The sequence below is a fragment of the Pseudomonadota bacterium genome (assembly GCA_039196715.1).
Lineage (GTDB): Bacteria > Pseudomonadota > Gammaproteobacteria > CALCKW01 > CALCKW01 > CALCKW01.
In genome coordinates, this window is the sequence record JBCCUP010000024.1 from 1 (window position 1) to 57,671 (window position 57,671).

The following is a 57,671-nucleotide window of genomic DNA, read 5'->3' on the forward strand; positions in this document are numbered from 1 at the left end:
CGTGGTGCGTGGCAAGTTCATGGCGAAGCCCGGCCGTCAGTTCATGATCCGCAAGGAGGTGTACGTGCGGGTGCAGCAGGCCTTCGACGAAGCCGGGATTCCCTTCGCGCGCAAGCAGGTCATGGTGCACATCCCGGGGCTGGATGACCGCAACGCGCTCGACAACGCCGACCAACGCCGGATCGCCGCCGCCGCGGCAGACGCGGCGACACCACCGGCGCTGCCTGACGGCAGCAAGGGCGCCTGAGGTGCAACGACGGTCTCGGCGGCCTCAGTCGGCCGCCTGAGCGTGGGCGGCGCGCACCTGGCGCGCAACGGCCTCGACGTCGACCGCGCCGTGCGTGTCCACCTGCACGAGTGGACCGAGGCCGAGCGGGCCGAGCGCGGCCTGTTCGTGAAAGCTGCGCGCGAGCGCAGCGGTGTCCCGTTGCGCGTCACCGTGGCCCCGGTGGCGTCGACGGGCGCTGAAGCGCGCGAGTGCGACGTCGGGGTCGCAGTGGCAGTGCAGTTCGACGGTGGCGCCGGGCACGTTGCCTGACCAGCCGGTTGGTGTGCCTGACTCGGTGGCAGACCTCGGGTGCCGCCACCACGACACCAACACCGCATCGACGGGCTGCGATGCGAGCTCGATGAACGCCGTGTCGGCTTCGCGACTCAAGGCTGTTCGATCGGCAGGGCTGATCTCACCGTGGCGCGCAAACAGCGCCTCGAGGAAGCGGTCCTTGTCGTGACACCGCATGTTCAGCACCGTGGCGAGCGCCGTGCCGAGGGTCGATTTGCCGCTCGCAGGCAAGCCGGTCACCAGCACGCGTGTGATCACCTGAGGGCCTCCGGCTGCGGCGGGCCACGCCGAGCCTGCCGTGTGCCCGGATCAGTTGAGAGCACGGCGTACCGACCGGAACAGGACAGTGCCGGACGCGGCAGCCACCAACACGCAAAAGGCGATTTTCGACACCGTGCCCATGGTGCCCTCGATCAGCACCGCGTGTGTGACGGTGCCGGCGACTATCACCGTAGCCAGTGACCCGTGGCACAGCAGCCAGGTGCCTGGCCTGAGCCGCCAGCGTCGACGCAGCAGCGCGAGGCCGGCCGTGGCGAAGACAGCCCACATCGCGATCACGCCCCAGAGCGAGAACGGCGTCGGTGAGTCCAGCAACAGGGCGTCGACGACGTCGGGCGGGCTCGTGACCCAGAGCCCACCGACGTGCACGACCACGGCCAGCACCAGTGCCGCTCCGACGCCGCGGTGTGCGCGCTGGCTCAGCGGTGCGCTGAGGCCAGGCAGCAGCCGCCCGGCCAGCAGCGGTTGCACCAGCAGCAGGGCGAGAGCCAAAACGCCCGCGAAGCCCGCGAGCTGGTAGGTCGCGTCGCGCCACTGCAGCAGCGGGCTGGTCGCTGCCGCGAAGAGGGGCACACCGAGGGCGAGCGCGAGCGCCGACCAGCTGATCAGCAGGCGTGCGCGCGGCACCGGAGCGCGTCGAGTGCTCAGGCGGGTTCCAGCACGAAATGGGCGCTGAGGGTCGTGTCTGCGGCGCTCGGCATCACCGGCCGCAGGAACACTGTTTTGAAATCACCGCTGTCGTAAGCGAGGTGGCCATGCGGTTGCCCGAAGGCGGGCACGATCTGGGGCATCTCGAGGCGGAATTCGCCGTTCGCGTCGGTCAGGGTGGCCCCGTGGCTGTGGGGATCCCGCTCGTGGCCCTCGGTGGTGTGGGCCCAGATCTGGATGCGCTGGCCGGCGAGCGGGACGCCGTCCCCCGCGCGGCGCACGGTGCCGGTCATCCAGAAGCCGCCGCCGCCGATGCGCTCGACGATCGGCGCGCCGGGACGGTAGTTGTTGGACCCACCGCGCATGGAGCGCGTGGGCTTCACGGCATCGGCCTGTGCGGCGGTGCCGAGGCCGGATGCCCCTGCGGCGATGGCTGTCCCCACTGTGGCCAGAAACGCGCGGCGGTCGGTACGGATTCGGTTCATTCGGCTGGCTCCGACTGGCGGCGCGCGGTGTGGCCGCGCGCCAAGACGTGTGTGTCACAGAGACTCGCACATCGGCCTGAAGTTGCACAGCTGCCGAGCCTGTCGCACCGCGCCGCGTTCGCCGCCATTGGGAACCCGACCAGCCGGCCACACTGTTCGTGTACATTGTCGCTGTTGGCAGCGCGGGCCCGGCCGTTGACCCGCCCCGGGAATCGGGTTTGAATGGCCGTGGGCTCCGCAGGCCGGGGTTGGTGTATTGATACAAGCCTGGAGTGACTTTGGTGGCGCTCGCGGGCGACGGCGGCGTGAAGTCGTGTGACAAGGAGCGTGACGACGACATGGTTGAAGACCCCAAGTATCTCCCCGTGCGACGCGGTGAGTACCCCTTTCCCTTGCTGGACGGGCCCGAGGAATCGCCGTACCTCACCTGGGTTCGCAACCACTCGAACTACATGGCGGTGCGCGGCCTGCTCGATTACATCCGGGCGGCCGGTGTGCTGTTGCGTGGCATCCTGGTCAACTTCCTGGTGCTGTTGCCCTACCTGCTGTTGTCGGGCCTCGCCGTGGCGATGGCGCACCTGTTTTTACCGACCTCATTCGACTTCACCGAGTACACGCTGATCGGTGCGCTGGTGTGCGTGCTGGTGTTTCCGCTGGTGTCGACGCTCTACCGCGTGGCACGACACCGGGTGCGTCTGAAAACCGGCAGCGACAGCTCGGTGGACACCCGAGACCGGTTCGAGCGGGTGTACGGAGGCATCCTGCTGATCATCGTCGCGGTGGCGTTGTTCGAGTCGCTGTCGGTGTTTCTGTTTCCGTTTCACCAGCTCATCTACGAGCGGGAGCTGGGGTGGTCGTTCGTGTCGGTCGGTGCCATTGCCACCGCGGCCTTTGCCGGCGCTGACAAACTGCTGAGCGTACTTGGCGGGTCAGCCGGCAAGATCGCGCTGTTCGCGATCGGTGTGCTCGGGCTGTTTCTGCCCCTGTTGGTCGTCCTGTTGGTGGCCGATTTCCTCGTGTTCAGCCCGCCGTCGGCGGACTGGAACAGCTGGCTGCTGACCCTGGCTCTGGTGGCACTGGGGCTGGTTGTGCTGACGTTCGTGCTCGGTGCCGTCACCCTGAGCTTCACCCTCCGCGATCTCGTCAAGCTGGTGTTGCTGTTGCTCGTGTGTTTTGGCCTCTTTGTCACCACGGTCTGGACGCACAGCATTGCCTCGTCGCAGAAGGCGCGTTTTGAGCAAGCCCTCGACGCTTCGCTGTTTGCGTTGGCGTATCCGCAGATGACCTCTGGCAGCGACCCGAGTACACAGCGCGATGAAACGCACTCGCTCGGTCAGGATGTCGGGCGCTTCATCGAGGCGACGGTGGCGCGTCCTGGCCCGCGCTTGCAGGCGTTGAGCGAAGCGGTGTGGTGGTACACGCTCGAGCTCGATCAACCGGTGTTTGACGACGACGCACCGCTCGACACCGAGCCGCCCGAGGTGCCCGGCCTGGAGGCCATCGATGTGCCTGAATACGCCTCCGTGCGGCTTCAGTCACTGGTGGCTGCGGCGTGGGAGGTGGTGACGCTGGCCAACCTCCAGGACGCGCTCGAGATGGATGAGGTGCTCGAGCTTGCTGATTCGCTCGAGCAGACGGATTTCGAAACGAACCCACTTGAGTTCGCGTTGGTGTGGGAAGTGGACGCCTTGACAACGCGACTGCAGAACATTGCCGCCGTGCTCGCAGCGGTGCAGTTCTCGGCCGACGATGCGGCGTTGACGGACTCTGCCGCCGACGCCGTGGCGGATGTTGTCGAACCGTTCAAGCCGGCGGTGTCGGCGGGGTTGATTCGCGCGCTGCTCACATCCGCTGATGTCGGTGACGGCACCTCTTCGCTCTCCCGACTGGCCGAACTCGACAACTACTTTGAGGCCATCGACGCGTACCTGTACGAGACCGGTGTCGACTGTTTCGAAGCACCGAACACGCCTGCGTGCGCGACGATGGTGTTTCCGACCGAGTTTCCCGGGTTGACCGGTGTGAGCCCGCTGACCTTCAACGAAATGCTGCTGAACGATTTCGAACCGCTGATGGCTGAAGCCCGTTCGGAGCTCTCTATCGCGGCCAACTACTCGAGGAGCCTGTACCCGGCCATTTACCGGACGCTCGAAGCGCGCGAAGCGCGTGCGACCGGGTTGATGGTCAAGGGCGCCTATCTGCTGATGTTCACGGCTCTGTTGTGGTTTCTGATGTGGTTGACCGTGGACGTCAACCAGACCTCCATCCACGGGCTCTACCGCGACCGCCTGGCGTCGGCCTTCCTGGTCGGTGAGGACGCCAACGGTGACATCGCCATCGAGAAAGACCTGGACCTCGACGAGATCGCCTGCCGCGAGGCCGGCTCGACGGCGCCGTACCATCTGATCAACGTTGCCCTGAACCTCCAGGGCAGCAAGGACATCTCGATCCGCGACCGCAAGAGCGATTTCTTCATCTTCAGCAAGCGCTTCACCGGCGGCGAGCGCACCGGGTATTGCCGCAGTGAATCGATGAACTACGTCTACCCGCAGATGGGCCTCGCCACGGCCATGGCGATTTCGGCCGCCGCGGCATCGCCGAACATGGGGCGTTCCACCAGCCCGGCGCTGGTCGCCATTCTCACCTTGTTGAATGTGCGCCTGGGCTATTGGATTCCGAACCCGGGTCGACTCGAGCAGTGGCTCGACAAGCACAAGGGCGAGGGCGACAAGAAAGGCGCGTACGATTTCAACGATGTCCTGCGCGAGGAGCTCGATGACATTGCCGCGCGCTGGGCGCAATACCCGGCGGGTGCGGTGCGTACCCTCGCAGCCGGCGCTGGCGAGCCGCACCGGCTGACCGTGGCCAACGGCGTGGTCGGGGTCGGCTTTTCCGGCGGCGGCATTCGCTCGGCGACGGTCAACCTCGGGATCACCCAGGCCTTGCACCACCATGGCGTGTTCGACCATATCGATTACATGTCAACGGTGTCCGGCGGCGGGTATCTGGGGTCGAGCCTCAGTGCCTTGATGCGCGGCAAGACCCCGACTGCGTGCAAGATCACCGGCGAGGTCACCCTGAGTGAAACCGACGACGGCCAGCAGGTCATCTCGATCGTGCCGCAGTCGGGCGATCCGGTGCGTTACCAGTTCGCGCCCGACGCGACGGCGGCGGTTCGGCACGGCGAGAAGATCAAGCCGGGCTACCGCCTGATCAACCTCGGGCCGCCACCGAACAAGGAACAGAGCTCGCTGAACACGCTCTTCAGCTGGCGCGTGCGACCGCGCGCGCTGATGCGCGAGTTGCTCGGCAAACTCAACGAGACGCACCGCTGGGTCAACGTGTCTGACGGCGGGCACATCGAGAACCTGGCCGGCATCGAGCTGTTGCGGCGCCGCTGTAAATTCATCATCTTGGGCGACGGTGAGGCAGACCCGCAGCACCACTTCAACGGCCTCGCAACCCTGATTCGCCTGGCGCGCATCGACCTCGGCGTCACGATCGACATCGACCTCGCCCCGTTGCGGCTCGACGCCGATGGCCATGCGACGGCCCACTGGGCGATCGGCGATGTCCACTACCCCGGTGATGCCGAGCCGGGGCGGTTGTTGTATTTGAAGTCGTCGCTGACCGGCGACGAGGACGAAGTGATCCGCGAGTACCGCCACGGGCACAGCAGCTTCCCGCACCAGTCGACCGCGGATCAGTTCTTCGGCGAAGGCCAGTTCGAGGCCTACCGCAGCCTCGGCCAGCACATCGCCGAGCACGCGCTGAGCCACCTTCAGCCGGACAGACAGCCAGACGAACGCCTGAGTTTCGCGGCCTTTGAGGCGTGGTTTTCGGCGTTGCAAGCCGTGGCCGGCAAACCCGATAACGGCTCGGTCGACGTCTGACACCGTGGGTGCTGTCCGCGGGCACTGCAGCGCCCAGGTGATTGTGTCTCGTGGCGTGGCGCTCAGCAGCGTGCGGGAACCATGACGATCGGTGAGCCCGGCTGGGTGCTGCACGCGGGCGCGGTGCTCGATGGCGACAGATTCCACGACCGGCCATTGCACTTCGGGACAGGGCGCGTTGTGGACACCCCGGTCGCGCCCGCGGCCGCGCGTGCATTCGACGCGGCTGGGTTGCTGATTGTGCCCGGTATGGTCGACGTGCACGGCGACGCCTTCGAGCGCAACATCGCGCCTCGGCCAGGTGTGACCTTCGATCTCGGTGCGGCGTTGATCGAGACCGACCGACAACTGGTCGCGAACGGCATCACCACGGCGTACCTCGCCGTGACCGTGTCCTGGGAGCCGGGCTTGCGCAGCCTCGCGACGGCGGTCGAGCTGATGCACGCACTCGAGCGTGTCCGACCGAGCTTGATTGTCGACCTGCGTGTGCAGATCAGGTGGGAAATCACCGCGACGGAAGCCGTTGACTCCGTGTGCAGGTGGTTGTCGACACAACCGACACCCACGCTCGCGTTCAATGATCACTTCACCACACTCCTCGGCAACCCGCGCGAGGTTGCCAAACTGCCGCTGTACGCGGCGCGAAGTGGACTGTCGCCGGGGGCGTACCGTGCGCAGTTGAAGCGGGTGATCTCGCAAGGCGACGCCATCGACCGGGCGGTCAAGCGCATCGCCAACGTCGCTCGAACCCGCGGCGTGCCGATGTTCGCCCACGACGAGACCTCGATTGACATGCGACGGCACTACCGGGCTTTGGGCGTGGCGGTGTGCGAGTTTCCGCTGACCGTCGACACGGCGCGTGAGGCCCGCGCTCACGGCGAGGCAGTGGTGTTGGGTGCGCCCAACGTCGTGCGCGGTGGCAGCCACACCGGTGCGGTGCACGCCGGCGGTGCCATTGCCGACGGCCTGTGCACCGTGCTGTCAACGGACTACCACTACCCGGCGCTGTTCGGCGCGGCAGCGACGTTGGCGGGCAACGACCTCGCACGCCTCGCCGAGGCGTGGGCGCTGGTGTCCCGCAATGCCGCAGTGGCGGTGGGCCTGTCAGACCGGGGGACGCTGGCGTTGGGCCAGCGCGCTGACGCCATTGCCTTGAACTGGACAGCACATGGTCCGTCGATCAACGCGGTGTTCGTGCGGGGTCGGCCGGTGTTCCTGAGTGAGCCTGAGCGCGTTCAGCGAACGCTGTAGTCCGCCTGGCGCGGCCCTCGCTCTTTCAGTGAATGGTGCTGGTGCGCTCGATGCTCTCGACGCATTCGCCGGCTTTGTGCAAGCCCGATATACGCGACAACGTGCCCTGCAGCGCGGTGGTCCAGCGTGCCTTCTCGACCAGCCGTGGCGACCGCCCGCCGATGGGTTCGGCGATGGCTTTCTCAAGCGAGGTTTCGGGCAGAGAACCCCAATGCACGTAGCGCATGCGCCAATGCGGGAACCGGCGTGTGCGCAGTTCAGGTTCCTCGAAAGTCTGTATTACGCTGTGGCGGTCGTCTGAGTGGATCCTGTCCATGATGCGTGAGACGCGGGTGTCCGGTCCCTCGATGTACTGGAAAAAGTAGGTGTTGTAGAAGCACAGGTAGCCGGTGACATCAAAGACTTCGTTCTGCACCGCCGACACGTGGGCTATCTCCCAGGCACGCGTGTCGTTGAGCTCGATCGCTGCGCTGCTGTAATACAAGATCGCTTTCATGGTCGCCCCGCGTGAGTGTGGGGAAGGGGGCCGCGAACCGACTGCGGTTGACGCGCGCAGTCCCACTGGACCGTTTTGGCCCGATGGCGTGACCGCCAGGGTGCGCCTCGACACCCACCGTGTACCAACGGCTCACGCTATTGGTATCGTTGCACCAAAAAGGTACACCATCGCAGACGCGTGTACACAACACTTTTTGCCACTACGTGGATGCCCTCATGCGATTCGGCTCGGAATGCGACAGGCACGTGGTGCGCGCTCGGTTGTCTGGTCTGACAGGTTGGCTCGGGCTGTGAACCGCCGTGTTGGTGACTGATCAATTTGGGGTATCCAGCCCCTGCGAGACGGCGTGTGAGCGTGCTCGGCCCGCTCTGTTGTGTGGCGGTGAACACCCGCTGAGCGGGCTACGGCGTTGGATGGGTGACCGGGCCCCTGGCCGACTCGATCACTGCGGCGGGCTCGAGCAGCGACGCCGAGTCGCCCAGTTGCGCCAGTGTGAGCTTCAGCGCAGAGGACAACACCGCGACGTTGTGCGGCGTGTGTCGCACCGTGTCGAAGCTGACCTGCATCAGGTGCTCGAGTCGGGTGTCCGGCGCCTCGCCCGACGCCACAACCTGCATGCTCCAATCCGGAAAGCGACGGTGCTCCAGCCCGTGCTCTTCGCGTGTGCACAGCACGCGGTGGCGTGCGTCCTCCCGGATGTGGATCAGCAGCGCGTCGACGGTGGCGCTGTCACCTTCCAGGTACTGAAAGAACAGGCCATCCTGCGCACTCAGGTAGCCGGTGACACCGCAGCCGTGATTGCGGGCAGCGGAAACACGGGCGATGTCCCAGGCGATCTGCATGTCCAGCGTGCCGCGTGCCTGACTGAAATACGCTAGGGCCTTCACGTGAGCGTCCTTGTGTCCTGGCCTCGCGGCCTTGTTGTCAACGGCCGGAACACCCGTGGCCGCCCTGTGGCTGTGCAGCACGGCATCGGCCTGCGGACCACGCGGACTCGGGTGCTACCGACAAAAAACCTAGCACAGCAGTTCAGCACAGTGGTTGATGGGTCAACCTTGAACTTCAGTGCGTCAGGGTTCGAAGCCACGCCACGCACGTCTGCACGTGCCCCAAGCACACTGCGTTGACCCGGCGACGCCGGTGCCGTGATGGACCCTGCGTCCGTGAGGAAAGCCGCGACGCGGCGGCCAGCCTGCGGTACTGTCAGTGGACTGAACCCTCGCCGGAGTCCGTTACGTGTACCAGCTGTTCTACGCCCCGCACAGCGCAGCGATGGGCGTGCGTGTACTGCTCGAGGAGATCGGTGTGCCGTACACCCTGATCGAGTCGACCATTGACATGGGCCAGCCGCGGCCGGCCGAGCAACTCGCCTTGAACCCGAACGGCTGGGTGCCGGTGTTGGTCTGGGACGGGGGCGCGATGTACGAGGGGGCGGCGATCTCGGTATTCTTGTGTGACCGACACGCCGAGTCGGCCCTGGCGCCGGCCGCCGAAGACCCGGGCCGAGCGCGCTTTCTGCAAACCCTGGTGTATTTTGCAAGTTCGGTACAGAACGCCTTTCAGCTGACCTACTACCCGGAGCGCTTTGTCGACACCGGCGCGGACGAAGCGAGCGCCGTGCGACGCGGCTGCCGCCGGCTGCGTGAAACCTGGACGGTCGTCGACGACCAGATCGGTGACGGGCCTTGGGTGCTGGGCGAGCGTTTCAGTGCAGCGGACATCTACCTGTACATGCTGACCACGTGGTTCTCTGAGGCGAAGGGACATCCGTCGCTTGGCGACTTCCCGAACGTGCGGCGTGTGGCAACGGCGGTCGGTGACCGTCCCGCGGTGCGTGCCGTGTACGACGACACGGCGGCCTGACACGGGGTGCAGACGCGTGGGCTGTGCCACACAGCGCGGTCACAGCGCCTTGTCGTACAGGTGCAGCCAGCGACCGGCAAAGCGCTCCCGGCCAACGCGTCGGTAGCCGTGTTTCTCGTAGAGGTGGATGCCGAGTCGATTGTTGTCGAAAACGTCCAGCCAGATGCGCTCAACCCCGCCCTCGTGGCGGCAATGCGCCTCCATCAATGCCAAGGATGGCTGGCCCACGCCGCGCGCGGCACGGTCCACGAGGATCCGACGTAACTCGATGCTGCTCGAACCCGCCGGACGCGCGAGGATGAGGTAGCCGCAGAGGCGGTGCGGAGCGCGGTCGATGGCGAGGTAGTCGACGCCTGGCTCAGCGAACTGGCGCCTGTGCCCAGCGAGGCCCGTCTGCAACACAAACGGGCGCGCGTGTGCCTGCCGGTCCATCGCGTCACACGTGGCCAGTTCGTCCTCGTGCAGGGGTCTGAGTGTGATCACGGCGGGCAACCGGGGCGTAACGACGCGCGGGACGGGTGCGTCACAGTGTAGCGAGCTTGCCCTTCTCGGGTTTGCCGGTGACAGTGCGCGGGAAATCGTCAAGAAAGGCGACCTGCGCGGGCACCATGAACCGCGCCATCCGCGCGGCGCAGTGGGCGGTGATCTGAGCGGCGTCGAGCGCGGTGCCGGGTTTGCGGATCACGAACAGCTTCACCACCTCCTCGCCGAGATCACTCGGCACGCCGATCGCTGCACAGTCCTCGACCTCGGGGTGGGACAGTGCGCCTTCCTCGACTTCGTAGGCGGACACCATCTCACCTTTGACGCGAATGCGCTCGCTCATGCGGTGCAGGAAGTAGACGTGGCCTGCCTCGTCTTGCTTGCAGACATCCCCGGTGTGGAACCAGAGGTTGCGTCGGCTCTCGAGTGTACGTTCGGGCATGCCGAAGTAGCCGTCCGACATCACCCCGGGTTCGCGCGGGCGCACGACCAATTCCCCAGCGGTGCCGGCGGGCACCGGGTCATCTCTGTCGTCGTGGATTGCCACTTCGAAGTGGGGCAGCACCACGCCGCCCGGATGATCCCACTGCGGCACCACCACCCAGCCGGCGTCGGTCGAGCCGTAGCCGCCGCCCGGAATCAGGTGCAGCCCGAAGCGCGCATCGAAGTCGGCCTTGGGGACCGGTGCGGGTGTGCTCCAGCAGCGCGTGACGCGGTGCGCGCGCTCCTCCGGGCAAGGTGGGTGTGCCCAGAGCAGTTGCTGAATCGAGCCGAGCATCATGAACCAGGTCACCCCAAAGCGCTGCACCTCCGGCCAGAAGTTCGACACGCTGAACCGCTGGCGCATCACCACGCGACCGCCGGTCATGAGCGTGGGCAGGATGTCGTAGTAGGCCGGCCCGATGTGGCACAGCGGGTAGGGCGTATAGACGCAATCCTCAGGTGTGATCCGAAACGGGTCGATCATGTTCTCGGCCGTGCGCACGGCATAGCGGTGCGACAACAAACAGCCTTTTGATACGCCGGTGGTACCGGAGGTGAACAGGATGGTTGCGGTGTCGGTGTCCATCGCGGGCGACACGATGTGCTCGTCGCAGTCCGACAACAGGCTACCGAAGGGTACGACACGCCAACGGGAAAACCGCTCCTGAGCTGCCTCGGCGCCGTCGAGCATCACCAGGGTGCGGATGTGTGGCAGGCGGTCGCTGACCGCCTCGAGGGCAGCGAGGTGCGCAGCCGACGTGAACAGGATGGTTGCCTCGGTCTGGTCGATCATGCGCTGCAGCGCATCGCCGCGCATCGCGGGGTTGATCGACACCTCGACGGTGTTGAGCTTCTTCAACGCGTAGGTGGTCGCAAGGTACTCGGCGCTGTTCTCGAGGATCAGCGCGACATGGGCGATGTCGTGGCCGAGGTGCTCGCGCAGGCCGTGGGCGATGCGGTTGGTCAGCGATTCGAAGGCCCGGTAGCTGAGGGTCGCACCGGTTTCTGCAATGGTCAGAATCGGCCTGTCGCCGTGCGCGTGGGCGCAGCGGTGCAGCAGCTCGCCAAGTGTGATTCTGAGTGGCATGGTGGGCACAGAGAGGCAATGCAAGCCGCGAGACAATAGCAGGGCCGCCCCCGAACGCAACAGTTCGAATGCGATCCCGAGGTGTTTATCGAAGACAAACGCCGGGTTTTCTTGTACGCGCTTTGGCGTGCCCGCCAGGTGTCTCGCTGGCAGGCCAACGGCCCTACACGCTCCGGGCCGGTTCCAGGCGTCGTTGTCTCGGTTGGTGCCGGCTGTTGGCATGACCCGGTGGACTGCAGCAATGCTGGAGCAGCCAGCGTGAACGCGGGTGCAGCGCTGAGTCGGGTTTGGCGGGTCGGTTCGGCCTGACGGGCCGCGGCACCGCTCTGCAAAGCGAGCACTTCAGGAATCTCACTGGCACACGCTACACCTTACTGGGCAGCCACACTTCTCAGACTATGGATGCTGGGTCCGCGACAGGCATACGACACAGCTCGTTCTGGGTGATCGCGCTGGTGCCCGTCACGCTGGTGGCGTCGCTGATGGGCGCGGTGTGGTGGGTGCTCTCGCAGGCGCAAGACGACCTCATTACCTCGGAGGCGCTGCGGACCGCCGATGTGGTGTCACAGCAAACCGTCAAAGCACGTGCTGTCTACTCCGACATCGCTGTCGACAAGCTCGCACTGGATGGCTTTGGTGCGTCAGAGTTTGCGGAGGCGCAGCTTGGACATATCCCGTTGCCTGCCCAATACCTCAAGGCGCTGGCCAAGCGGAGCCAGTCGGACGGTGACGCGCTGTACGAGATGGCCCTGATCAGCCGCTGGAATCTCGGTGAGGGTCAAGGTCTCAACGACGACTTTCAACGCTGGGCTTGGCAATCGCTGTCCTCACAGCGCGATCCTGAGCACGAAGGCGCCACGGATTGGCAACCGGTATGGCGCGTGGAACCGCTCGATGGCGTGCCGACCCTTCGCTTTGTCCGTGCAGACCCTGCGGTCAGCGCGTCTTGTGTGAATTGCCACAACGCACTTGAAAACCAGGACCGCATTGTCGCCATGCGCACCGCGTCCGGCGAGACGCCGCGGATGCCGTGGGTCGAAGACGACCTGATGGGTGCGCTGGAGGTGCGGGTCCCGCTCGGTGGGGTAACGGCACTCGCACGTTCGCAAGCCTCGGCAGCTGCGCTGATACTCGGTGCGATACTGCTGTTCGGCACGGCGATGTTCATGCTCATCATCCGCCGTGACCGTGCACAATCGCGGCGACAGACGCGCGAGCTGATTCGCCAGGCGCACAGCGACCCGTTGACCGGTCTCCCTAACCGGCTGCGCCTCGAGACCGAGCTCAACACCTTGCTCGGCAAGTCCCATGGCCAGCACGCGCTGCTGAGCCTGGACCTCAACGAATTCAAGCAGATCAACGACACCATCGGGCACCACGCCGGTGACCGCGTACTCAAAGTGCTCAGCAAGCGCTTGTTGCGGGTCATCGGGCAGAAGGGCGTGGTGGCGCGCATGGGAGGGGACGAGTTCGTGGTGCTGTTGCCCGACCAGACACGCGCCGACGCCGAACGCGTCGCCCACGCCATCAACACGGTGTTTGAAGACGCGGTGGTGGTGGACGGTGTGCGCATTGCCTGTGGCACGAGCATCGGCATCGCACTCGCTCCCGAGCACGCCAACGACCCGGTGGAACTCAGCCGCTGCGTCGACATTGCGATGTACGAGGCGAAGGTCAACCGCTTGCCGTTTGCGGTGTATTCGCGTCAGCGCGACGAGCACGACCCCAAGGCCCTGTCGATGGCCGATGATTTCCGCCGCGCGTTGCGGGAGAACGAGCTCGAGTTGTTCTTTCAGCCGCAGTACGACATCAAGTGCTGCCAGATGGTGGGGGCCGAAGCGCTGGTCCGCTGGCACCACCCGCAGCACGGGCAGGTCGACCCCGAGCGGATTGTCGAGCTCGCCGAGCAGAACGGCCTGGTGTCGGCGTTCACCGACTGGATGCTGAACACCGCCTTGCATTTTGCCAAGGTGTGGCGCATGAACGGTTTCGAGCTGTCGGTCTCGGTGAACGTGACGTCGGCCGACCTGCACGACCTGACACTGGTCGAGCGGGTGATGCGCGCATTGGAGCGGTACCGCCTGCCGCCCGAGACACTGACGCTCGAGGTCACCGAGAGCTCGATGATGAAAGACCCGATCTTCGCCAATGACCTGCTCTGCTCGCTCGCGCGGCGGGGTGTGAAGGTGGCGGTCGACGACTATGGCACCGGCTACTGCTCGATGTCCTACATCACCCAGCTGCCGGTCAGCGAGCTTAAGCTCGACCGGTCCTTCTGCATCAACCTGTTCGAAGAGCGCAAGGGTGGGGTGTTGGTGTCGGCGACCATTGGCCTCGCCCATGCGCTCGGTCTGACCATCGTCGCCGAAGGGGTCGAAGACGTGCAGACGCTGGAATACCTCTCCAAGCACGGCTGCGATATCGTCCAGGGTTTCTTCTTCTCAAAGCCGGTGCCGGCGGAACTCCTGTCCGAGCGCTTGCCGCGGATCTACCAGTACGGCGACGAGCCCTTCGCCAAGGTGGCGTGAGCCCGACACGTGCCCAGCAGCGTTGCCAGGCCGTCTCGAGGCATGCTTGTATTTCCGATTCCAGCCGAGCCGGTGCAGGCAGGTTCAGGATGGCCCGGCTTGCTCAATGGCGCGGGACGCGACCGCCATGTCCTCCCGGCTGCGCCGGCTCGCCCCTTCGAGCGTGAGGGACTCCCGCTGGAGCCGTTGCTCGGCACCGACCAGCACCGGCTGTCGTTCGCTGAACAGCGTGTCGAGCTCTGCCGCGCGTTGCCGCGCACGCGCGAGCGTGTCGCTCAGCGATGCCAGCGCCGCTTCTGCGGCGCCGAGTGCCGCGTCGACTGAATTGCAAGCCGCGCGGTGTCCCCGTGGGACGGTGCGGTCTCCTCGCCGAGCGTACACAGGTTGCCCGGGGCAACCGACAGCCTGAATGGGTCAGTCGTTCGGTGCGGGGCGCGCCGTGGCCAGCCAGGTGCCGCCGTTTCGGTGCGACCGGAGTGCCGCATCGACAAAGCCCACACCGACGCAGCCGTCGGTGACGCTCGGGTAGGCAAGGACCTCGGGCGGGACCGCGGTGCGGTCGAGGCGGGCGGCGACGGCCAGCGCAAACTCGGTGTAGAGGTTCGCCCAGGCCTCGATCAGGCCCTCGGGGAAACCGCGTCCGGTGCGCACGTGCGCTTCGACGGCCGGTGCAACCCCGTGCCCGTGGCCACGTGTGATGACCTGGTCAGGCTCGCCAAAGCGGGTGTGCCTCAGGCGCTCGCTGTGTTCGAGGTCCCACTCGAGACCGCCCTCGCTGCCGAACACGCGCAGCCTCAAGCCGCCGCGGTTGCCCGGTGCAAGGCGGGTGGCGATCAGCGTGCCGGGCACCGTGTCGGCAAAGCACGTGTTCATGAAGACCGTGTCCTCGAGCGGTTTCGGGTGGCCGCAGACGTGAAAATCGGCGCGCAGGTGGGTGAGGGTTAAGCCGCTGACAAACTCGGCGAGGTGGGCCGCGTGGGTGCCGATGTCGCCGCAGCAGCTCGTCTCGCCGGCCTGTGCCGGGTCGAGCCGCCACTGCACGTGCGGGGCGTCGTGGGATGCGGCCGAAACCATCCAGTCCTGCAGGAACTCGACGTGGATCTGGTTGATGCGGCCGAGCGCGCCGGCGCGGACCAACTCGCGTGCCTGGCGCACCATGGCGAAGCACGACATCACGTAGCCCACCGCGAACACGCGGCCGGTCGCCGCTGTCAGGGCCACCAGGTCTGCCGCCTCATCGACCGTGTTGGTCAGCGGTTTGTCGCAGAGCACGTCGACGCCGGCGTTCAGGAACGCCGTCGCCGCCGCGGCGTGCAGGTGGTTGGGCGTGGTGATCATGACAGCGTCCACGCCATCGCTGCGTGCCGCCTCGGCCTGCGCCATGGCGCTGAAGTCGGTGTAGCAGCGGTCCGCCGGCAGGTGCCAGTCGCGGCCGCGCGCGACTGCACGATCCGGGTCGGAGGACAAGGCGCCAGCGACGATGTCCCAGCGGTCGGTCAGGCGCGCGGCCATGGCCTGGGTCTGCGCGATACGGCCGCCGCCGACCACACCGAGGCGAAGGCGACGGGCTTGCGCGGGGAACCGGGTGCCGTCGAGCGGGCCGAGCAGAATCGGGGTGTCGGTCATGGCGGTGCTCAGGCCGGGAAGGTCGCGCCGGGCGGCAGCAGTTCGACGGCCATGAAAATGCTCGGTGTCACGGTCTCGTACTGGTGCCACGGGTAGTTGCCCTCGGCGTCGTACATCGGGCGGTGCGTCTGCCCGGGTGCCAGCATCTCCTCGAGGTAGAGCGTGTCGGTGTCGCGCGCCCGGCACTGCTGCATCTTGCCGACGCCGACGATCTGGGTGTGCACCTCGCGGAAACCCGGCACGGCACAAAAGGGGTGGTCGCGGTGCAGTCCGACGTTCAGTGGCACCGAGGCCGAGTGGTACATGCTCAGGCCGAGGTTGCCGGTGCGCGCCTTGGGCGACAAGTAGTGTTCGACGCCGCGCAGGCGCTCTTCGCCGCGCACGTCAAAGGCCAACGGCCACTGTGTCCGCACCGCAGCGAACAGCGCGGCGTCGTCGCCGTGCGCATCAAAGCGGTCGATCACCACGGCACGCTCGACCTGCTCGAGCGCGGCGTCGACAACGATCGCCGACTGCAGCGTGGCCAGGGATTGCGCCTCGATGTGCAGCGCCGTGTCGGCGAGGTTGACGACGATGGCGCGGCCGGCCACGTCGAAGCGCTCGACCGCGTCGAGCAGCGTGACGCCGAAAAAGGGTTCGGCGAAATCGAGTGTGGAGCGGGGCATGGTGTGGGCGAGCAAACGGCTTTGCGTCGGCCCAGTGTACACCCGGGTGACCGGGCACGGTCGTGTCAGTCGAACGCGTCTGGCAGGCGCCAGGGTTGCACGGCGTCGGCCAGGCACTGGCTCTTGCCGCGCAGCTCGGCTTCGCTGAACACGTGCTCGCCGAGCTCCGTGCGCGCGTTGGCGATCCGGCGCGCAGCCATGCCCCGCGCGCGCGCGCTGTCGTTGAAATCCACTTGCCGGATGACCGCTTCGAGCGGGCTGTCGAGTCGAATCACTTCGTAGTAGCCACCGAACAAGCCGAACGCGGTGGTGGCGCAGGCGGACACGGCGCTCTCGTTGCAGTGGTCTCGGCAGAGCCGCGCGAGCGGGGCTGCGACCGGGGTCGAGAGCACCCAGTCGGCGATGGCGTGGGCGTCCGGTGTTTCGAGCCAGCCGTGCGGCAACTGGTCACCTCCCTGGTAGCCGTGGTCGGCAAAGGTGTTGGCAATCTGCGGCAGGATCTCCTGGTTGCGCTGCGCTGCGAAGGCAATCACCGCGTTGCCCGAGATGCGCTGGAAGGCCGTCGCGCCGGTGTTGAGGCCGGCCGGGGCGTGGCGAAAGCCGAACACGTAGGGTTGCAGCTCGTGGTCGGGGGGCAGCGCCTCGAGCAGGGCGTGGCGATCCGCGTCGTCGCCGTCCACGGCAATCTTGCGGATCAGGTGCTCGGCAGCCTCGGGTTCGCCGGCCTCGATCAAGGCGGTGACGCCCGCGGGGTTGAGGCCGAGTGCGGTTGCCGCCTGCAGCTGAACCGCCAGTGGGTTGCCGCGGTCGGCTTCGAAGGTGATCCAGCTCGGCGCGAACTGGCTGCCGCGCCGCGGCGCGCGGAACAGCGCAAGCCAGTCCTCGCGGCTCAGTTTGCGCAGACCGGGCTGGGGCGCGCGGTCGGTGATTTCGATGCGGCCGAGCAGCAGGCGCGCGGCACGGTTGCCGCTGTGGGCCAACTGGCGAAGCGTGGTCAGGCTGCCGTCGTCGTCGGCCAGCCAGCCGGACACGGCTGCGATCAGGGTGGGGTCGTCCCGTCCCTGCAGGCTCTCACTCGCGGCGGCGGCACTGAGGGCCACGCACACCACGCCGGCCACCGTCTGCCAAACACGCTGACTTCCCCTTGGCACGCGCCGCCTCCCCGCCGCTCCGAGGTAGTACCCAGTGTACTGTATGGTAGGCGAAGACTACGCGTTTCGGCTGTGCCAGACCGTGCGAGCCCAGTCGAGTGCGGTGTCGGCGTCGTCGCCGGCCTCGCCGTGCCGCACCGCGGCCAGGGTCGCAATCACGGCCTGCTCGGCGTAGGCGTGTGGGGCGCCGTCCCAGACCCGCTGCAGGGTGTCGGGTGCGTCGAGTGCGCCGCGATCCCACTGGCCGGTGGCGGGCAGGGTGATCTCGGAGGCGACGCCCGCGCGGGCACAGCGCAACACCACAGGTCGCTCGGGCCGCACTTCGGCCTCGCCGCCCTCGCCGCGAAACGCGAGCACCGCCGGGGCACGGTCGAGCACGGCGGTGTCCTGGTGGATCACATCGAAGTTGCGGTGAAACACGCCGTGCACGCTGAGTGGCGCGGACAGCGGGTTCAGCATCCGCGCAACGGTGTGCAGCGGCACCCGCAATCCGAGGGTCTGCTGCAGCATGAGCAGCGACGACAGGGTCGGACTGAACGCCTGCAGAGGCACGTAGCTCAGGTGGTGTTCGGCGAGGTGCGATTGGGCCTCGGCCAGCGAGCCCGCCAGCGGGATGCCAAGTGCGGGCAGCGCGTGTTCGGTGTACAAGCGGGTTGGTGTCGGTCCGACCTGGCCGTGCAGCAGCACCCGGACACCCTGCTGCGCCAGTGCCTTGACTGCGAGCAGGTACCACGGCAGGTGACGACGCTTGCCGGCGTAGCAGCCCCAGTCGATGTCGGGTCGGATGCCGTCGGGCACGCGCAGGCGGGCGCGCACGGCGTCGGTGAACCCGGCCGCCTCGTCCGGGGTTTCCTCGCGCACGCGGATCAGCACGAAAAAGGCCCCGATCTGCACGTCACAACAGTGGCCGTCGAGCACCATGCCGAGCGCGTCCCGCGCTTCGTCTCGGGTCAGCGAACGCGAGCCGCGGCGGCCCTTGCCGATGATTCGCAGGTAGTCGGTGAACGTCACAGCCGGCGCCGTCGAGGCGGGGGGCAGCTCGGTGGGGCAGGTGGCCGACACGCTCACAGGGCGGTCACGCAGCGCGCCGCTGCCGTGTGGGCAGCGCCGGCCTCGTCGACCTGGAAGCCAAGCGTGCGCAGGCGTGCCGCCACGGCCCGCTGGGTGACGTCGGTGAACCAGGCCCCGGTGCCGAGCACCACCACGCGATGACCCGGTTGGCTGAGGTTGGCGAGCTGCTTGGCCACCACGGGTACACCCGAGGTCGGCGCGAGCAGCGTGTGCCGGGCGGCGTCGCGGCGGCAGAGCTCGCGCAGGGTGTGCGGCAGGGCGTCGTCGAACACGACAGCATGCGCGCATTGCAGGCGGCGCAGCTCACCCAGGGTGACGCGGTCGGCGTCGCGGTGGCGGAGGTCGAGCAGCGTGATGTGCGCGGGCTGGCTGGCCAGGCACGGACCGTGGTCGATCAGGCTGTCCAGCGCCCGCGCGGCCGCCGCCATGTCGCCCTCGACGGCGAACTGCGCCACCGTGCCGTGGTGGGCGGCCTCCCAGACAGCGCGGCGACCCTCGGGTGCAACGGTGGCTTTCACCTTGGCCCGTCGGCTCGCGTAGAGCGACGCGAGTGCGCCGAGTGCACTCGGCAGCAGAGCCTCGATCTGGCCCTTGACCGAGCGCGCCAGCACCGGCGATGCGCCCCCGGTGCCGATCGCCACCGTGACCGGTGCGCGGTCGACGATCGCGGGCACGGTGAAACTGCAGAGGCCGGGGCGGTCGACCACGTTGACTGGCACGCCGCGCGCGCAGCAATCGGCGCTGATCACCGCGGCGGTGTCGGCACACACGTCGGCCACGATCACCAGGCGGTAGCGGCCTTCGCGCCAGGGTGCGTCGCCGCGGGCGCGGTGAATCTCGCCTGCGGCCAGGGCGCGTTTCAGGTCTGTGCACGGGTCGTCGGTGTGGATGTCGATGTGGGCGTGAGCGGCGGTGAGCAGCCGTGCCTTGGCCGCCGCCTCCTCACCCCCACCGACGACCAGGCACGGCTGTTGGTTGAGATTGAAAAAAACGGGAAATTGCTTCATGGCGTCGCCCCCTTGCGGGCAGGCACGTGGGTGGTGATCAGGTGTTGCAGTTCCGGGCGGCACGAGCCACACCCGGTGCCTGCGTTGACCCGCTTGCCAAGGCACGCGATGTCGGCCGCGCCCTCAACGGTGATGGCGTGCACGATCGTGCGCTCGCCGACCGCGTTGCAGGCGCACACGATCCGACCGACATCGGGTTGATCCGCTGCCGGTACACCGGCGAGCAGCGCCATGCGCGAGTGCGGCTCAACCGGCGCGGTAAACAGGCTCTGTGTGTGGGCACGCTCCGGCAACGCGCCGGTGCGGGTCAGGGCGACCAGCGCGATGAGCCGGTCGCCGTCGAGCAGCGCAGCGCGCACGGTGCCGCTCAGGTTGTCCTGGTAGAACACCCAGGGGACCCTGCTGCCGTGGCCGCTCAGGCGTTGCAGGTCGTCGAGGCTCGGCTCGGCGTCGTCACCGGCCAGCTCGAGTCGGTGCACGGCGCCCTGTGGCACGCGGCACCAGTAATCGGCGTCAGGTGTGGTCGGGCGTACTGTGCTGACAATGCAGGCTTGCCACCGGATCTCGAATGCGCGTGCACTCACGTGTGCGTGTTTGAATGCCGGTTGGCCGGACAGCGGGTCGACCGCCGCCGGAATCAGTTCGCACACTGTGGCGGCGCCGGTGAACTGGCGGTTCCAGTGAATCGGCGCAAAAACCTGGCCCGCCGTGACACCGGGGGTCAGACGCGCGCGCCCGATGTAGCGGCCGTTCGCGGCAGACAGCTCGACAAGGGCGCCATCGCTGACGGCCAGGGCGTCAGCGTCAGCCGGGTTGAACTCGACGAAGGGTTCGTCCCGGTGCTGCAGCAGCCGGGCACTCAGGCTGCTGCGGGTCATGGTGTGCCACTGGTCGCGGCAGCGGCCAGTGTTCAGCAGCAGCCGGTTGTCGTGCTGCGGCACCGCCTGCGGCACCACGGCCACGCAATGGGCTCGGCCCGATGCGGTGTAGAACCGGCCATCGGCAAACGGGCGAGCTGGTCTGCGGCTGGTGGTCATCGGCCACGGCGTCGGGCGCAGGCTGTCGTACTCGTCGTTGCTGAGCGATTGCAGTGCGCCGATGTTGAAGGCGCGGCTGCCGTCACCGTTCAGCAGGTGCGACAGTCGGGCGTGTTCGCGAAAGATGTCGGCGGCGTTCGGGTAGTCGAAGGCGGCGCCGAAGCCCATCGCGGCGGCCACGTCGCAGACGATGCGCCAGTCGGCACGGGCGTTGCCGGGGCGCGGCAGGAACGCGCGCTGGCGCGAGATGGTGCGCTCGGCGCTGGTGACGGTGCCGTCCTTCTCGCCCCAGGCGAGCGCGGGCAGCAGGACGTCGGCAAACGCGGTGGTGTCGGTCTCCCGCATGCAATCGGAGACGGCGACGAACTCGCACCGGGCGAGCGCGTCGCGCACGCGCGTGCTGTTCGGCACGCTCACTGCCGGGTTGGTCGCCATGATCCAGATTGCCTTGACCTCGCCCGCGTGCACGGCGTCGAAGAGGTCGACGGCCTTGAGGCCGGGCGCGCGGGCCATCCGCGGACCGCCCCAGTAGTTGGCGATGGCGTCGACCGCCGTCGGGTCATCGAAGTCGCGGTGCGCAGCAAGTTGGTTGGCGAGACCGCCGACCTCGCGGCCGCCCATGGCGTTGGGTTGTCCGGTGATCGAGAAGGGGCCGGTACCGGGCTTGCCGATTCGGCCGGTTGCGAGGTGGCAGTTGATGATCGCGTTGCCCTTGTCACTGCCGTTGGTGGACTGGTTGATGCCCATCGAGAACAGCGTCACCACCTTCTCGCTGCGGGCGAACAGGCGGTAGAAGTCGATCAACTGTTCGGTTGACAGGCCGGTCGCTGCAGACACCTGCGCGAGGCTGCCGTGCGCGCGCGCGGCGTCGAGTGTGGCGTCGAGGTTGTCGCAGTGCGCGTCGCACCAGGCTGGGTCGAGCGCGCCGTGGCCTGCCAGCCAGTTCAGCAAGCCGACGAACAGCCAGTCGTCGCTGCCAGGCGCGAGGGCGAGGTGGCGGTAGGCGATGTTGCAGGTGGCGGTGGTGCGGGGGTCGATCACCACCACGCGCCGGTTCGGGTGGGCCTGGTGTGCAGCGACCAGGCGCTGGTACAGCACCGGGTGGGCCCAGGCAGTGTTGGAGCCGACCAGGACGACGAGGTCGGCTTCCTCCACATCGCGGTAGTCGCAGGCGACGATGTCTTCGCCGAAAGCGCGCTTGTGGGCAACCACGGCGGAGGCCATGCACAGGCGCGAGTTGGTGTCGATATTGGCGCTGCCGATGAACCCCTTCATCAGCTTGTTGGCGACGTAGTAGTCCTCGGTCAACAACTGACCGGAGCCGTAGATCGCCACCGCGTCCGGCCCGAAGCTGTCGATGACAGCGCTGAACCGGTCGGCGACCGTGTTGATCGCCGCTTCCCAGCTTGCGCGCTTGCCGTGTACCTCGGGGTACAGCAGGCGCCCGTCGTGCCCGACGGTCTCGTGCAGGGCATTGCCCTTCACACACACGCGGCCACGGTTGCTCGGGTGTGTGGGCGAGGGGCTGACCTGCTCGGCGCGTGCGTCGAGCCGCACGCCGCAGCCCACGCCGCAGTACGGGCAGGTGGTGTCAACCCGCGGCTGTGTCGACATGGTCGGCAGAGATCATCAGTTGCACGCGGCCGCCCTCTATCCCGCCCGGAAGGCTGCCTGCGCTGTGTTTCGGTGACTCGATGCACACGCCGTCGCGCAGACGGTAGTGGTGTTTGTACAGAGGTGACGTGACCGTCGGCTCGCCGTCGATGTGGGCGACGATGCCGCTCGCGAGCACCGCGGCGGGCGACGCCATGGGGTCGCAGTTGCCAATCGCAAACACCTGGTCGGTGTTGTTGCCCGGCAGGTAGAAGAGGGCGGCCTGGGTGTTGTCGACCAGGGCGGCCACGCCGGCAAAGGGCTGCAGCGCCCCGACATCGCGGATGTCCGTCCAGCTCTCAGTTTGCATGCGACTTCAGCTCCATGCGAATCAGGGGTTTGATCTCGCCGCGCTCACGGGTGAATTGCACATTGCGGTCACGCGCGTCGGTGTTGACGAAGGTGTTGACGTGTTCCAGCCGCTCCGATGAGGCCAGCGTGGTGATCCACTCACACTGGTGGCTCGCGACGATGTGCGCCATCTGCGCGTCGAGCTTCTCCAGCCAGTTGCTCGTGCGTTGCAGGCAGTCGCCGGTGCGCACGTAGAACATCAGGACGCGGTCGATGTAGCGAACCAGGCCGTCGTCGCTGAGGTCGGTGGCAAAGAGGTCGGCGTGGCGGCCGCATGCCGCCGTTGCCGCAGACGAACTGGTTCCAGCCGTTCTCTGTGGCAATCACGCCGCCAATCCCTCGCAGTAGGCACGTCCGAACAACAAGCGGTCCCGCAGCGCGTGCGTGTCGGTCCCGTTCTGCATCACGCTGTGTAGCCAGGGACCATCGCGAACGTCGCCGTACAGCATGATCGCGACCAACCTGCCGTCCTCGAGCACCAGCTTGCGCCGCGCCGGTGTCAGCGGGTCGTCGAAGAGGATCACGTGGTCGGTGTGGGCGTTGACGTCGCCGGCGGAGAACACATCGATGCCGGCGACTTTCAATTGGGTGGCGTGCTCGCGCCGAACGTAGGGCTGGCCTGGTCGGCCGAGCAGGGTGTCGGCCAGCACGGCCGCGTGGTCGCGGATCGGCGGCACCAGGCCGACCGTTTCGCCTGCGCACTCGGCACATTCGCCGAGCGCGAAGACCACCGGGTCGGCGGTTTGCAGGCTCCGGTCGACGACCACACCGCGGTTGACCGCCAGGGCCGCGTCGACCGCGAGCTCGGTGCGCGGTTCGATGCCGGTGGCAAAGACGAGCTGTTGCGCCGGGATCTCGGTGCCGTCGTCGAGGGTCACTGACTGCACGGCGGTGTCGCCGTTGACCGTGGCGAGCTCGGCGTTGAGATGCACGCTCAGGCCGCGGGCGACGAGGTTGTCCAGCAGCAAACGACCCGCCGCGTCGTCGAGTTGTCGGTTCAGCAGCCACCCGTTGCGGTGCACCAGCGTGACGGTGCGGCCGCGCGCCAGCAGGCCGGCCGCGGCCTCGAGCCCGAGCAGGCCGCCGCCGAACACGACGGTGTGCTCCGAGGCCGGTGTGTCGATCAGGGCGCGGGCGTCGTCCAACGTGCGGAACACCTGGACACCTGCCAGGGATGCGTCGGCCGCCGCCGGCACACGGGCGCGGGCGCCGGTGGCGAGCACCAGCTTGTCGTAGGCGAGGTCGTCGCCGCTGTCGAGGTGCACGCGCTGCGTGCTGCGGTCAATCGACGTCACCTGTACACCCGTCATCAGCCGCACTCCGTTGCCGGTGTACCAGTCGGTGTCACGCAGGGCGATGGCGCTGCTGTCGGCGTCGCCGGCGAGCACCTGCGAGAGTTGCACGCGGTTGTAGGCGCTGTGGTGTTCTGCGCCGATCACCGTGACGGAAACCGCCTGCTGCTGACGGCGTTGAAAGAGCTCGCCAAGCAGGCAGTCTGCCGCGATGCTGTTGCCGACGACCACGATGTGCATCTCAGGCCACCCCTCGGCTGTCTTCGACCACGGCGGCCTCGGTGTCGGCGGACTTGGGTGTTGTGCCACCGGCGGCTGCCGGCAGCGATTCCACCTTGCGCTGTTTCTCGTAGAGGAAGCGCAGCAGCGCCTCGCGTTTCTGGTTGTAGACCGGGTCCTTTGCCAGTGCCAGGCGGTCGCGTGGGCGCGCCAGCTCGACAGTTTCGATCTCGCCAATGGTGGCGGACGGCCCGTTGGTCATCATCACGATGCGGTCGGACAACAGCACGGCTTCGTCGATGTCGTGCGTGATCATCACGACGATGTTCTTGAGTTTGGCGTGGATCGCCATCAGCGCGTCCTGCAACTGTGCGCGGGTGAGTGCGTCCAGCGCGCCGAAGGGCTCGTCCATCAGCAGCACCCTGGGCTCCATCGACAGGGCCCGCGCGATGCCCACGCGTTGCTTCATACCGCCCGAGATCTCGGATGGCCGCTTGTCGCGTGCGTGGATCATGTCGACCAGCTCGAGGTTGTGGGCGATCCAGTCGTTGCGCTCGGCCTTGGTCTTGGATGTCTTGAACACCACGTTGACCGCGAGTTCGACGTTCTGCCATACCGTCAGCCAGGGCAGCAGGGAGTGGTTCTGAAACACCACTGCGCGGTCCGGGCCTGGTCCGTCGACCTCCCGGCCGTTGACGAGGGCACCACCACGGGTGCCAGGGGTCAAGCCTGCGATGACGTTCATGACCGTGGACTTGCCGCAGCCAGAGTGTCCGATCACCGAAATGAACTCACCGTCCTGCACGTCGAGGCTGACGTTCTTCAAGGCCGTGAACACCCCGGTCTTGGTGGGGAACTCGACGTCCAGATGACTGATCTGCAAATAGGCGTTTTTCATGACGGGTGCTCCACTACCGTTTGGCGATCTCGGGGTCCCAGGCGACACGTCGCAACAGGAACAGCATCAGGCGGTCGAGCACGAAGCCGATCAGACCGATCGTGATGACCGCCACCATGATGCGGGCCAGGGATTGGGACGAGCCGTTCTGAAATTCGTCCCAGACGAACTTCCCGAGTCCGGGGTTCTGCGCGAGCATCTCGGCGGCTATCAGGACCATCCAAGCCACGCCGAGCGACAACCGCAAACCGGTGAAGATCATCGGCAGTGAGGACGGCAATACGACGCGGCGGACGTGCGTGAGCCGGCCGAGGCGCAACACGCGTGAGACGTTTTGCAGGTCCGGGTCAATATTGGCTACCCCGACCGAGGTGTTGATGAGGGTGGGCCAGAGGCTGCACAGCATGACCGTCACGACCGAGTTGATGAACGACTTCTCGAACATCGGGTCGTCGGTGACGTAGACTGCGCTGACCACCATCGTGACCAACGGCAGCCACGCCAGGGGTGAGACGGGCTTGAAGAGCTGCACGAGCGGGTTCACCGCACTGTGCATGTTACGGCTCAAGCCAATCACGATGCCGGCGGGGATTGCAATCGCCGAGGCGAGCACGAAGCCGGTCAGCACCGTCAGGATGCTGGTAAGGATCTGGTCGAAGTAGGTCGGCTTGCCGGTGTACGCGCGAATCTTCGGTTTGAAGTCCGGTTCCTTCTCCAGGCGCTTGGCGTTCCGCTCTTCCTGACGCTGGTAGAAGGCTGCTTCCTTCTCTCGCTCGCGTCGGTGCTCGCTGACCAGGGCACTGGCCTGTTGACTGACCTCAACCGGGCCGGGAAACGCGCCCAGCGAGGTGTTGATCTGCGAGGCGACGATGCTCCAGATCAGCAGGAAAGCGGCGATGCCGAGGACCGGCAGTACCGCGTTTTCGACAACCGTGCTGTTGAGCCAGGCGCCGAGGCGAAAACGCCGTGCCGGGTTGGGTGTCGAGAACGCGTTGATCACGCTCATGTCAGTCTCCGCAGTGTGGTCGAGTCGGACAGCGTCGGGTGCGAGGCCGGCGCGTGACCGGCCCCGCGCAGCCGGGCTCAGAGGACGGTGTCGCCCTTGAGACCGATGGCCATCGCCTCGAGGTAGTCGTTGGGCTTGCTGCCGTCGAACACCACGCCGTCGAGGAAGTCATCCTGTGGCGGCCGGTAGCCGGTCTCGGAGTCGAAGGTCGGGAAGTCGTCCCCCGTGAAGAGGCCTTCGTTGATCAGCTCTTCCGCCGCGACGCGGTAGATGTCCGGTCGGTACACCCGCTTCGCGGTTTCGTCGTACCACGCATCGGATTTGCCTTCGGAAATCTGGCCCCAGCGGCGCATCTGCGTGAGGTACCACACCGCGTCCGAGTAATAGGGGTAGGTCGCGTGGTAGCGGAAGAAGACGTTGAAGTCCGGGACCTCGCGGCGATCGCCCTTCTCGTACTCGAAGGTGCCGGTCATCGAGTTGGCGATGACGTCGAAATCCGCGCCCACGTAGTTCGATTGCGACAAGATGCGCACGGCTTCGGTGCGGTTGGCGTTGTTGTTCTCGTCCAACCAGTAGGCCGCGCGGATCAGGGCCTTGACGATTCGCACCGTGGTGTTCGGGTATTTCTCGGCAAAGGTCTTGGTGATGCCGAACACTTTTTCCGGGTTGTTCTTCCAGATCTCGTAGTCTGTTATCACTGGCACCCCGATGCCTTTGAACACGGCTTGCTGGTTCCAGGGCTCGCCGACGCAGTAGCCGAAAATCGTGCCGGCCTCGAGCGTCGCCGGCATCTGCGGCGGCGGGGTCACGGACAGCAGCACATCGGCGTCCACCGTGCCGCTGGTGTCACCCTTGTGGGGTGCGTAATAACCGGGGTGCAAGCCACCGGCTGCGAGCCAGTAACGCAGCTCGTAGTTGTGGGTTGACACCGGGAACACCATGCCCATCTTGAACGGCTTGCCGTCGTCGGCGTAGGCATCGACAACAGGCTTGAGCGAACTCGCGCTGATCGGGTGTACCGGCTTGCCGTCGTCACCCGTCGGCACGTAGGGCGTCATTTCCGACCACACTTTGTTCGAGACAGTGATGGCGTTGCCGTTCAGGTCCATCGAAAACGGGGTGATGATCTCGGCTTCGGTGCCGTAGCCAATGGTCGCAGCCAACGGCTGGCCTGCGAGCATGTGCGCGCCGTCCAGTTGCCCATCGATCACGCCGTCGAGCAACACTTTCCAGTTGGCCTGCGCTTCGAGCTGGACGTAGAGGCCTTCGTCCTCGAAGTAGCCGTTTTCATAGGCGATCGCGAGGGGCGCCATGTCGGTCAGCTTGATGAAACCGAATTTGAGTTCGTCCTTCTCGGGGTAGCCGATCTCGGCGAGTGACGGTGCGCTGAAGAGGACGGAGGTGACGGTTGCAGCGATCAGTTTGAACGCATGCCGTTTGGAGAGTGAAACGCGCTTCATTGAGATTTCCCAGGTTCTCGGAACAGGTGCGCTTCGGTCAATCGGTGTGTGCTTTGCACATTGGGTGTCACGCGTTCGTGACGCCCAACAATACAAGCCTGAACTAATCGAATGCCGATGCTGTCGTTATGTCACCAGGGAAATTGCAGAGACTGTGCCCGATCGGTGCCAGGTCCAAAATCAAGGATTTAAACGCGGAAAAAGCCTCTGGCTGCAGGAAACGCAGTATGTTTCATGCGGTCAGTGATTCGATGCGGTGCGTGCGTGCACCGTCGCGGTGCCAGTTTGGCTTGCTAAGGGGGTGCCTTGGCGTGCACGGTCGAAACCGGCGTCTAGACCGTAAATGCGTTGTGGGTAGCGAAGTCCTCTGGCAGCAACGCTGGGCGCTCGCAGCGGCTGTTGACAGAGACAAATTCGCCCAACCGTTGTGACTTGAATACGCCCAACATGGCCTCAAGTGTGTGATACGCAAGTGCGGCATTTGCACGCGGCGAACGTTTTGTACGGATGGCGTCTGCCATCTCAAGCAGGCCGAGGCCGCGCGCGTTGTAGTTGAAGCCGTGGCTGTTGGGTGCAATCTGCCACGACGCCCGACCGCTGGGGCGCGGTTGGTGTGTCCAGCGCGCCGTGTCTCGGGTGCGGTACCACACCTCCCCCTCGAAGACGTTGGCGCCGTGCACGGGGTCCGGGTCCGGGACGCACAGCGAGCCGTCTTCACCGTAGATCTCCAGGCGAGGTGTTTCGGAATCCCAAACGTCGAAGCTGATCATCATCGAGCCGAGCACCCCGGACTCGAAGGCCATGAGCGTGTTGACGTGTGTGTCCACCTCGACCGGCATCCACTCGCCGTCGCGGGGACCGTTTTCGATCTGGCGCCGGTCGAAGGTGCGCTTTGTCATGCCGGCGACCTGCGCAATGGGCCCGAGCAGGAATACCATCGCAGAGAGATAATAGGGGCCGAGGTCGAGCAGCGGTCCTCCGCCCTGCTGGTAGTAGAAATCCGGGTTGGGGTGGTGGCGCTCGACGCCGTGGGTGCCGACAAAGGCCGCGACGCCGGTCGGGGCGCCGATCGCGCCGCTGTCGATCAGCTTGCGCGCGGTCTGCCAGCGGCCGCCGAGGAAGGTGTCGGGTGCGTTGGCGACAGTCAGGCCGCGTTCTGCGGCGTGTGCCATCACCTGCGTGGCATCGGCGAGCGATGCGGCCAGGGGTTTTTCGCTGTAAACATGTTTGCCGGCGTCGATCGCGGCGAGGCTGATGTCGGCGTGCGCCGCAGGAACCGTGAGGTTCAGCACCGCCTCGATGTCGTCTCGCGCCAGCAGCTGATCGGGCGTGCAGCTGACGGCGATGCCGTGCTTCGCCGCCTTGTCGCGCGACTCGGCCGCATCGAGGCTGCTGCACGCCACAACCTCGATGCCCGGAAAGCGCGCGAGGTTTTCAAGGTAGATATCGCTGATGCGGCCGCAGCCGATCAAACCCACGCGAAACGGCGTCGCCATATCGCGTTACCTGAAATGCGATGTGAAGGTGTCGATGCACATTCGGAAGCCGGCCTCGAAGTCTCCGTTGCCGGGGTGGTAGACACTCTCGAGCGACACCACGCCGTCGTAGCCGTCGGCACGCATGGCGTCGGCCATGGGCTGGAACTGGTCGGCGAGCTGTCCTTCACCCATGCGCCGCACCTCCAGCGTGGCACGCGGGGTGTCGACGAGCACGTCCTTGATATGCACGTGGCCGAGGTAGCCGCCGCGCAGCGTGTCGTACCCGTCGGGGTAGGCGGTTTCGTGGCACCAGCAGTTGTTGGCGGGATCCCAGAGGACGAACAGCGTGCCCTTGGCGTCCAGGTCGTCGATGAGCTTCCTCCCGGTGTAACAGGAATTGACCATCGTGCCGTTGCCGGTTTCAACAACAAGCTTGACCCCCTCGGATTTCGCCAGCTCGACGGCGGGCGCGATCAGTGGCAGATGGGCGTCCCAGGCACCTTTGGCGACGTTCCAGGTCTCGGCACCGTGGTGTCCCCAGAGGATCTGCTCTTTCCTGGGTGTCATGATGCGCACCAGCGGGCAACCCAGTTGGTGCGCCATGTCAATTACGCGTTTGAGCGCGTCCATGTGCGTCGTGTGGAGGGCATCGCCCGGCGTGTTCTGGTGGGTTGTGCCGGCGAAGATGTGGCGAGAGAGACACGACACCGGTTTCCCGCGGTCTTCGAGCAACGCCTTGATCTCGGCGATCTCGGCTGCGCTGTGGTCCCCGACTTCGGTGTCGCCGACAAACTGCAGCTCGGCGTACTCGAGGTCGAACTCGTCCATCACGTCGACCGCGTGAGCGAGGTCGCGGCTGATGCCGTCGCAGATAACCCCCAATTTCATGCTCTGACTCCTGTTTGCCCCTGGTTGGGTGTGCACTGTGTCATGCGGTGCGTGCGCCGGGTCAGCGCCGCCGCCCGGCGCACGATCCGACGGTTGTCGACCGCCTAGCGGTGCAGCTCGGCACCGACAATGTCTTCGATGACACGGGTCACCACCTGGTTGTCGCCGTGCGGGTACTTGGTCTTGCCCGCGTGGAACAGCTGCATTGCGCTCGACGCGGTGTGCAAGGGCACGCCCAGGCGTTCGGCGAGGTCGAGCGAGATGGTGAGGTCCTTGTGCATGGTATTGATGTGGCTGCCGGTCTTCTCGAACTTGCGGTCGATGATGTTCTCCAGCGCGGTGTTGCCGCAGCCACAGCCGGCGCTCGACGTCGACACCACTCTGAGCAGCGCGTCGCCCGACACACCGGCCTTCGCCGCCAGCACCGAGGCCTCGAATGTCGCGCTGAAGATCGAGCCGATCAGGCTTTGCAGGCAGGCCTTGACCGTCTGCCCCATGCCCGGCCGGGTGTCCACGCGGTGGATGTTTGCCGACACCGCTTCCATCACCGGGGCAAAGGTGTCGAGCACCGCGTCGGGCGCCGATGCCATCATTGTGAGTGTGCCGTTCTGCGCGCCGGGAAAGCCCCCTGAGACGGGGCTGTCGATCAGGTGGATGCCAGAATCCGCCATCGCCGCGCCGATCTCCTCCGCCTCGTGCGGTTTGATCGTCGCGGTCAGCAGCACGGCGCCGCCGGGTGCCATGTGGCTGACCAGTCCGTCCGCCCCGAGGATGACGGCTTTGGCCTGATCGCCGTTCATCACCATGACGAACACCGCGTCACTCGCGCGGCCGACGTCCGCGACGCGCTCCGCCACCGTGCCGCCCAGCGCCGCAAAGGCCTCGACCCGCGCCGGGTCGAGGTCGAGCCCGGTGGTCTGGAAGCCGTTCTGAATCAGGTTCTTGGCGAGCCCTGAACCCATGTCACCCAAGCCAATCACGCCTGCTCGTTGCACGTTCGCACTCCTCATGTCCGACGGTGAAGCACACCCGGTTGGTGCGCGATCGGACGAGTATTGGTCGCCGGGCAGGGGAGGACAAGGCCACTCGGCAAGCCGATCAAGATTGATGTTCTATGATGTGATTGAGGCCAAAAATGATGTAAATGATGTCTTTTGATTGGAAAGACTGGCGGAAACCTGTCGTTCAATCGGTTGCGGTCGTCCCGACGCCTGATTCGGGTGAGGAACCGTCACCTGCCCCCAAGGCACCTTTGCGACACGCCCGGGTTGCCGACATCGCGGCCTACGCCGGGGTGGGCACCGCCACGGTCGACCGCGTGCTCAACCGGCGGACTCGGGTGCGGGAAACGACCCGCCAACGTGTGCTGCAGGCCAAGGCCGCGATCGAGTCGGGTCGCTGGCAGCGGCCAGCGGGCGAGCGTGGGCCGGTCGGTTCGCAGTCGACGCCCTGGCGGGTGCGGGTGATGTTGCCCGCCGACGCCGGTCCGTCGACGGACTACCTGGCGAAGGCCCTCCAGTCGCACGGCGCCACCGGCGGGGTCACCGTCGAGTGTGAGTTCACGCCCAAGATGGCGCCCGCGCTGCTTGCGCGGAAGTTGCGCGCCTGCACCGGGCAGCGGGTCGACGCCGTGGCTTTTCAGGCGCTCGACGACCCCCGTGTCCACCAGGCTGTCGAGGCCCTGATCGCCGGGGGGGTGCCGTGTGTTGCAGTGGCCTCCGGCCTGGAGAACCCGGCTCTCAGCGGTTACGTGGGTGTGGACAACCGGGCTGCGGGTCGCACTGCGGGTCACCTCATGGCGCGGTGGGTGGTGGGCAGCGGTGACATTGCCGTGGTGTCGGGCGGACAACTCTACCGCTGCCACGACGAGCGTGAGATGGGCTTCCGCGCGGCGCTCAGGCCACACGCCGATCGGTTGCGGATTGTCGGGCCGTTCAGCGGCGATGACGATGACCGCGGCAACGAAGCGGTGGTGACCGAGGTGCTTGACCGTTACCCCGCGCTGGTGGGTGTGTACAACGTCGGTGGCGGCAACGGCGGCCTGGTGCGTGCGCTCGAACAGCGCGGCGTCGCTCAGTCGGTGGCGGTCATTGCACACAACCTCACCGACGAGACCCGCGACTTTCTGCTCGACGAGGCCATCGACATCGTGATCCACCAGGACATGCGGCGATTGGCCGAGGACACTGTGGCGGCGCTGGTGGCCACGTTGGAGCGACGTCAGCACACGGTGCAGCCGCTGCGTGTGGAGGTCATCACACGCGAGAACACCCAGAACGTGTTCTCGCCGGTCTGAGGGTGTTGACCAGCGGTCTCGGCTGAGTTCGCTGCGCTGCAGTCAGGATTGCCAGGCCTGCAAAAAAACCGAAAGCAGGCACAAAGCCTGTTTGACTGCGCACGATGCCCTACGGACTCGGTCGCAGCGGTGGCGAACGTCAGCGGTGTTTTGCAAGGCCGTCGTGAACGCGCGGCAGTATCGGCGGCACCTTGGCGCGCAGCGGCTGCCTGGTCGCACTGATCTTGCCTTGCTTGCGTGGTGGGCCGCCGCGACCGCGCTGTCGGGTGGCTGCGTTTCATCACGCTCGCGCGGTCTCAGCCATGATCAAGAACAGCCTCCAGCACAAAGTCATTCTGCTGATTGCCGGTGTGTCCTGCGCGCTGCTCGGGCTGTCCATCGTGTTCGGCATGAGCGCCATTCGCGAAGCGAGTGACACCGCGCAGGACATCAGCATCCGAGCGCTCGAGAACCAGGCCGAAGACTACATCGTGCGTCTCACCGACGACGACGCCGAACGGCACGCGCTGTTGCTCGAACGCACACTGCAGGATGCCGCCCTGATCGCGGGCGCCGCCAGCTACGTGTTCAGCCGCCCGGAACAGTTTCTGGAGTTCACCGCGCCGGGTGTCGAGGAGACGCTGGTGCAACGCACCGAGGGCCACTACACGGACGACGGCAGCCGTTTCGCGAGTGGTTTTGTGCCAATCACGGACGTGCCGCGCGACACCCTGATGCGGGATTGGAAGCTCGCCTCGAGCCTCGACGGGTTCATCCAGGGGGTGCTCGCGCAGAACACCAACGCCTCCGCTGCCTACTTTGTCTCCCACAACGACGTGACGCGCTACTACTCGGAGTCGCGCCTCGAAGGGCTGCCACCGGATTTTCGCGTCACGGAACATTTTCTCTTTGCCGATGCGGTGCCCGCGCTGAACCCGGACCGCCAGACACGCTGGACCGACCTGTACGACGACCCGGCGGGCCTCGGCTTGATGGTGTCTGCCATCTCGCCCATCTACACCCAGGCCGGCGGGTTCATCGGCATCATCGGCATCGACTTCCGCCTGGTCGACCTGGCGGCGCAAATCGAGATCGCCAGCTTTGGTGAGTCGAGCTACTCCGTCATGATCAACGGCGAGGGTAGGGCAATCGCTTTCCCCGACCAGGCCTACCGCGACCTGCTCGGGCGCGCGCCAACGCCTGGCGAGTTCGGCGTGGTGTTGACGTCGGTGTCGACGCCCTTTGCGCCCGTGGTCGAGGCCATGCGCGCCAGCGAGGATGGCCTGGTGCGCGTGGTTGCCGATTCGCTCGACAAGTACGTCGCTTACGCCCCGATTGCCGGCACCGACTGGAGTCTCGGTACGATCATGGACACCGAGGCGGTGTTCGCCGGTGTAGCCTTGCTCGAGACCGAACTGATGGGCAACATGACGGCGTTGATTCAGGAGCGCTACGTGCCGATCAGCGTGTTGTTGATCGGCATCGTGTTGTCGATCGCGATGTTTTTCGCCTACCGGTTGACCGCGCCGTTGCGGCAGCTGACGTGCGCGGCGGAAAACATCGGCGCACGCAAGTGGGACACGCCCTTGCCGGACGCGAGCTCGGATGAAGTCGGCTTGTTGTCCCAGACCCTCGGCAGCATGGCGTACCAGCTTCAGGCCTTGGTGGGCAACCTGGAGAACCGGGTGCAGGAGCGTACGCAGGAACTCAACACGGCGCTTGAGGGCCTGCAACGGACCACGGAAGAAAAAGACCGCATGTACGATGAGCTGCGCATGGCGCAGCGTCTCGAGGCGATCGGCCAGCTCGCCGCCGGCGTTGCCCACGAGATCAACACACCGGCGCAATACGTCGGCGACAACCTCGATTTCCTGCGCGGTGCCACCCAGGACCAGCGCCTCGTGCTCGACAGGTGCTTCGAAGCCATCAGCACCCTGGCCGACCCCGAGCGCGACGCGGCGCTGTTGGCCGAGATCGAGCAGCTCAAGGAGGACGTCGACCTCGAGTTCCTGAACGACGAAGTGGCCTCGGCGCTCGACAGCTCGCGAGAGGGCATTCTGCAGATCTCGAGCATCGTGCGTTCGATGAAGGATTTCTCGCACCCGGGCGAGAAGGAGAAGGAGCCTGTCGACATCAACCGCGCGCTCGATGCAACCGTTACGGTTGCGAAGAACGAGTGGAAGTACGTTGCACGCATCGAGGCGCATCTGGAGGCCGACCTGCCCGAGGTGTACGCGCACGCAATCGAGCTCAAGCAGGTGTTCCTCAACATCGTCGTCAACGCGGCGCACGCGATCGAGAAGCGTCAGAAAGACGGGAATCTGGCCGAGCTCGGGGTCATCCGCATTGCAACGGAAGTCGAAGGTGGTTTCGTCAACATTCGCTTCCGTGACAACGGCTGTGGTATCCCGCAAGACGTCATCGAGCGGATCTACGACCCGTTCTTCACCACCAAGGAAGTGGGCAAGGGCACAGGCCAGGGTCTGTCAATCGTGCACCGCATCGTGTCCGAGAAGCACGGTGGTGAAATTCGCCTGGCCAGCACATTGAACGAATTCACCGAATTCCAGATCCTGTTGCCCCTCGGCGACCCGTTGGCCGAGTCCAGGGGCAGTGAGGCGGCCTGAGAACCGCGTCGTCCGACAATACAGGTGTGCTACTGCGGCGGCATCACCTCGGTCAGCACGGTCGTTGCTCGATCCTGGGCGGCGATCGAGGCGTTCGACGCGTGCCTCGCTTTTCTCGCCGCGTCCCCCTCGACGTCACTGAAGTGTGCTCTGGGTTGCATTTTTGCAATCGGTGAGCTGCGACGCGTGCGGTAGGGTGTGCGTTCCCACTCTCTGGTGCTTCGGGAGCGCTCGCTATGATCGACACGACGATGCAATCCGTTCAGGCCTTGCCGCAGTGGGTGCAGTGGTGGCTCGTGGTCCTCGCCGTGGCGAACACGCTGTCGCTCTGTTTTCTGCGTCACCCGAGTGGGCGACTCGTGCTGGCCGTGTGGGTGATCGTGCTGGGTGTCAACGGCTGGCTGATGCTGCAAGCCGGGGGGTTCACCCGCGCGATGGCCTTCGTTCACCTGTTGTGGGTGCCGATGATCCTCTGGCTCGGACGCATGCCTCGCCACCGCACGGACACCGGCTTCCTGCGCACCTGGCTGGTGCTGCTGGTGCTGGTCAACTGCATTTCTCTGGGCTTCGATGCGGTCGAGATCGCGCGCTGGCTTGCCGGTGACCGCAGTGTGATCGGAGCGGGATAGCTGTGACTAACCAAAGGGTGGAGCACTAGAACGACGTGTCCGATGTCGGAGTGGGGCTAGCTTCATCACGCCAAACTGGCAGGTTTGAACACCCTCAAGACTGTCGGATTGATACCACTCTATTCGTGGGTTCCAATCGAACGCACGCTTCAGATGCGCATGTCCGTTAAGTGAGACGGTGTCTCGTTGCCGTTGGCCTATCCGGGAAGTTGAAGCGTGGTATGCCGTTCCGCTTGGCGCGATGTCGCACATACCTAAGCGTGCGGACTTTTCACGGTTTCGAAACTGTAAATGCACATCTGCAAACTAGCGCCTTGAGTACACATTCTCGCGCGATGTACTTCACGCTCGGTGCTAGAAGAAAAGTAGATTCAACTCGCCTAGCCAGCCACACCTTGCCACCTCAGGTGACAAGAAAAGAACTGAGTGGGGCGGGTTTGATGAGCATAACAGGCTGACGGTCTGCAGCTAGCCGGCCACTTGCTTGCTATTTCTGTGCTAATTGGCCGGGCTGTTTTTTTATCGCTGGCGACCATGTCCTTTCTCGTCGGCAGCAGCTTTATCGGATTTTGCCTGTTTTCTTGTTTCCTCTGGAACCCGGTAGTGCGGCCCTAGAAAAAAAGAGTATTCGACCTGAATTTTCACCTCCAGAAAGACCGCTTAGAGCACGAGTCCGTCAGTATCTAGCGATTGTGATTACATGGGTGTAAGTAACTCACATATCCGCATGTAGATAGCGGCTATGCAGATTGCTACCTTCGCTGATGACACATGCAAATGAGTCACTCAACACACCTCGCTCTCGAAGGAGATAAACATGTCACAACGCAAAATCGCCGAGCGCCCGCATCAAATTGTTGAACGCGTCGCTGAGTTCATGGCGGCCGGAGACCTCGAAGGCGTGGTTTCCATGTTTCACCCAGATGTGCGGATCGCCATGGACCCTGACAACGCTGATCCAGTTGTGGGCCACGCCGCAGTGCGCGAAATCTTCGCAGGCCCTTGCGAAGCCCGCATGATCCTCAAAGGCAGCGTTTCCGGCGAAATGATCAACGGCGACCACGCTCTCCTTCAGGGCGAATGGACCATGGAAGGTCAGGACGGCAGCCCAATGGGGGGCGGCACGTCTACGGAGGTTGTCAAACAGCTCCCCAATGGTGGCTGGACCTACTTCATCGACTGCCCGATCAGCGTGCCAAAGCCGGTTCGCAGCTAATTACCCCCTCAGCATCCGAGACACGTAGCGGGTAAGTGCTGTTTCGCACTTGCCCGAATAGCTTTGTCGTGGATCGCCTAAATCGCAAGGATGAAAATAGTGAGCACCCTTCTTATTCTTGATACAAGTCCAAGCAAGGCGTCTGTTTCCCGCCAACTCACTGAGACATTTGTCAGAGAATGGGCCAAAGCCAACCCGAACGGGACGGTGCTGCGCCGGGACGTTGGCATGAACCCGCCTGCCCATCTTGACGAGAAATTGCTCGAAGCATTGCGCAGCAACCCAGAGCTTCTAAGTGACCACCACAAAAAGGCACACCACGACTCTGATAGTGCGATTGAAGAACTGAACCAGGCGGATATGATCGTTATCGGTGCGCCCATGCACAACTTCTCGATATCGAGCGGCTTCAAAGCATGGATTGACCATGTCGCCATAGCAGGTAAGACATTTGGATTCAGTGAAAAAGGCCCTGAAGGTCTTTTGAAAGACAGGCCCGTCTACGTCATCTCAGCACGTGGCGGAGACTATGGCGACGGTGCTGAGACCAATCCACACCCAGCAGACTTTCAAACGGGTTACGTACGGCATATTTTTGCGTTTATGGGTATTCAATCGATCAATATCATTGCCGCAAATGGCATGGACATGGGCGATGAGCCGCGCGCAGCCGGGATCGATGAGGCGGAACAAAAAATCCTAGCTTTGTTCGCTGCCTGATGCTTGCACCTCTGATATACGGCAGACGCTTAAGGCGGCGCGAGAGAAGTAGAAAATTACCTGAGCAAACAGCTTAGGCGCTTAGTCGTTTCTCACCCCATCTACTTATCTCAGCCAGGATGGGGTACAGCGTCTTCCCGTCACTAGTAAGAGAGTACTCGACCCGAACGGGGACCTCAGGAAAGACTTCCCGGTGCACGAGCCCATCACCCTCTAATTCGCGAAGAGATCGCGTCATCATTCGATCCGACGCATTAGGCACGAGGCGCTGCAGTTCTGAAAATCGTTTTGCACTCGCCATGAGGTGGAACAGCAAAACCGGTTTCCATTTCCCACCGATCATGGCCACTGCAAATTCCACCGGGCACTTCTCGATCTGCGTGTTCACATCCCGGTCATACGGCATTCATCACATCTCCATTGAGGGTGCTTACACGCATGTAAGCTTCTTACACATCTGCATGTAGAGAGCGTCTGCGCAGATTGCTACCTTAGATTATGACAGACTCAAATGAGTCGCTCAACAAACCCTACCTGACCTCCGTCAGGTTCTAAAAAACTGAAAGGTCATCACGTTGGACAACACAGAACTCGACAAGGTGCGCGCAAACCTGGACACGTGGTTGAAAGCGTTCAACGCCAAAGACATCGACACGCTTTTCACACTCTATGACCCAGAAAGCATCTATGCCAATGCAGGCGCGTCTCTCATGCGGGGCGTTGATGAGATCAAGCCCTGGTATCAGCAGGCGTTTGAAATGGTCGAAGGCACGCTGCATCACAGAGAAGAGGCAGCCTTTATCGAAGGCAATATGGCATTGCTTTTGGGCGCTTACTATTTCGAGCCATCTGCAGGTGTCACACCACCAGAATATGCGCATCTGACCGGACGCGTGGCGCTAGCTTACCGCCGCAATGATGCCGGTGAGTGGAAGCTGCTGTTCGACATGGACAACACGCCCCCAGACGTGACGCCAGCAGATTTTTCTTAAACACACAACCAAATCCCAGGGGAGTATGTAATGACCACGCCGAAATTATCTATGACACGGCGCGACGCAATATCGGCTCTAGGTGTCGCAGCAATTGCAGGAGCGACTGGAACGATTGCACTGGCGCAATCTGCCTCAACAACACGCAAAATCGCAGAACGCCCTCACCAGATTGTCGAGCGCGTCGCTGAGTTCATGGCAGACGGAGACCTCGAAGGCGTGGTTTCCATGTTTCACCCAGACGTGCGGATCGCGCTCGATCCTGACAATGCTGATCCGATCGTAGGCCAAGACGCCGCACTTGAAATATTCAAAGATGCCTGTGAAGCCCGCGCAATCCTAACAGCCACTGTTTCCGGGGAGATTATCAACGGTGACACGGCGCTCCTTCAGGGCGAGTGGACGATGGAAGGTCGGGACGGCACACCGATGGGCGGCGGCACGTCTACTGAAGTCGCCAAACAGCTTCCTAACGGTGGCTGGACTTACTTCATCGACTGTCCAATCAGCGTGCCAAAGCCGATTCGCAGCTAACTACCCCTTCACCATCCGAAACATGAGGCGGGGCAAGTGTACAGCACCTGCCCGATCGAAAAAGGTAGACAGATGAAAGCTGCGATTTATCAGCAAACTGGCCCCGCTGCCGACGTTTTGAGAGTTGTTGATTGGGATAAGCCCACGCCCGCCGAGGGGCAAGTACTGGTCAAGTTGCGCGCCTCAGGCGTCAACCCAACAGACACTAAGACCCGTGCAGGGGTCTTTCCGATCCAGGGCGAATGGTCGTATGTGATGCCACACCACGACGGTGCAGGTGTGATTGAAGCTGTTGGGGCGCGGGTGTCCAAAGATCGGATTGGTGAGCGCGTTTGGTTGCATTCGGTTCAATGGGGCGGTGCGGACGGCACGGCCGCAGAATATGCTGTCACAACTGCAGAAAATGCAGTTGTGCTACCCGATAATGTGACTTTCGCGGCAGGGGCAACCTTCGGCGTTCCTCTGCTCACTGCCTATCATGCGGTCACGATGGACGGCGCCGTTTCCGGGAAAACAGTACTGGTTCAGGGTGGTGCTGGTGCCGTCGGCAACTACGCGATACAAATTGCCAAGGAAAAAGGGGCAACAGTGATCGCAACAGTGAGCTCGGTGGCCAAGGCGGACGCTGCGCGCACAGCTGGCGCACATCATGTGATCAACTACAAAGAAGAAGAGGTTATAGCGCGCGTCCAGGAGATCACGAATAGTGCGGGCGTAGACCGAATTATCGAAGTCAACCTTGGCGCCAATGCGAAGCTCCTACCCGATCTCATCAAGAATGGCGGCTTAGTCGCAACATATGGGTCTGACGACTTTGAAGCCGCTTTCCCAATGGTTGGTGCGGTCATGCAACAGATGCGGTTTGGCTTCTTTGTCGTCTTTATGCTGCCGCGCGCTGTGATCAATGCGGCAACGGATGACCTGACCAAGATGCTCAAAGCTGGAAAGATAACAGCGCCTATCCATTCGTGTTTTCCGCTGGAGCAGACAGCGCAAGCCCATGACACTGTAGATAAAAATTCAACTATCGGAAACGTCGTTATAACGATTGCAAACGACGAGAGTCTCAATGATCGCATCAGTTATGGTTCGTAGCTGACAAGGACCCCGAAGTGATCTCCGCTCGCCGCGCACTCCAGGCCCTTTTCGTACTGCGCGTGCACTCAAAGAACAGGACAGACTGTCAATTTGAACTCTCTCGTGGAGTCATCCTCGCCAAGGATGAAGTGCGCTCATCAGTTAGAGAAATTTTTAACTATCTAGTGTGAAGTGTCTTCTCATCGATCTCGCAGCTACAACTGACGCTCCACATATGGAAATCGTGGCTACAAAAAAATTATTACCTGACTCGGCATCGATATGATCAACCTTGTCGCTAGAACGCCTAGGCAACGAGCGGTTCAGACGTGGCAGTTGGTGAGCGTTTCGCGTGTGCAGGACGCGCAGAGCTTTCAGGCGGCGCGGTAAGCCCGTAGTCTGACGGTATGCACGCAGACGCCCAACGCCCCTACGAACCCTTCGCCTACAGCGACGCGCCGCTCCGCGACGCGTTCTGGCCTGGCACGGTGCCCGCCGGCCCCGAGTTGCCGACGTTGCACGGCAACCACACTGCTGACGCCGTGGTCATCGGCGGTGGCTTTGCCGGCCTGGCAGCCGCGATCCGGCTGTCAGACGCGGGCCTCTCGGTCGCCGTGCTCGATGCGCGTATGCCCGGGTGGGGTGCGTCGGGCCGCAACGGGGGCTTGGTGTCGGTGGGCAGTGCCAAAATGGCAGATGGGGTGATCGAATCGCGCGTCGGTGTCGATGACGCGCGCTGCTTCTACGCCGCAGAGCAGGCTGCCATCTACGCGGTGCACGACCGCATCGAGCGCTACGCCCTCGACGTGGATCTGCACTCCGAGGGCTACACCCTGGCCGCCCACCACCCGCGGGCGGTCGCCGAGTTGCACGCGTACGGCGCGACGTACCGGCGTCGCTACGGCCTCGACTACCGCTTCCTTGACCGCGACACCATGCGTGCCGAGGGCCTGCACAGTCCGGCGTTTTGCGCGGCGGTGCACCTGCCGCTTGGCTGCGCCTTGAACCCGATGAAAATGCACCGTGGTCTGCTCGAGGCCGCCGTGCAAGCCGGCGTGGCGGTGTTTGCCCACAGCGAAGTGGTCTCGGTCGAGACGGGGTTCACGGTGCGCACGGCCGAGGGCGTGGTCAACGCGCCGAAACTGCTGCTGGCGACCAACGGTTACCTCAGTGATGCGCTGCCCGGTCACCGGCATCGGATCTTGCCGGTGCAGTCCAACATCCTGGTGTCGCGGCCGCTGTCGGACGCGGAGATCGCGGCGCAAGGGTGGCACAGTGCGCAGATGGTCGTCGATTCGCGGCGGTTGCTGCACTACTTCAGGTTGATGCCCGACCGTCGGCTGCTGTTGGGTTTGCGTGGCACTGCGCGCGCGAGCCCCGCGGCGTTCGCGGCAACGCGGGTCCGTGCACGGGCGGACTTCGAACGGATGTTCCCGGCCTGGCGACACGTCGAAACACCGCATTTCTGGTCCGGGTTGATCGCGATGAGCCGGGAGCTGATGCCCATTGCCGGTCCGGTTCCCGGGCACACGGGCGCGTGGATGACGGCGGCCTACCACGGCAGCGGTGTGGCCATGGCGCCGTATTGCGGTGAACTCATCGCCGACCTGGCGCTCGGCGAGCGGCGGCTGCCGCACCCGGCGTTCATGCAACGCACGCCCCGGCGGTTCGAACTCGGTCGCTTTCGCCGTGCCGTGTTGCCCGCTGTGTTCGCGGCCTACGGGGTATTGGACCGAGTCGGCCGCTGATCTACGGCATACTGGAGCGCGTCAAGTGCGCACACGTTGTGGAGACCGATCATGAGTTCGCCCGTGGCAATCGTCACCGGTGCTGCGCGCGGCATTGGCCTCGCAACCAGCACCCTGTTTCTCGACAATGGCTGGTCCGTGGCGCTGGTGGACTGCGATGCAGCGGCGCTGGAGGCGGCGGCCGCGCCGCTGGCGCAGGCGCTGCCCGTGGTGTGTGACGTGTCTGACCCGACCGCCGTCGACCGCATGGTCGCCGAGGTGGTGAACCACTTCGGTCGACTCGACGCGCTGGTCAACAACGCCGGCGTGGCCGACTTCGGGCCGCTTGAGGAGACCGACTTTGCCCGCTGGCGGCGTGTGATGGCGACCAACCTCGATGGGGTCTTCCTGTGTTCGCAAGCGGTGCTCCCAGCCCTGAAAGCCTCGCGTGGTGCCATTGTCAACATCGCGTCCATTTCCGGACTGCGGGCGAGCACTCTGCGGATCGCCTACGGCACCTCCAAGGCCGGTGTGATCCAGCTGACCAAACAACAGGCAGCCGAACTCGGCGAGCACGGTGTGCGCGCGAACTGCGTCTGCCCCGGCCCGGTCCGCACCAAGCTTGCGATGGCCGTCCACTCGCCCGAGATCATCGCCGCCTACCACGACGCCATCCCGCTCAACCGGTATGGCAGTGAATCCGAGATCGCCAACATGATCACCTTCCTCTGCTCGGAGAAAGCCAGCTACGTCACCGGCCAGGTGGTGGCTGTCGACGGCGGCTTCGACAGCACCGGGGTGGGCCTGCCCGCCCTGCGCGCCGAGGTGACCCCGCCGTGAGCGCGCGGCACGGCGTCGCCCACCTCGAACCGACCGAAGCTGCAGCCGTGGCGGTGATGCAACGCCATGGCGAGGGGCCGGTCACCATGCTGAACCTCTTGCGTTTTCGCGATGAAGCGGACTACAGCGCGCACCCGGCGTTGGCGCCGGCGCAACCGATCTCGGGGCGCGAGGCCTACGAGCGCTACATGGCACACACCGGTCCGTTGCTCGAGGCATCGGGCGGCAAACTGATCTACGTCGGCGACGCCGGCCCGTTCTTCATCGGCCCGGCGGATGAAACCTGGGACTGGGTCATGCTGGTGCAGCAACGCTCGCTCGCCGACTTCTTCGCTTTCGCTCGGGACCCGCGGTTCCAGGCCGGGCACGGTCACCGCCAGGCCGCGCTGCTCGACTCCCGGCTGCTGCCGATGCGCACGGTGACGGCGTCGTGACGCGCGTTTCGGTACGGCCCGCGCAGCTGGACGACGCCGCCGTGATCAGCGACCTGGTGCTGGCGTTGACACCGGTGTTCTTTGACGACCCCGACGCCGCATTGCCTGAACCGGTGCGGGCCAGTCTGCTGCCAGACGGGTGTCGGGCACGGCTTGCCGACCCGGCCTACACCAGTTGGGTGGCGATGTGCGCCGGCGAGCTCGTTGGCTACGCCGCCCTGCACGAGCGTCGACACGTGTACCACCTCTTTGTCGCTGAAGCCCACCACCGGCAGGGTGTTGCCAGGGCGTTGTGGTCCGCACTGCGAGCGGCGTGTCACCCCGGACCGATCACCGTGCGGTCCTCGCGCGCGGCTGTGCCGGTCTACCGGCGCTTCGGATTCGTCGAACGCGGTGCGCTTGAAACCAAACTCGGACTGACCTTCCAGCCCATGGTCCTGGACCCCGGTTCGGCGGACGCACCGTGAGCACGCCAGCCGAGCGGGGTCGGCACTTTCAAGCCCTGCACGCCGCGGGCAAGGCCTTTGTCATGGCCAACGCCTGGGACGCGGGCAGTGCCGCCGTGTTGGCCGATGCCGGTGTTCAAGCTGTGGGTACGACCAGTGCCGGGGTTGCGTTCAGTCGGGCCTTGCCGGACTACGAAGGCGCGCTTGAGTTCGACGACGCGCTCGAGGTCACGCGCCGGATTGTCGGGGCGGTTGACGTGCCGGTGAGCATGGACAGCGAGAATGCCTACGCGCACGACATCGACGGTGTCTACGACAACCTCTGTCGGATCGTCGGCACCGGCGTGGTGGGTGCGAGCATCGAGGACTACACCGGCGATGCCCGTGCGCCCCACTACGACATCGCGCACGCGACCGAGCGTGTTCGGGCCGCGAAGGCTGCTGTGCTCGCGTGCGGCGTGCCCTTCGTGTTGACCGCGCGCTCGGAGTGCGTGTTGACCCAGCAGCCGAATGGCCTCGCGGCGGCCATCGACCGCGTGCAGCGCTACGCCGAGGCGGGCGCGGATTGCGTCTTCGTGCCCGGCCTGCGTGACATCGATGCGGTGGGCACGCTGGTGGCCAACGTGGACGTACCGGTCAATGTGCTGATCGGTTTGCACAACGAGACGCTCACTGTCCCCGCGCTGCGTGTACTGGGTGTTGCGCGGATCAGCATCGGCGGGTCGCTGGCCCGCGCCGCACTCGGTCTGGTCCGCCGTGCAGCGCGTGAGATGCTTGACGACGGCACCTTCGGCTTCAACGCGTCGCAGATTCCGGATGCCGAGCTGTGTGCGCTTTTTGGCGGTCCCGCGTCGTGATCGTGGTGCGTTGGGGCCTCTGGCTGATCGGCGTGTTTGCCGTGCTGCTCGCGGTTCCGGTGCTGCTGGACATGTTGCTGCACCGTCGGGTGTGTTGGTCTGAGCCGCTGGTGGGCGCACTGACCGCTGCAGCCGTGGTGGCAGTCGCGTATGGCCTCGCGCCGCAGCGCCGGTTGTGGGCGGCCTTCGCCATGCTCTGTGTCGGGTCAGCCCTGTCGTATCAGCTCTTCGACATGTGGTGGTACCCCGAGTGTCACCCGCAGGCGTACGAGCGGGTGCGCTGGCCGTGGCCGTTGGCGGTGTTGTCGGGTGCCGCGGTGTTCGTCGCGTTGGCGGTGCGGGCCCGGCGCCGGGCTCACTGACCGCAACAGCCCGGTGCACAGCACGCCGTGCCCGACGACAGCGCACGGGTGTTTGCTTTGCATTCCCCGTGAGTGTCACGCAAGGTCACCACCAGTTCGTCGCCCTCCACGGTGGCCAGGGCAACCTCGAAACGTTGCACTGTGGCGTCGTGCGGTGCGTACTCGATCAGCAGCGGCAGTGCTTCGATGCCCGGTAGGGCGTTGACCGTGGTTTCGAGGATAGCCGATAGCGTCGACGCGACCATGGCCCGGCCAGTCGTGTCGCCAAGCAACTCGACTGCGGCCTCCTGCCAGCGGTTCACCACGCCGCCGCAATCGATGCTGTCGACGGTGTTGCGCTTGAACTCGGTCAAGTGAAAGCCGAGGGGTATGGGTCCGGCGGGTGCCGTGAAGCGGACCCTGAGCGCCGGTTCCGCATGGGCAGCGTCGGCGAGGTCACCGAGGGTGACGCGGTGTGGTGCCATGGGTGGAACTCCCGAGCGCGCCACTGTGTGGCGGGTGTGAGGGGAGTGTACGTTGTCCTGCGGTGAGTGGCGTGGTTGTGCGCTCTGCACACGGGGGACAGCGCCACGACATTGCCTGTTCACGTGCTGGGAATCGAGCCACCCCAATCCGGGTGTTGCACGTCGGCCTTGGCCTGGTCGGCACGGTGCTTGGGCGCGGCAGCGCATCTGGCGCGCGTGAGGTGCGCCGCTGGTGTCGCCCGTACGCCCGGGTGCTGCCCGTCTGTGCGGCCGAGGGCCGGTCTGTCACCACCATCAACGGCCTGGCGAGCGACACCGCTCTGCACCCGTTGCAGTGGTTGCGACGGCGCTGGGTGACACGGTCGCGTGCGCGCGCGGTATGCTGAGCCGAGGCCGCACCCGCTGTTGCGGGTGTGATCGTCGCAGACACAGGAGTTCCGCTATGTCATCCGTACTCGATCAACCGCCGCAACACGCCGTCGACAGTGAAGATCTCGAAATCGATCAACGGGTTTACGACCTCTACGATTTGTACTGTCATGGCTACATCAGTCGCCGTGAGTTCCTCAAGCGTGCCAGTGCCATCACCGTTGCGGGTGTCTCGGGCCTGACCATGGCGCAAGCGCTGTTCCCGCGTTACGCCCAGGCCCAGACGATCTCGTTCACCGACGAGCGTATGAAGGCGAACTACGTCAGCTACCCGTCACCGGGCGGCAATGGCGCGGAGATGCGCGGTTACCTGGCGGTCCCGAGCACCGAGGGACCGTATCCGGCTGTGCTGGTCGTGCACGAAAACCGCGGACTCAACCCCTACATCGAGGACGTCGCACGGCGCCTCGCGGTTGAAGGCTTTCTCGCGCTGGCGCCGGACGCGCTCTCGCCGGTCGGAGGCTACCCCGGCAACGACGACGATGGCCGTGCCCTGCAAAAGAGTCTGGACCGCGCCAAGATCATGATCGACATGCACAACAGCGCGACCTTTCTGCAGTCGCACGCGCTCTCGACCGGCAAGCTCGGCGCGGTGGGCTTCTGCTTCGGCGGCGGCGTGGTGAATTTTCTTGCGACCAAGATGGGCGACGACTTCCACGCGGGCGTGCCGTTCTACGGCAGTGCGCCGCCGGCGGAGAACGTCGCGGCGATCAGCGCGCCGTTGATGATTCAGGCGGCCGAGAACGACGACCGCATCAATGCCCAGTGGCCGGCCTTCGAAGCGGCGTTGCAGGCGGCTGGGGTCGACTTCGAACGCCACCTGTACCCGGGCACCGGTCACGGATTTCACAACAATTCCACGCGGCGCTACAACGCGGCAGCGGCCGATCTGGCGTGGGAGCGGACGCTGGCGTTTTTCCGCACGCACCTGAGCGGATAGCGGGCGCGGGTGGCCCCGCTGCGGGGGCGCAAGCGCGCCCCGCGGTCGGGGTTCAGGCCGCGGCGCTCGACCGGCGGTAGTCTTTCTTGCCCGGTACGTAGCACGCGACCAGAGGCACCGGCGTCATGCCGATGAACACGTTGTCGAGGCCGTTGTGTTCGGCGTTCGAGGCTATTTCGTCGAAGACGCGCTGCGACAGCGCGTGCTCGAGCACCGATTGCACTTTCACCCATTCCTCGTGGACCGGTAGCGCGGCGTCGCGCTGCGCGCTGCGTATGAAGCTGATGTTCAAGCCCGGGGCACCGAGATCGAGCAACACGTCGGTCACGCGTTGCAGGTCGGACCGGGTAGTGATCAGCGACAGGCAGCGTCGGTCACGTTGGTATTGTGAAGCGCTGTTGACCGCCTTGATGCCGCTGCTGCGGCCGTTGACACCGACATCGAAAATGGCCTGGTCGCGCCAGTTGGTGTGACCCGAAAGCTGGTCGATGGCGTGAATGACCTGCTGCATGCTGGCGGCGTGGTGGTGGCCGGCCATGCGGCTGGGCAGGTTGAACATGCCCTTGGCGATCGGCATCGAGTACATGAAGCCGCGGCCGGGCAGGTGGAACTCGCCGGCCTTGGCGACAACGTCGATGAGGTCGTCGACGTCTTCCTCGTCCGCGAGGATCATCAACACCTCTTGCTCGTGGTCCTTGGTGATCCGCAGCCAGCCGAGCCGGTCGCGCAGACCCCGACCCTCGGCATAGGTGATGATCGGACCGTGGGCACCGTGTTCAATGGCGGCCTTGGCGACCTTCTCGCTCTGTGTGTGTCCGACCACACAGAACAGCAGGCGCAGGGCCTGATCGCGTGGGCCGGTCGGGCTCGCCCCGGTCGGGGTGGCGCTTGTGGTCAGCAACGGCGAGCCTGCACTCGCCCAGGCGAGTTCGTAGTCGACGCTGAAGATGGCACCAACGGCTTGCTGGTCGAGTCGGCTCTCGCGCACGATGGCGTCGGTCATCGCGTCCACGTCGTCGCTTGGCAACACCATCTCGATCAGGGTCTTCACCGGGCTGATCGGCGGAAACAGGCGTTTCAACCAGTGGTCGTGCAGCAGCGTGCCGCGGGCGGTCGAACAGAAGGTCGGCGACGTGCAGTCGGCAATGACGCGCTCGAGCACACGGTCGGCGACGCCGGTCGGGAGCACGGTTGTCAGGCTGCTCAGGGCGGGGCGTGGGGTGCTCATGATGACGTGGCCTCCGATTCGGCAAGTTCGAGCGCGGCGTCGGTGGTGCTGGCCTGCTCGGCGAGTTCGCGCTCGGCGCGTTGTGTGTGGTGGGTGTAGAGCCCGACCGTCAGCACCGTCAGAATCGGGCCGACCGAGGCCAGCGCGAGGATGCCGAAGCCGTCGCTGACGCCGGGCACGTTGCCGCCGATGCCGAGGCCCATGGCCAGCACCAACGGCACGGTGATGGGCCCGGTTGTGACACCGGCGCTGTCCCAGCCGAAGTTGACGAAGCCGTGCGGTGCAAACCAGGTCAGCACGAGCACGAGGGAGTAGGCCGGCATCAACATCCAGAACAGCGGGAGGTTGAACACCATCTTGACGATGCCGGCGGCGATACCCATGCCGACCCCGATCGCCACGCTCTGCATCAGGAGTTTCTTGCGGAAAGCGCCGACGGTGATTTTTTCAACCGTGTCGCCGAGAGCGTTCAGTGCGGGCTCGGCGAGCGTCGCGCCGTAGCCGAGAAAGAATGCGAATCCGATTGCCGCGAGTTTGCCCGCTGTCGGGCTGAACAGCGCCTGCTCGTAGTCGGACATGCCCCAGGGGACGATGCTGGCAAACGTGAGCGGGATGTTGCCGCCGAGCTGGCTGCCGAGCGGTGTCAGGCCCAGGATGATGCCGAGGCCGAAGAGTGTCATGCCGGCCAGTGCGAACACGACACCGATGCCGACGTCGCTGCTTTCGTCGAGCTTCTTGCGGAGCAACAGGCGGAGTACCACGTAGAGGAACACACACAGGGGCACGATGGCGCGCAACGCGTCGATGAACGACTGCTGCACCCGGTCGACGAAGGGACTGGAGTGGTCCCAGGTTTCCTCGCCGAACACCTGAAACGGGCGCTCGAGCTGCTTCTCGATGATCACGTCAGGCTCCGACAACACGATCTGCCCGTCAACCAACACCGCGCTGCCGCCGCGAAAGCGGATGGTGTGATCTTCGGGCAGGGTGCCGCTGGCGAGAAACGATTCGAATTCCGCGTTCGAGACCGGGGCGCCTGTGGCGGTGGGGGCGGCTGTGGGTTGCTCGGCGGATGCCATGACCGCAGCCGGTTGCACCTGGCCCGCGTAGTTCGCGGCCCCGTAGTAGTCCTGCTTGCCGTAGTGGAACAGCGCGAGCAGCAGAACGGCCAGAATCGGGAACAGCGAGGCGAGGGTGACGATGCCGAAGCCCGAGTGGCTGCTGTCACCGGACCCGCCGCTGACAACGCGGCACACGCCGATGCCAAGTGCGAGCACCAGCGGCACGGTCACCGGACCGGTGGTGACGGCGCCGCAGTCCCATGCCAGCCCCAACACGTCCGAAAGCACCGCGTTCTGATTGAAGAAGTACGACAGCACCAGCAGCAGGCCGACGGCTGGGATCGCGAGCGTCTTCAGCGGCCAGGCATAGAAGAAACGCAGCACGCCGAGCATCACGGCGAGACCGACCCCGACCCCGACGGAGAGGACCAGCTCGTTGGAAAAATCGTTCAGCAGGCTGTAGAGCAAGGGCGCGTCGTCCGGCACCACGCCCTTGCCGGCGGCCTTGAGCACCGCAATGGCAGGTTCGGCGAAGGTCGCGCCGAGGCCGAGCAGGAACGCGAACAGCAGGATGGTCGCCATGTGGCTCTGCTTGGGCAAGGTGCTGCCGATCACCTCCCCGAGCGGCATCAACCCCAGGCGCAGCCCCTCCATGAAGAACATCAAACCCACGGCGACGGTCAGCACACCGAGCGCGATCATCAACGAGAACACGATCGGCAGCTGCAGGATGACCAGCTGGAAGAAAATGAGGTAGGCGACGATGAACCAAATGCCCTGCAACTGCTTGTTGAAGTTGCTCTTCACGTAGGGCCAGATGATGCGCAGTGTGTCGCGCACGCCGAGCTGTATGCGTTGGCTGTTTTCCACAGTGTCCCTTCCTTGGGTGTGAGCTGTGTGGAGCCACCCACCGCCCGCCTTGGCAGGGTGAGCGCGGTGGCCCGGTATCCCTGTCCGCGTTCCAGTCGCGGACCGTGCACCTGCCAGTCGGCGGCGCATCACGGATTGATCAGCAAGATCCGGGCCTTTTCGAGCGCTCGCGAACGAACAGGCAGGGAAGGCGCGGCGCCGCGAACGCGGCTGGGTGCACGGCACGGTGTGGCCTGACAGCCATTTTGCAACCGGTTGCAAAATAGCCCCTGTCTGTGCTTAAATTCGGCTATTCCACCACTCAGCTGCCGATGCGCGTCGGTGCGGGGGACTGCTTGTGAACACGCGATCTGGACGCACCCGTGCGCACCGCTACCGGTTGGTCTGCGGATCGGGACAACACGGGGCCCGCGGCCATGCGTGAGATCGGCATCGGGCTCGTCGGAGCCGGCTACATGGGCAAGGCGCACGCGGTGGCCTTGCACGCGGTGGGTGCGGTGTTCAACACCGCGCTTCGGCCGCGGTGCGAAATGATCGCGACGCGCTCCGAGGACGGAGCGCGGGCTGCGGCGGCCCGTCTCGGTTTTGCCCGCAGCACCGGCGACTGGCGCACCCTGGTCACCGACCCGAAGGTGGAGGCGGTCGTGATTGCCTCGATGCAGGACAGCCACCGGGCCATCAGCGAGGCCGCCTTTGCACTCGGCAAGCCCGTGTTCTGCGAAAAACCGCTGGCCGAGAACACGGATTCGGCCGTCGCGATGGCAGAAGCGGCGCGTGCCAGCGGTGTGGTCAACATGATCGGCTTCAACTACGTGCGCACACCCGCAACCCAGTTCGTACGCCAGATGCTCGCCGACGGCGTGATCGGGTCGCTGCACTACCTGCGGATCGAGCACACCGAGGACTTTCTCGCCGACGCCACCTTGCCTGCCAACTGGCGCACCGAGGGCATGGCCAACGGCAACCTCGGTGATCTCGCACCGCACGCGTTCAATTGTGCACTGGCGCTCGGTGGCGACATTGCGTCGCTGGTGGCCGACATGCAGACCGTGGTCACCGAGCGCGGTGGTGTGGCGGTGACCAACGACGATCAGGCCCAGTGCCTCTGCCGGTTCAGCAGCGGCGCCATGGGGCACATCCTGTCCAGCCGCGTCGCGCACGGCCGCAAGATGGGCTACGCCTACGAGCTGCACGGCAGCACCGGCAGCATCCGCTTCGACGGCGAAGACCAGAACGCCGTGTGGTTGTGCCGCGGCGATGCGCCGGCGGCGGAGGCCGGTTTCAAGAAGATCCTCACAGGCCCGGCGCACCCCGACTACCTCGGCTTCTGCCAGGGGCCGGGACACGGCACCGGCTACCAGGACCAGATCATCATCGAACAACACGACTTCCTGAAGGCGATCGAGGCGGGCGAGAGCCTGTGGCCGGATTTTGCCCACGGGCTGGCCGTGCACCGGGTCGGCGACGCCTTCATCGCCTCCAGCGAGTCGCGCCAGTGGGTCGATGTCACGCGGGGAGATGCGAGTACATGAGTGCCAGATTTGCAGTATTGGGTGCGGGACGGATCGGCCAGGTGCATGCCCGTGCGGTCGCCAGCAGCGCAGTGGCGAGCCTGGTCGCGGTGGCTGATGCGGTGCCGGCAGCCGCGGCGTCGCTGAGCGAGCAGTACGGGTGCCGGGTGGGTGAAGTCGACGCGTTGATTGCGGCGCCAGACGTCGACGCGGTCATCATCTGCACCCCGACCGACACCCACGCCGACCTCATTGAGTCGGCGGCGCGCGCGGGCAAGGCGATCTTCTGCGAAAAGCCGATCGACCTCGACGCCGACCGGGTGCGTGCGTGCCTCGGCGTGGTGGCGGACACCCATGCGCGTTTGATGGTGGGTTTCAACCGCCGTTTCGATCCCCACTTTGCCGCGTTGAAAGCGGCCGTGGACGCCGGTGAGATCGGCGAGGTCGAGCAGGTGGTGATCACCTCGCGCGACCCGGCTGCGCCGCCGCTCGAGTACATCCGGCGCTCGGGCGGCCTGTTCCGCGACATGATGATCCACGATCTGGACATTGCGCGCTGGGTGCTCGGCGAGGAGCCGGTGCGCGTCAGTGCCTTTGGCTCGGTCCTGACCGATCCCGCCATCGCCGGTGAGGACGTCGACACGGCGACCGCCATGTTGTCCACGGCAAGCGGCAAGCAGGCCGTGATCACGAACTCGCGGCGCGCGAGTTACGGCTACGATCAGCGGGTGGAAGTGCACGGGAGCACCGGCATGCTGCGCTTCGGCAACCCGCGCAACTCCCTCGTTGAACACGCGGCGGCGGGCGGCTACACCCGCGAGCCGTTGCAGGACTTCTTCATGGCGCGCTACGTCGAGGCCTACGCCAACGAGCTCACGCGCTTCGTCGCCTGGGTAGCCGGCGACGACGTCACCGTGCCCACTGGTGAGGACGGCTTGCGGGCGTTGCTGCTCGCCGATGCCGCGGCGGCGTCCGTGGCCACGGGCGAAACCCAAGCGGTCGTGCAGCCGTGAGCCCGCTGTTAGTGCGACCGCAGCCCGCCGACGCAGACGGCTGCGTGCACCGCGTGACCCCGGCCTCGGCCAGCTGGACCTACGTCGGATTCGAGGTCTACCACCTCGGTGAGGGCGCCGTGCTCCACGTCGAGAGCGACACGCGCGAGCGTTGCCTGGTCATTCTGTCGGGTTTCGCCGACATCGCTGCCGGTGGCGAGTCCTTCGCCAAGCTCGGGGAACGCACGGACCTGGCCGACCACAGCAAGCCGGTGTCGGTCTACGTGCCGGCGGGGCAATCCGCGCACGTGGTCGCGCGCGGTGCGTTGGCCCTCGCGGTGTGCAGTGCGCCGGGGGGTGAGTCTGGCGCCTACCCGGTGCGGTTGATTGCGGGCGACGACGTCGGCTACTCGGTGCGCGGCGAGGGCAGCAACACGCGCTACATCTACGACATCCTGCCCGACCGCGTCGACTGGGCGCACAGCCTGCTCGTGGTCGAAGTGCGCACGCCGTCGGGCAACTGGAGCAGTTACCCACCGCACCGCCACGACGAAGACGATTTGCCGAACCAGTCCTTGCTCGAAGAAACCTACTACCACCGGATTTTTCCGTCACAGGGCTTTGCGTTCCAACGCGTCTACACGGACGACCACAGCCTCGACGAGACGCTCGCAATTCACGACGGCGACGTCGTCTTGGTGCCCCGCGGCTACCACCCCTACGGTGTGCCACACGGTTACGAGGGCTACTACCTCAACGTGATGGCTGGCCCGACCCGCAAATGGGTGTTCCACAACCACCCGCACCACGACTGGCTGATTGCACCGTGACAGCGCTCGACCTGATCACACTCGGCCGGTGCGGCGTGGATTTCTACGCCGACCAGGTCGGCGCCCGTCTGGAGGACGCCAGTCGCTTCTCGAAGTACCTCGGCGGTTCCTCGACCAACATCGCCGCCTGTGCCGCGCGACAAGGGCTCAGGAGTGGGTTGATCACGCGCGTCGGCGACGAACACCTTGGTCGCTTCCTGCGCGAGCAACTGACGCGCGAAGGGGTCGATACCCGCTGCGTGCGCACCGACCCGTCCCGCCCGACCGCGATGGTGGTGCTCGGCATCAAGGACCGCGACACCTTCCCCCTGGTGTTTGTGCGGGAGAACTGCGCCGACATGGGGCTCGAGCTGTCCGACCTCGACCCGGCGTTCATCGGGTCGGCCAAATGCCTCTTGATCACCGGCACGCATTTCTCGACCGAGCGCGTGCACGCGGTGTCGACTGAGGCGCTGAAGATCGCGCGTGCGCGCGGTGTGAAAACCGCGCTCGACATCGACTACCGGCCGGTGCTCTGGGGCCTGACCTCACGCGGCGACGGCGAGACCCGCTTCATCGCGAACGACGGCGTCACGGCGCATTTGCAAGGCATCCTGCCGATGCTGGACCTGGTCATCGGCACCGAGGAAGAAGTTCACATTGCCGGTGGCTCGACCGACACCCTCGAGGCGCTACGTGCCGTGCGGGCGGTGACTGACGCCATCATCGTGTTGAAGCGCGGCCCCTTTGGCGCAACCGTGTTTGATGGGCCCATCCCGGACGCGATCGACGACGGTATCACGGTGTCCGGTGTGACGGTCGACGTGCTCAACGTGCTCGGCGCCGGCGACGCGTTTGCGGCGGGGTTCCTCCGCGGCTGGCTGAACGGTGAAGGCTATGAAGCGGCATTGACCTACGCGAACGCCAGCGGTGCCCTGGTGGTCTCACGCCACGGGTGCACCCCGGCCATGCCGACGGTGCCGGAGTTGGCACACTATCTCGCGCACGCGGCCGATATCCCGCGGCCCGACCAGGACGCTGCGCTGAATCAGTTGCACCGCGTGACCACGCGTGTGCGCCGTGCGCCGCGCGAGCAGGTGGTGGTGCTCGCCTTTGATCACCGTGCGCAGTTTGTCGAGATGTGCGAGACCGCCGGTGTGAGCACAGCGCATATCCCGTACCTCAAGCGCTTGCTGCTGCAGGCGGCGCAGGCAGTTGTCAGCGAAGACGGGTTGCAGGGCCAGGCCGGAATCCTGTGCGATGACACCTTTGGTCAGGACGTGTTGAACGACGCCTCCGGCCGTGACTGGTGGATCGGGCGCCCGGTCGAGGTGCCGCACTCGCGCCCGATCCAGCTCGAAGGTGGCAGCAGCATCGGCTCACGCCTGCGGCATTGGCCCGACGAACACATCGTCAAATGCCTGATCAGCTACCACCCTGACGACGAACCCGCGTTGCGCGACCGCCAGGAACAACAGGTGCTCGACCTCTGGGCTGCGTGCCAGGACAGCGGCCACGAGCTGCTGCTCGAAATCATCCCGCCCACCGGGTCGGGGGACGTCACCGACGCCGTCTGCCGCAGCGTCGAGCGGTTCTACGGTCTCGGCGTGTTTGCGGATTGGTGGAAGCTGCCTGCACTGAGTGCGGCAGGCTACGCCAGCGTCGATGCGTTGATTGCCGAGCACGATCCCCACTGCCAGGGTGTCGTCGTGCTGGGTCTGGACGCGCCGATCGACGAACTGGCCGCCGGCTTCCACGCATCGGCGGGGCTCGAACGCGTCAAAGGCTTCGCCGTTGGTCGAAGCATCTTTGGCGCGCCGTCCAGGCAATGGCTTGCAAACGACATGGACGATGCGGGTTTTGTGGACGCCGTGGCGCAGAACTACCGTGCCGTGATCGCCGCCTGGCAAAAAAGCCGCACATCGGTTGTGGGAGCCGCCGTGTGACGGACCACGTGTGACGGACCAACCGTGAGCGGCGATAAGCGCGCAAAAAGCATGCGGGCTAAAAGGCATGCGTCGCCGCTCGATAAGCGGCTCCCACAAAAGACACATTCAACACCACGCCTTTGTTGAGGACCCACCACCATGGCCACAATCACACTCACCACCGCGCAGGCGCTCACCCGGTTCTTGACAGCGCAACAGGTGCAAACGGAAAACGGTGTTGAGCCACTGTTCGCGGGGCTCTGGGCAATTTTCGGCCACGGCAACGTGCCGGCGTTGGGCGAGGCCTTGCACGCGGTGCGACAACAACTGCCAACGTACCGTGGCCACAACGAACAGTCGATGGCCCACGCAGCGATCGCCTACGCGAAACAGATGCGGCGCCAGCGCATGATGGCGGTGTCGAGCTCGATCGGGCCCGGTGCCACCAACCTCGTGACGGCGGCGGCGGTCGCGCATGTGAACCGTCTGCCGGTCCTGTTTCTGCCGGGTGACACCTTCACGAACCGCAGGCCCGACCCGGTGTTGCAACAGGTCGAGCACGGTGGCGACCCGAACATCACGGCCAACGACTGCCTCCGGCCCGTGTCACGCTACTTCGACCGCATCACCAAACCCGAACAGCTGGTCACGGCGCTGCCCGCGGCCATGGCGGTGTTGACCGACCCGGAGCTGTGCGGGCCGGCGACGCTCTGCTTGCCGCAGGACGCACAGGCCGAGACGGCCGAGTTTCCGGCGTGGCTGTTCGAGCCCGTGGTGCACCACCTCGAGCGGCAGATGCCCGATGCGACGCGGCTGGCGCGTGCCGTCGAGCTGATTCGGGGCGCGGAGCGGCCCGTGCTGGTCGCCGGTGGCGGTGTGCACTACAGCTTTGCCGTGGAGGCCCTGCGCAGCTTTGCGCGTGACCACCAGGTGCCTGTGGTCGAAACCTCGGCCGGCAAGGGCGCGCTGCACCACGCCGACCCGATGAATGCCGGGGGCGTGGGTGTGGTGGGTGCAAGTTCGGCCAACGCGTTGGTGCGCGACGCCGACCTCATTGTCACCGTGGGCACGCGGCTCTCGGATTTCACCACCGGCTCCCGCACCGTGGTCTCAAGCGGTGTGCCGCAGATCAACATCAACGTTGCGCAACTCGACGCGCGCAAGCACAACGCGACGCCGCTTCGCGGCGACGCACGGTGCACCCTGGAAGCGCTGGACAGCGCGCTGGCCGGCTGGCAGTCGAGTGGTGCTTGGGTGGACCGTGTGGCGCAGGAGAAAGCGGCCTGGTCCGCGGAAGTCAGCGACGCCACGGCACCGGGTGACGGGCTGCCATCGGATGCCCAGGTGACGGCCGTGATCGCTGCCGCGGCCGACCCGGAGCGTGACGTGCTCGTCGTTGCCGCCGGTTCCATGCCGGCCGAGGGCGTCAAGGTCTGGCCGACCGGGCACAGCGCCGGCTACCACAGCGAGTACGGTTTCTCCTGCATGGGGTACGAGATTCCAGCCGGTATCGGCGTGAAAATGGCGTCCCCCGCGAGCGAGGTGTTCGTAGTCGTGGGGGACGGCAGCTACCTCATGCTGAACTCCGAAATCGCAAGCTCGGTGGCGCTCGATCAGAAAATCACCCTTGTGATCCTCGACAACCGCGGCTTTGGCTGCATCAACCGCTTGCAGAACGCCTGCGGCCAGGACCCGTTCAACAACCTGCTTGACGATGGCACCGAGGGCAACACACCCAAAGTCGATTTTGCCGCCCACGCACGGGCGCTGGGCGCGACGGCGGAGCACGTGTCCTCACTCGATGGGCTCGCCGAGGCGCTGCAACGGGCACGCGCGGCGGCCGGCAGCTACGCCATCTGCATCGACACCAACCCGGTGGATTCGACCGGCGGCGGCAGTTGGTGGCAGGTCGGCATCCCGGCCGTCAGCGAGCGCAGCAGCGTGACCGAGGCCAGGGCGACGTGGCAGGATGAGGGCGCCAAGTCGCAACCCTACTGACTTAGGAGAAGGTGTGAGATGACACCGGTCGACGCCATCGAACGCCCCAAACGCCGTGCCACGAGCGCGTTTTACAACGCTGACGCGGTCACGGTGGCCGACCTCGTCGCCGCCTGCGACGCCCCGCTTACGCCGACACCGCAAGCGGTGGACGTGGCGCAAGGCATACCCGTCTACGACGTGCCAGCGTTGGTCGAGGTGCTTTGCGGCCCCGTCGACAGCGCCGCCCTGCGCGCGCTGCAGTCGGAGTGGGCGGCGGTGTTGCAGCACGGTGCCGGCGTCGTCGTGTTGCGGGCCGCGGTGCCCGATCTCGACGCGGTCGATGCCGCGACAGCCGCGTTCGAGCGCATCCTCGAGCGCGAAGCAGAAGGCAAGACCGAACACGCCGACCATTTCTCCAGCGGCAACGACCGGATCTGGAACTCCTTGCAGAAGCTCGCGCTCGCGGATCCGGACACCTTCGTGCGCTACCACGGGTCGGCGGCCATCGACGCGGTGTGCACCGCCTGGCTGGGCCCGTTCTACCAGATGACTGCGCAGGTGAACCTGGTGCACCCGGGCGGTGCGGCGCAAAAGGCACACCGGGACTACCACCTCGGTTTCCAGGGGCCGCTCGCCGCGACGGCCTACCCGCGCGCGGTGCACGACGTGTCGCCCTTGCTGACCTTGCAAGGTGCGGTTGCGCACTGCGACATGCCGGTCGAGTCAGGCCCCACCCAGTTGCTGCCCGGGTCACAGCGCTTCGGTCCGGGCTACCTCGTCTGGCAGCGTGAAGACATTCGGGCCCATTTCGAATCGCACTGCGTGCAGTTGCCGCTGGCCAAAGGCGATGCGCTGTTCTT

Annotated in this window: 53 protein-coding genes (1 of these 53 running past the window's edge); 26 read left to right on the forward strand and 27 right to left on the reverse strand. The window is 65.3% G+C overall.

Annotated elements, in window-relative coordinates; genetic code table 11:
* The coding region (locus tag AAGA11_10315) for a mechanosensitive ion channel family protein (GenBank protein ID MEM9603246.1) at positions 1-247 on the forward strand (247 nt) is incomplete at its 5' end.
* A 24-nt stretch (positions 248-271) separates the two neighbouring features.
* Here the strand turns inward: AAGA11_10315 and AAGA11_10320 are convergent.
* The 3 genes from AAGA11_10320 to AAGA11_10330 are packed head-to-tail and all read right to left on the reverse strand — an operon-like array spanning position 272 to position 1,974.
* Entirely contained in the window at positions 272-820 is a 549-nt protein-coding gene (locus AAGA11_10320) for a hypothetical protein (protein MEM9603247.1), read from the reverse strand.
* A 51-nt stretch (positions 821-871) separates the two neighbouring features.
* Positions 872-1,468 carry a ferric reductase-like transmembrane domain-containing protein gene (locus AAGA11_10325; protein MEM9603248.1) on the reverse strand — a complete coding sequence of 199 codons (597 nt, stop codon included), beginning with the start codon at positions 1,466-1,468 and terminating at the stop codon, positions 872-874.
* Between the two features lie 17 nt (positions 1,469-1,485).
* On the reverse strand, positions 1,486-1,974 hold the full coding sequence (locus AAGA11_10330; GenBank protein ID MEM9603249.1) for a twin-arginine translocation pathway signal: 489 nt from the start codon (positions 1,972-1,974) through the stop codon (positions 1,486-1,488).
* Positions 1,975-2,255: 281 nt separating this feature from the next.
* On the opposite strand from AAGA11_10330, the gene AAGA11_10335 reads away from it, so the two are divergent.
* Both AAGA11_10335 and AAGA11_10340 read left to right on the forward strand, forming a co-directional pair.
* On the forward strand, positions 2,256-5,867 hold the full coding sequence (locus tag AAGA11_10335; GenBank protein ID MEM9603250.1) for a hypothetical protein: 3,612 nt from the start codon (positions 2,256-2,258) through the stop codon (positions 5,865-5,867).
* 81 nt (positions 5,868-5,948) lie between these two features.
* A complete protein-coding gene (locus AAGA11_10340) occupies positions 5,949-7,118 on the forward strand; it encodes an alpha-D-ribose 1-methylphosphonate 5-triphosphate diphosphatase (GenBank protein MEM9603251.1) in 1,170 nt (389 codons plus the stop codon).
* A gap of 25 nt (positions 7,119-7,143) precedes the next feature.
* On the opposite strand, the gene AAGA11_10345 is transcribed toward AAGA11_10340, so the two are convergent.
* Both AAGA11_10345 and AAGA11_10350 read right to left on the reverse strand, forming a co-directional pair.
* Positions 7,144-7,614 carry a BLUF domain-containing protein gene (locus AAGA11_10345; protein MEM9603252.1) on the reverse strand — a complete coding sequence of 157 codons (471 nt, stop codon included), beginning with the start codon at positions 7,612-7,614 and terminating at the stop codon, positions 7,144-7,146.
* Between the two features lie 404 nt (positions 7,615-8,018).
* The gene (locus AAGA11_10350) at positions 8,019-8,504 is read right to left on the reverse strand and encodes a BLUF domain-containing protein (GenBank protein MEM9603253.1); all 486 of its coding nucleotides are present in this window, start codon (positions 8,502-8,504) and stop codon (positions 8,019-8,021) included.
* A 349-nt stretch (positions 8,505-8,853) separates the two neighbouring features.
* On the opposite strand from AAGA11_10350, the gene AAGA11_10355 reads away from it, so the two are divergent.
* Positions 8,854-9,480 (forward strand): glutathione S-transferase family protein, encoded by a 627-nt coding sequence (locus AAGA11_10355; protein MEM9603254.1) that lies wholly within the window; start codon positions 8,854-8,856, stop codon positions 9,478-9,480.
* Between the two features lie 39 nt (positions 9,481-9,519).
* Here the strand turns inward: AAGA11_10355 and AAGA11_10360 are convergent, their stop codons facing one another.
* Positions 9,520-9,963, reverse strand: a complete 444-nt coding sequence (locus AAGA11_10360) for a GNAT family N-acetyltransferase (protein ID MEM9603255.1) — start codon at positions 9,961-9,963, stop codon at positions 9,520-9,522.
* Between the two features lie 40 nt (positions 9,964-10,003).
* On the reverse strand, positions 10,004-11,533 hold the full coding sequence (locus AAGA11_10365) for an AMP-binding protein (protein ID MEM9603256.1): 1,530 nt from the start codon (positions 11,531-11,533) through the stop codon (positions 10,004-10,006).
* Positions 11,534-11,931: 398 nt separating this feature from the next.
* Here AAGA11_10365 and AAGA11_10370 point away from each other — a divergent pair, with 398 nt between their 5' ends.
* Positions 11,932-14,061, forward strand: a complete 2,130-nt coding sequence (locus tag AAGA11_10370; GenBank protein ID MEM9603257.1) for an EAL domain-containing protein — start codon at positions 11,932-11,934, stop codon at positions 14,059-14,061.
* A gap of 84 nt (positions 14,062-14,145) precedes the next feature.
* Here the strand turns inward: AAGA11_10370 and AAGA11_10375 are convergent, their stop codons facing one another.
* The 16 genes from AAGA11_10375 to AAGA11_10450 all read right to left on the reverse strand — a co-directional run bounded on the left by AAGA11_10375 (position 14,146) and on the right by AAGA11_10450 (position 30,858).
* Positions 14,146-14,442, reverse strand: a complete 297-nt coding sequence (locus tag AAGA11_10375) for a hypothetical protein (GenBank protein ID MEM9603258.1) — start codon at positions 14,440-14,442, stop codon at positions 14,146-14,148.
* A 33-nt stretch (positions 14,443-14,475) separates the two neighbouring features.
* Positions 14,476-15,687, reverse strand: coding sequence for a Gfo/Idh/MocA family oxidoreductase (locus AAGA11_10380; protein ID MEM9603259.1), 1,212 nt, complete (start codon positions 15,685-15,687; stop codon positions 14,476-14,478).
* 8 nt (positions 15,688-15,695) lie between these two features.
* Entirely contained in the window at positions 15,696-16,352 is a 657-nt protein-coding gene (locus tag AAGA11_10385) for a hypothetical protein (protein MEM9603260.1), read from the reverse strand.
* A gap of 65 nt (positions 16,353-16,417) precedes the next feature.
* Positions 16,418-17,452 carry a hypothetical protein gene (locus AAGA11_10390; GenBank protein MEM9603261.1) on the reverse strand — a complete coding sequence of 345 codons (1,035 nt, stop codon included), beginning with the start codon at positions 17,450-17,452 and terminating at the stop codon, positions 16,418-16,420.
* A gap of 108 nt (positions 17,453-17,560) precedes the next feature.
* Positions 17,561-18,514 carry a glycosyl transferase family protein gene (locus AAGA11_10395; GenBank protein MEM9603262.1) on the reverse strand — a complete coding sequence of 318 codons (954 nt, stop codon included), beginning with the start codon at positions 18,512-18,514 and terminating at the stop codon, positions 17,561-17,563.
* A gap of 53 nt (positions 18,515-18,567) precedes the next feature.
* Entirely contained in the window at positions 18,568-19,581 is a 1,014-nt protein-coding gene (locus AAGA11_10400) for a bifunctional precorrin-2 dehydrogenase/sirohydrochlorin ferrochelatase (GenBank protein ID MEM9603263.1), read from the reverse strand.
* Complete coding sequence (locus AAGA11_10405) at positions 19,578-22,232, reverse strand: molybdopterin-dependent oxidoreductase (protein MEM9603264.1); 2,655 nt, start codon at positions 22,230-22,232, stop codon at positions 19,578-19,580. The genes AAGA11_10400 and AAGA11_10405 overlap by 4 nt, the downstream gene beginning before the upstream one ends.
* A complete protein-coding gene (nirD, locus tag AAGA11_10410) occupies positions 22,210-22,581 on the reverse strand; it encodes a nitrite reductase small subunit NirD (GenBank protein MEM9603265.1) in 372 nt (123 codons plus the stop codon). Before nirD ends, AAGA11_10405 begins: the two co-directional genes overlap by 23 nt.
* Entirely contained in the window at positions 22,571-22,945 is a 375-nt protein-coding gene (locus AAGA11_10415) for a hypothetical protein (protein MEM9603266.1), read from the reverse strand. Before AAGA11_10415 ends, nirD begins: the two co-directional genes overlap by 11 nt.
* Positions 22,946-24,154, reverse strand: a complete 1,209-nt coding sequence (locus AAGA11_10420; protein ID MEM9603267.1) for an FAD-dependent oxidoreductase — start codon at positions 24,152-24,154, stop codon at positions 22,946-22,948.
* Position 24,155: 1 nt separating this feature from the next.
* On the reverse strand, positions 24,156-25,031 hold the full coding sequence (locus AAGA11_10425) for an ABC transporter ATP-binding protein (GenBank protein ID MEM9603268.1): 876 nt from the start codon (positions 25,029-25,031) through the stop codon (positions 24,156-24,158).
* 13 nt (positions 25,032-25,044) lie between these two features.
* Entirely contained in the window at positions 25,045-26,037 is a 993-nt protein-coding gene (locus tag AAGA11_10430; GenBank protein MEM9603269.1) for an ABC transporter permease, read from the reverse strand.
* A gap of 77 nt (positions 26,038-26,114) precedes the next feature.
* The gene (locus tag AAGA11_10435) at positions 26,115-27,497 is read right to left on the reverse strand and encodes a CmpA/NrtA family ABC transporter substrate-binding protein (GenBank protein ID MEM9603270.1); all 1,383 of its coding nucleotides are present in this window, start codon (positions 27,495-27,497) and stop codon (positions 26,115-26,117) included.
* A gap of 332 nt (positions 27,498-27,829) precedes the next feature.
* Positions 27,830-28,993 (reverse strand): Gfo/Idh/MocA family oxidoreductase, encoded by a 1,164-nt coding sequence (locus AAGA11_10440; protein MEM9603271.1) that lies wholly within the window; start codon positions 28,991-28,993, stop codon positions 27,830-27,832.
* A gap of 6 nt (positions 28,994-28,999) precedes the next feature.
* Complete coding sequence (locus AAGA11_10445) at positions 29,000-29,863, reverse strand: sugar phosphate isomerase/epimerase family protein (GenBank protein MEM9603272.1); 864 nt, start codon at positions 29,861-29,863, stop codon at positions 29,000-29,002.
* A gap of 104 nt (positions 29,864-29,967) precedes the next feature.
* Positions 29,968-30,858 (reverse strand): NAD(P)-dependent oxidoreductase, encoded by an 891-nt coding sequence (locus AAGA11_10450; protein ID MEM9603273.1) that lies wholly within the window; start codon positions 30,856-30,858, stop codon positions 29,968-29,970.
* Positions 30,859-31,115: 257 nt separating this feature from the next.
* Between AAGA11_10450 and AAGA11_10455 the strand changes: the two genes are divergently transcribed.
* The 5 genes from AAGA11_10455 to AAGA11_10475 all read left to right on the forward strand — a co-directional run bounded on the left by AAGA11_10455 (position 31,116) and on the right by AAGA11_10475 (position 37,330).
* Positions 31,116-32,159, forward strand: coding sequence for a substrate-binding domain-containing protein (locus AAGA11_10455; protein ID MEM9603274.1), 1,044 nt, complete (start codon positions 31,116-31,118; stop codon positions 32,157-32,159).
* 302 nt (positions 32,160-32,461) lie between these two features.
* Entirely contained in the window at positions 32,462-34,765 is a 2,304-nt protein-coding gene (locus tag AAGA11_10460) for an ATP-binding protein (GenBank protein ID MEM9603275.1), read from the forward strand.
* 236 nt (positions 34,766-35,001) lie between these two features.
* Positions 35,002-35,394, forward strand: coding sequence for a hypothetical protein (locus AAGA11_10465; protein ID MEM9603276.1), 393 nt, complete (start codon positions 35,002-35,004; stop codon positions 35,392-35,394).
* 817 nt (positions 35,395-36,211) lie between these two features.
* On the forward strand, positions 36,212-36,610 hold the full coding sequence (locus AAGA11_10470) for a nuclear transport factor 2 family protein (protein MEM9603277.1): 399 nt from the start codon (positions 36,212-36,214) through the stop codon (positions 36,608-36,610).
* A 99-nt stretch (positions 36,611-36,709) separates the two neighbouring features.
* Positions 36,710-37,330 (forward strand): NAD(P)H-dependent oxidoreductase, encoded by a 621-nt coding sequence (locus AAGA11_10475; protein ID MEM9603278.1) that lies wholly within the window; start codon positions 36,710-36,712, stop codon positions 37,328-37,330.
* A 73-nt stretch (positions 37,331-37,403) separates the two neighbouring features.
* Here the strand turns inward: AAGA11_10475 and AAGA11_10480 are convergent, their stop codons facing one another.
* Positions 37,404-37,736 carry a helix-turn-helix domain-containing protein gene (locus AAGA11_10480; GenBank protein ID MEM9603279.1) on the reverse strand — a complete coding sequence of 111 codons (333 nt, stop codon included), beginning with the start codon at positions 37,734-37,736 and terminating at the stop codon, positions 37,404-37,406.
* A gap of 169 nt (positions 37,737-37,905) precedes the next feature.
* Here AAGA11_10480 and AAGA11_10485 point away from each other — a divergent pair, with 169 nt between their 5' ends.
* The 9 genes from AAGA11_10485 (at position 37,906) to AAGA11_10525 (ending at position 44,599) form a co-directional block, all read left to right on the forward strand.
* Positions 37,906-38,322 (forward strand): nuclear transport factor 2 family protein, encoded by a 417-nt coding sequence (locus AAGA11_10485; GenBank protein MEM9603280.1) that lies wholly within the window; start codon positions 37,906-37,908, stop codon positions 38,320-38,322.
* 30 nt (positions 38,323-38,352) lie between these two features.
* Entirely contained in the window at positions 38,353-38,856 is a 504-nt protein-coding gene (locus tag AAGA11_10490) for a nuclear transport factor 2 family protein (protein MEM9603281.1), read from the forward strand.
* 72 nt (positions 38,857-38,928) lie between these two features.
* Positions 38,929-39,951 carry an NADPH:quinone reductase gene (locus tag AAGA11_10495; GenBank protein ID MEM9603282.1) on the forward strand — a complete coding sequence of 341 codons (1,023 nt, stop codon included), beginning with the start codon at positions 38,929-38,931 and terminating at the stop codon, positions 39,949-39,951.
* A 389-nt stretch (positions 39,952-40,340) separates the two neighbouring features.
* Positions 40,341-41,681: an FAD-dependent oxidoreductase gene (locus AAGA11_10500; GenBank protein ID MEM9603283.1), complete on the forward strand. Its 1,341-nt coding sequence runs from the start codon at positions 40,341-40,343 to the stop codon at positions 41,679-41,681.
* Positions 41,682-41,732: 51 nt separating this feature from the next.
* Positions 41,733-42,500: an SDR family oxidoreductase gene (locus AAGA11_10505; GenBank protein ID MEM9603284.1), complete on the forward strand. Its 768-nt coding sequence runs from the start codon at positions 41,733-41,735 to the stop codon at positions 42,498-42,500.
* Positions 42,497-42,934: a DUF1330 domain-containing protein gene (locus AAGA11_10510; GenBank protein ID MEM9603285.1), complete on the forward strand. Its 438-nt coding sequence runs from the start codon at positions 42,497-42,499 to the stop codon at positions 42,932-42,934. Before AAGA11_10505 ends, AAGA11_10510 begins: the two co-directional genes overlap by 4 nt.
* Positions 42,931-43,401, forward strand: coding sequence for a GNAT family N-acetyltransferase (locus AAGA11_10515; protein MEM9603286.1), 471 nt, complete (start codon positions 42,931-42,933; stop codon positions 43,399-43,401). Before AAGA11_10510 ends, AAGA11_10515 begins: the two co-directional genes overlap by 4 nt.
* Positions 43,398-44,237, forward strand: coding sequence for an isocitrate lyase/phosphoenolpyruvate mutase family protein (locus AAGA11_10520; protein ID MEM9603287.1), 840 nt, complete (start codon positions 43,398-43,400; stop codon positions 44,235-44,237). Before AAGA11_10515 ends, AAGA11_10520 begins: the two co-directional genes overlap by 4 nt.
* Positions 44,234-44,599, forward strand: a complete 366-nt coding sequence (locus tag AAGA11_10525; protein MEM9603288.1) for a hypothetical protein — start codon at positions 44,234-44,236, stop codon at positions 44,597-44,599. The genes AAGA11_10520 and AAGA11_10525 overlap by 4 nt, the downstream gene beginning before the upstream one ends.
* Here the strand turns inward: AAGA11_10525 and AAGA11_10530 are convergent.
* Complete coding sequence (locus tag AAGA11_10530; GenBank protein MEM9603289.1) at positions 44,593-45,063, reverse strand: DUF6428 family protein; 471 nt, start codon at positions 45,061-45,063, stop codon at positions 44,593-44,595. The two genes, AAGA11_10525 and AAGA11_10530, sit on opposite strands and share 7 nt — an antisense overlap.
* A 442-nt stretch (positions 45,064-45,505) precedes the next feature.
* Here AAGA11_10530 and AAGA11_10535 point away from each other — a divergent pair, with 442 nt between their 5' ends.
* Positions 45,506-46,432: a dienelactone hydrolase family protein gene (locus AAGA11_10535; GenBank protein ID MEM9603290.1), complete on the forward strand. Its 927-nt coding sequence runs from the start codon at positions 45,506-45,508 to the stop codon at positions 46,430-46,432.
* A 52-nt stretch (positions 46,433-46,484) separates the two neighbouring features.
* Here the strand turns inward: AAGA11_10535 and AAGA11_10540 are convergent, their stop codons facing one another.
* Both AAGA11_10540 and AAGA11_10545 read right to left on the reverse strand, forming a co-directional pair.
* A complete protein-coding gene (locus AAGA11_10540) occupies positions 46,485-47,660 on the reverse strand; it encodes a hypothetical protein (GenBank protein MEM9603291.1) in 1,176 nt (391 codons plus the stop codon).
* Positions 47,657-49,591 (reverse strand): DUF1538 domain-containing protein, encoded by a 1,935-nt coding sequence (locus tag AAGA11_10545; protein MEM9603292.1) that lies wholly within the window; start codon positions 49,589-49,591, stop codon positions 47,657-47,659. The genes AAGA11_10540 and AAGA11_10545 overlap by 4 nt, the downstream gene beginning before the upstream one ends.
* A 416-nt stretch (positions 49,592-50,007) precedes the next feature.
* On the opposite strand from AAGA11_10545, the gene AAGA11_10550 reads away from it, so the two are divergent.
* The 6 genes from AAGA11_10550 to AAGA11_10575 form a co-directional block, all read left to right on the forward strand.
* A complete protein-coding gene (locus tag AAGA11_10550) occupies positions 50,008-51,123 on the forward strand; it encodes a Gfo/Idh/MocA family oxidoreductase (GenBank protein ID MEM9603293.1) in 1,116 nt (371 codons plus the stop codon).
* The gene (gene iolG, locus AAGA11_10555) at positions 51,120-52,115 is read left to right on the forward strand and encodes an inositol 2-dehydrogenase (GenBank protein MEM9603294.1); all 996 of its coding nucleotides are present in this window, start codon (positions 51,120-51,122) and stop codon (positions 52,113-52,115) included. Before AAGA11_10550 ends, iolG begins: the two co-directional genes overlap by 4 nt.
* The gene (iolB, locus tag AAGA11_10560) at positions 52,112-52,924 is read left to right on the forward strand and encodes a 5-deoxy-glucuronate isomerase (protein MEM9603295.1); all 813 of its coding nucleotides are present in this window, start codon (positions 52,112-52,114) and stop codon (positions 52,922-52,924) included. Before iolG ends, iolB begins: the two co-directional genes overlap by 4 nt.
* A complete protein-coding gene (gene iolC / locus AAGA11_10565) occupies positions 52,921-54,849 on the forward strand; it encodes a 5-dehydro-2-deoxygluconokinase (protein ID MEM9603296.1) in 1,929 nt (642 codons plus the stop codon). Before iolB ends, iolC begins: the two co-directional genes overlap by 4 nt.
* 141 nt (positions 54,850-54,990) lie before the next feature.
* On the forward strand, positions 54,991-56,829 hold the full coding sequence (iolD, locus tag AAGA11_10570; GenBank protein ID MEM9603297.1) for a 3D-(3,5/4)-trihydroxycyclohexane-1,2-dione acylhydrolase (decyclizing): 1,839 nt from the start codon (positions 54,991-54,993) through the stop codon (positions 56,827-56,829).
* An 18-nt stretch (positions 56,830-56,847) separates the two neighbouring features.
* A protein-coding gene (locus AAGA11_10575; protein MEM9603298.1) for a phytanoyl-CoA dioxygenase family protein crosses the window boundary here: on the forward strand, positions 56,848-57,671 show its 5' portion. The gene runs 373 nt beyond the window's last position; only the first 824 of its 1,197 coding nucleotides appear in the window; the start codon lies at positions 56,848-56,850; the stop codon falls past the right edge of the window.

What these genes read in the sequence shown, in the direction of transcription:
- AAGA11_10330 (MEM9603249.1), bottom strand. Translation starts at nt 1,974, where the DNA reads ATGAACCGAATCCGTACCGACCGCCGCGCGTTTCTGGCCACAGTGGGG.
- AAGA11_10340 (MEM9603251.1), top strand. Translation starts at nt 5,949, where the DNA reads ATGACGATCGGTGAGCCCGGCTGGGTGCTGCACGCGGGCGCGGTGCTC.
- AAGA11_10345 (MEM9603252.1), bottom strand. Translation starts at nt 7,614, where the DNA reads ATGAAAGCGATCTTGTATTACAGCAGCGCAGCGATCGAGCTCAACGAC.
- AAGA11_10365 (MEM9603256.1), bottom strand. Translation starts at nt 11,533, where the DNA reads ATGCCACTCAGAATCACACTTGGCGAGCTGCTGCACCGCTGCGCCCAC.
- AAGA11_10370 (MEM9603257.1), top strand. Translation starts at nt 11,932, where the DNA reads ATGGATGCTGGGTCCGCGACAGGCATACGACACAGCTCGTTCTGGGTG.
- AAGA11_10380 (MEM9603259.1), bottom strand. Translation starts at nt 15,687, where the DNA reads ATGACCGACACCCCGATTCTGCTCGGCCCGCTCGACGGCACCCGGTTC.
- AAGA11_10385 (MEM9603260.1), bottom strand. Translation starts at nt 16,352, where the DNA reads ATGCCCCGCTCCACACTCGATTTCGCCGAACCCTTTTTCGGCGTCACG.
- AAGA11_10400 (MEM9603263.1), bottom strand. Translation starts at nt 19,581, where the DNA reads ATGAAGCAATTTCCCGTTTTTTTCAATCTCAACCAACAGCCGTGCCTG.
- AAGA11_10405 (MEM9603264.1), bottom strand. Translation starts at nt 22,232, where the DNA reads ATGTCGACACAGCCGCGGGTTGACACCACCTGCCCGTACTGCGGCGTG.
- nirD (MEM9603265.1), bottom strand. Translation starts at nt 22,581, where the DNA reads ATGCAAACTGAGAGCTGGACGGACATCCGCGATGTCGGGGCGCTGCAG.
- AAGA11_10420 (MEM9603267.1), bottom strand. Translation starts at nt 24,154, where the DNA reads ATGCACATCGTGGTCGTCGGCAACAGCATCGCGGCAGACTGCCTGCTT.
- AAGA11_10425 (MEM9603268.1), bottom strand. Translation starts at nt 25,031, where the DNA reads ATGAAAAACGCCTATTTGCAGATCAGTCATCTGGACGTCGAGTTCCCC.
- AAGA11_10430 (MEM9603269.1), bottom strand. Translation starts at nt 26,037, where the DNA reads ATGAGCGTGATCAACGCGTTCTCGACACCCAACCCGGCACGGCGTTTT.
- AAGA11_10435 (MEM9603270.1), bottom strand. Translation starts at nt 27,497, where the DNA reads ATGAAGCGCGTTTCACTCTCCAAACGGCATGCGTTCAAACTGATCGCT.
- AAGA11_10440 (MEM9603271.1), bottom strand. Translation starts at nt 28,993, where the DNA reads ATGGCGACGCCGTTTCGCGTGGGTTTGATCGGCTGCGGCCGCATCAGC.
- AAGA11_10445 (MEM9603272.1), bottom strand. Translation starts at nt 29,863, where the DNA reads ATGAAATTGGGGGTTATCTGCGACGGCATCAGCCGCGACCTCGCTCAC.
- AAGA11_10460 (MEM9603275.1), top strand. Translation starts at nt 32,462, where the DNA reads ATGATCAAGAACAGCCTCCAGCACAAAGTCATTCTGCTGATTGCCGGT.
- AAGA11_10465 (MEM9603276.1), top strand. Translation starts at nt 35,002, where the DNA reads ATGATCGACACGACGATGCAATCCGTTCAGGCCTTGCCGCAGTGGGTG.
- AAGA11_10470 (MEM9603277.1), top strand. Translation starts at nt 36,212, where the DNA reads ATGTCACAACGCAAAATCGCCGAGCGCCCGCATCAAATTGTTGAACGC.
- AAGA11_10480 (MEM9603279.1), bottom strand. Translation starts at nt 37,736, where the DNA reads ATGCCGTATGACCGGGATGTGAACACGCAGATCGAGAAGTGCCCGGTG.
- AAGA11_10490 (MEM9603281.1), top strand. Translation starts at nt 38,353, where the DNA reads ATGACCACGCCGAAATTATCTATGACACGGCGCGACGCAATATCGGCT.
- AAGA11_10495 (MEM9603282.1), top strand. Translation starts at nt 38,929, where the DNA reads ATGAAAGCTGCGATTTATCAGCAAACTGGCCCCGCTGCCGACGTTTTG.
- AAGA11_10500 (MEM9603283.1), top strand. Translation starts at nt 40,341, where the DNA reads ATGCACGCAGACGCCCAACGCCCCTACGAACCCTTCGCCTACAGCGAC.
- AAGA11_10505 (MEM9603284.1), top strand. Translation starts at nt 41,733, where the DNA reads ATGAGTTCGCCCGTGGCAATCGTCACCGGTGCTGCGCGCGGCATTGGC.
- AAGA11_10530 (MEM9603289.1), bottom strand. Translation starts at nt 45,063, where the DNA reads ATGGCACCACACCGCGTCACCCTCGGTGACCTCGCCGACGCTGCCCAT.
- AAGA11_10535 (MEM9603290.1), top strand. Translation starts at nt 45,506, where the DNA reads ATGTCATCCGTACTCGATCAACCGCCGCAACACGCCGTCGACAGTGAA.
- AAGA11_10540 (MEM9603291.1), bottom strand. Translation starts at nt 47,660, where the DNA reads ATGAGCACCCCACGCCCCGCCCTGAGCAGCCTGACAACCGTGCTCCCG.
- AAGA11_10550 (MEM9603293.1), top strand. Translation starts at nt 50,008, where the DNA reads ATGCGTGAGATCGGCATCGGGCTCGTCGGAGCCGGCTACATGGGCAAG.
- iolG (MEM9603294.1), top strand. Translation starts at nt 51,120, where the DNA reads ATGAGTGCCAGATTTGCAGTATTGGGTGCGGGACGGATCGGCCAGGTG.
- iolD (MEM9603297.1), top strand. Translation starts at nt 54,991, where the DNA reads ATGGCCACAATCACACTCACCACCGCGCAGGCGCTCACCCGGTTCTTG.